The 57,671-nt window shown below is 48.6% G+C and carries 42 protein-coding genes (2 of these 42 only partly in view); 17 read left to right on the top strand and 25 right to left on the bottom strand.

Annotated features, from left to right (window positions below):
* The 4 genes from B4E62_RS17245 to B4E62_RS17230 all read left to right on the top strand — a co-directional run.
* A protein-coding gene (locus B4E62_RS17245) for a hypothetical protein (RefSeq protein WP_331352925.1) crosses the window boundary here: on the top strand, positions 1-1,152 show its 3' portion. Its footprint begins 468 nt before the window's first position; 1,152 of the gene's 1,620 nt are visible here — the last part of the coding sequence; the start codon falls outside the window, past its left edge; it ends in the stop codon at positions 1,150-1,152.
* Positions 1,153-1,283: 131 nt separating this feature from the next.
* Positions 1,284-2,048, top strand: coding sequence for a polysaccharide lyase (locus B4E62_RS17240; protein ID WP_331352924.1), 765 nt, complete (start codon positions 1,284-1,286; stop codon positions 2,046-2,048).
* 358 nt (positions 2,049-2,406) lie between these two features.
* The gene (locus B4E62_RS17235) at positions 2,407-3,747 is read left to right on the top strand and encodes an ammonium transporter (protein ID WP_331352923.1); all 1,341 of its coding nucleotides are present in this window, start codon (positions 2,407-2,409) and stop codon (positions 3,745-3,747) included.
* A 130-nt stretch (positions 3,748-3,877) separates the two neighbouring features.
* Positions 3,878-4,510, top strand: a complete 633-nt coding sequence (locus B4E62_RS17230; protein ID WP_331352922.1) for a hypothetical protein — start codon at positions 3,878-3,880, stop codon at positions 4,508-4,510.
* Between the two features lie 12 nt (positions 4,511-4,522).
* Here the strand turns inward: B4E62_RS17230 and B4E62_RS17225 are convergent, their stop codons facing one another.
* Positions 4,523-6,481 carry a TonB-dependent receptor plug domain-containing protein gene (locus tag B4E62_RS17225; RefSeq protein ID WP_331352921.1) on the bottom strand — a complete coding sequence of 653 codons (1,959 nt, stop codon included), beginning with the start codon at positions 6,479-6,481 and terminating at the stop codon, positions 4,523-4,525.
* Between the two features lie 139 nt (positions 6,482-6,620).
* On the opposite strand from B4E62_RS17225, the gene B4E62_RS17220 reads away from it, so the two are divergent.
* Positions 6,621-7,496, top strand: a complete 876-nt coding sequence (locus B4E62_RS17220; protein ID WP_331352920.1) for a hypothetical protein — start codon at positions 6,621-6,623, stop codon at positions 7,494-7,496.
* Between the two features lie 140 nt (positions 7,497-7,636).
* Positions 7,637-8,419 (top strand): sulfite exporter TauE/SafE family protein, encoded by a 783-nt coding sequence (locus B4E62_RS17215; protein ID WP_310067670.1) that lies wholly within the window; start codon positions 7,637-7,639, stop codon positions 8,417-8,419.
* Between the two features lie 76 nt (positions 8,420-8,495).
* Here the strand turns inward: B4E62_RS17215 and B4E62_RS17210 are convergent, their stop codons facing one another.
* Positions 8,496-10,265, bottom strand: a complete 1,770-nt coding sequence (locus tag B4E62_RS17210) for a GspE/PulE family protein (protein ID WP_310069419.1) — start codon at positions 10,263-10,265, stop codon at positions 8,496-8,498.
* Positions 10,266-10,532: 267 nt separating this feature from the next.
* Here B4E62_RS17210 and B4E62_RS17205 point away from each other — a divergent pair, with 267 nt between their 5' ends.
* The 5 genes from B4E62_RS17205 to ilvD all read left to right on the top strand — a co-directional run bounded on the left by B4E62_RS17205 (position 10,533) and on the right by ilvD (position 17,212).
* The gene (locus tag B4E62_RS17205) at positions 10,533-11,210 is read left to right on the top strand and encodes a TIGR00153 family protein (protein ID WP_310067673.1); all 678 of its coding nucleotides are present in this window, start codon (positions 10,533-10,535) and stop codon (positions 11,208-11,210) included.
* Positions 11,211-11,235: 25 nt separating this feature from the next.
* Positions 11,236-12,510: an anion permease gene (locus tag B4E62_RS17200; protein WP_310067675.1), complete on the top strand. Its 1,275-nt coding sequence runs from the start codon at positions 11,236-11,238 to the stop codon at positions 12,508-12,510.
* Between the two features lie 151 nt (positions 12,511-12,661).
* Positions 12,662-13,816: an acetylornithine deacetylase gene (gene argE, locus B4E62_RS17195; protein ID WP_310067677.1), complete on the top strand. Its 1,155-nt coding sequence runs from the start codon at positions 12,662-12,664 to the stop codon at positions 13,814-13,816.
* A 67-nt stretch (positions 13,817-13,883) separates the two neighbouring features.
* Complete coding sequence (argA, locus tag B4E62_RS17190) at positions 13,884-15,200, top strand: amino-acid N-acetyltransferase (protein WP_331352919.1); 1,317 nt, start codon at positions 13,884-13,886, stop codon at positions 15,198-15,200.
* A 167-nt stretch (positions 15,201-15,367) separates the two neighbouring features.
* Positions 15,368-17,212 (top strand): dihydroxy-acid dehydratase, encoded by a 1,845-nt coding sequence (gene ilvD / locus B4E62_RS17185; RefSeq protein ID WP_331352918.1) that lies wholly within the window; start codon positions 15,368-15,370, stop codon positions 17,210-17,212.
* A 138-nt stretch (positions 17,213-17,350) separates the two neighbouring features.
* Here ilvD and B4E62_RS17180 read toward each other — a convergent pair whose 3' ends face one another.
* The 11 genes from B4E62_RS17180 to rppH all read right to left on the bottom strand — a co-directional run bounded on the left by B4E62_RS17180 (position 17,351) and on the right by rppH (position 28,019).
* Positions 17,351-18,727: a hypothetical protein gene (locus tag B4E62_RS17180; protein WP_310067685.1), complete on the bottom strand. Its 1,377-nt coding sequence runs from the start codon at positions 18,725-18,727 to the stop codon at positions 17,351-17,353.
* 11 nt (positions 18,728-18,738) lie between these two features.
* The gene (locus tag B4E62_RS17175) at positions 18,739-19,365 is read right to left on the bottom strand and encodes an energy transducer TonB (RefSeq protein WP_310067688.1); all 627 of its coding nucleotides are present in this window, start codon (positions 19,363-19,365) and stop codon (positions 18,739-18,741) included.
* 6 nt (positions 19,366-19,371) lie between these two features.
* A complete protein-coding gene (locus B4E62_RS17170) occupies positions 19,372-19,776 on the bottom strand; it encodes a biopolymer transporter ExbD (RefSeq protein ID WP_310067691.1) in 405 nt (134 codons plus the stop codon).
* Between the two features lie 55 nt (positions 19,777-19,831).
* Positions 19,832-20,359, bottom strand: coding sequence for a MotA/TolQ/ExbB proton channel family protein (locus B4E62_RS17165; protein WP_310067693.1), 528 nt, complete (start codon positions 20,357-20,359; stop codon positions 19,832-19,834).
* A gap of 10 nt (positions 20,360-20,369) precedes the next feature.
* Positions 20,370-21,749: a MotA/TolQ/ExbB proton channel family protein gene (locus B4E62_RS17160; RefSeq protein ID WP_310067695.1), complete on the bottom strand. Its 1,380-nt coding sequence runs from the start codon at positions 21,747-21,749 to the stop codon at positions 20,370-20,372.
* Positions 21,746-22,528 carry a DUF3450 domain-containing protein gene (locus B4E62_RS17155; RefSeq protein ID WP_310067697.1) on the bottom strand — a complete coding sequence of 261 codons (783 nt, stop codon included), beginning with the start codon at positions 22,526-22,528 and terminating at the stop codon, positions 21,746-21,748. The genes B4E62_RS17160 and B4E62_RS17155 overlap by 4 nt, the downstream gene beginning before the upstream one ends.
* A 288-nt stretch (positions 22,529-22,816) precedes the next feature.
* Entirely contained in the window at positions 22,817-23,326 is a 510-nt protein-coding gene (locus B4E62_RS17150) for a dihydrofolate reductase (protein ID WP_331352917.1), read from the bottom strand.
* Positions 23,327-23,378: 52 nt separating this feature from the next.
* A complete protein-coding gene (locus tag B4E62_RS17145; RefSeq protein WP_331352916.1) occupies positions 23,379-24,218 on the bottom strand; it encodes a thymidylate synthase in 840 nt (279 codons plus the stop codon).
* 31 nt (positions 24,219-24,249) lie between these two features.
* The gene (gene lgt / locus B4E62_RS17140) at positions 24,250-25,086 is read right to left on the bottom strand and encodes a prolipoprotein diacylglyceryl transferase (protein WP_331352915.1); all 837 of its coding nucleotides are present in this window, start codon (positions 25,084-25,086) and stop codon (positions 24,250-24,252) included.
* Positions 25,087-25,165: 79 nt separating this feature from the next.
* Entirely contained in the window at positions 25,166-27,436 is a 2,271-nt protein-coding gene (ptsP, locus tag B4E62_RS17135) for a phosphoenolpyruvate--protein phosphotransferase (protein ID WP_331352914.1), read from the bottom strand.
* A 67-nt stretch (positions 27,437-27,503) separates the two neighbouring features.
* A complete protein-coding gene (rppH, locus tag B4E62_RS17130) occupies positions 27,504-28,019 on the bottom strand; it encodes an RNA pyrophosphohydrolase (protein ID WP_331353088.1) in 516 nt (171 codons plus the stop codon).
* A 234-nt stretch (positions 28,020-28,253) separates the two neighbouring features.
* Between rppH and B4E62_RS17125 the strand changes: the two genes are divergently transcribed.
* A complete protein-coding gene (locus B4E62_RS17125; protein ID WP_331352913.1) occupies positions 28,254-28,907 on the top strand; it encodes an HAD family hydrolase in 654 nt (217 codons plus the stop codon).
* Positions 28,908-28,949: 42 nt separating this feature from the next.
* Here B4E62_RS17125 and B4E62_RS17120 read toward each other — a convergent pair whose 3' ends face one another.
* On the bottom strand, positions 28,950-30,143 hold the full coding sequence (locus B4E62_RS17120; RefSeq protein WP_331352912.1) for a class I SAM-dependent rRNA methyltransferase: 1,194 nt from the start codon (positions 30,141-30,143) through the stop codon (positions 28,950-28,952).
* 345 nt (positions 30,144-30,488) lie between these two features.
* Between B4E62_RS17120 and B4E62_RS17115 the strand changes: the two genes are divergently transcribed.
* Complete coding sequence (locus B4E62_RS17115; protein WP_310067715.1) at positions 30,489-33,950, top strand: hypothetical protein; 3,462 nt, start codon at positions 30,489-30,491, stop codon at positions 33,948-33,950.
* A gap of 508 nt (positions 33,951-34,458) precedes the next feature.
* Here B4E62_RS17115 and B4E62_RS17110 read toward each other — a convergent pair.
* The 7 genes from B4E62_RS17110 to B4E62_RS17080 form a co-directional block, all read right to left on the bottom strand.
* Positions 34,459-37,062, bottom strand: a complete 2,604-nt coding sequence (locus tag B4E62_RS17110) for a hypothetical protein (RefSeq protein WP_310067717.1) — start codon at positions 37,060-37,062, stop codon at positions 34,459-34,461.
* Between the two features lie 75 nt (positions 37,063-37,137).
* The gene (locus B4E62_RS17105) at positions 37,138-40,299 is read right to left on the bottom strand and encodes a TonB-dependent receptor (RefSeq protein WP_331352911.1); all 3,162 of its coding nucleotides are present in this window, start codon (positions 40,297-40,299) and stop codon (positions 37,138-37,140) included.
* Between the two features lie 593 nt (positions 40,300-40,892).
* Positions 40,893-41,420, bottom strand: a complete 528-nt coding sequence (locus tag B4E62_RS17100; protein WP_310069425.1) for a glutathione peroxidase — start codon at positions 41,418-41,420, stop codon at positions 40,893-40,895.
* 234 nt (positions 41,421-41,654) lie between these two features.
* On the bottom strand, positions 41,655-43,301 hold the full coding sequence (locus tag B4E62_RS17095; RefSeq protein WP_331352910.1) for a carbohydrate-binding protein: 1,647 nt from the start codon (positions 43,299-43,301) through the stop codon (positions 41,655-41,657).
* Positions 43,302-43,532: 231 nt separating this feature from the next.
* Positions 43,533-44,630, bottom strand: coding sequence for a DUF5009 domain-containing protein (locus B4E62_RS17090; RefSeq protein ID WP_331352909.1), 1,098 nt, complete (start codon positions 44,628-44,630; stop codon positions 43,533-43,535).
* 114 nt (positions 44,631-44,744) lie between these two features.
* Positions 44,745-46,241 carry a tryptophan halogenase family protein gene (locus tag B4E62_RS17085; protein WP_331352908.1) on the bottom strand — a complete coding sequence of 499 codons (1,497 nt, stop codon included), beginning with the start codon at positions 46,239-46,241 and terminating at the stop codon, positions 44,745-44,747.
* A gap of 172 nt (positions 46,242-46,413) precedes the next feature.
* Complete coding sequence (locus B4E62_RS17080) at positions 46,414-49,452, bottom strand: TonB-dependent receptor (protein ID WP_331352907.1); 3,039 nt, start codon at positions 49,450-49,452, stop codon at positions 46,414-46,416.
* Between the two features lie 454 nt (positions 49,453-49,906).
* On the opposite strand from B4E62_RS17080, the gene B4E62_RS17075 reads away from it, so the two are divergent.
* The 4 genes from B4E62_RS17075 (at position 49,907) to B4E62_RS17060 (ending at position 51,767) form a co-directional block, all read left to right on the top strand.
* On the top strand, positions 49,907-50,314 hold the full coding sequence (locus tag B4E62_RS17075) for a DUF4398 domain-containing protein (RefSeq protein ID WP_310067730.1): 408 nt from the start codon (positions 49,907-49,909) through the stop codon (positions 50,312-50,314).
* The gene (locus B4E62_RS17070; protein ID WP_331352906.1) at positions 50,311-51,099 is read left to right on the top strand and encodes an OmpA family protein; all 789 of its coding nucleotides are present in this window, start codon (positions 50,311-50,313) and stop codon (positions 51,097-51,099) included. The genes B4E62_RS17075 and B4E62_RS17070 overlap by 4 nt, the downstream gene beginning before the upstream one ends.
* 106 nt (positions 51,100-51,205) lie before the next feature.
* Positions 51,206-51,364: a DUF3309 family protein gene (locus B4E62_RS17065; RefSeq protein ID WP_331352905.1), complete on the top strand. Its 159-nt coding sequence runs from the start codon at positions 51,206-51,208 to the stop codon at positions 51,362-51,364.
* Positions 51,365-51,455: 91 nt separating this feature from the next.
* Entirely contained in the window at positions 51,456-51,767 is a 312-nt protein-coding gene (locus B4E62_RS17060; protein WP_331352904.1) for a BON domain-containing protein, read from the top strand.
* Positions 51,768-51,928: 161 nt separating this feature from the next.
* Here B4E62_RS17060 and B4E62_RS17055 read toward each other — a convergent pair whose 3' ends face one another.
* The 4 genes from B4E62_RS17055 to B4E62_RS17040 all read right to left on the bottom strand — a co-directional run.
* A complete protein-coding gene (locus B4E62_RS17055; protein WP_331352903.1) occupies positions 51,929-53,578 on the bottom strand; it encodes a carbohydrate-binding protein in 1,650 nt (549 codons plus the stop codon).
* 679 nt (positions 53,579-54,257) lie between these two features.
* The gene (locus B4E62_RS17050; protein ID WP_331352902.1) at positions 54,258-55,763 is read right to left on the bottom strand and encodes a tryptophan halogenase family protein; all 1,506 of its coding nucleotides are present in this window, start codon (positions 55,761-55,763) and stop codon (positions 54,258-54,260) included.
* A 49-nt stretch (positions 55,764-55,812) separates the two neighbouring features.
* On the bottom strand, positions 55,813-56,829 hold the full coding sequence (locus tag B4E62_RS17045; protein ID WP_331352901.1) for a cupin-like domain-containing protein: 1,017 nt from the start codon (positions 56,827-56,829) through the stop codon (positions 55,813-55,815).
* Positions 56,826-57,671, bottom strand: the 3' portion of a protein-coding gene (locus B4E62_RS17040; protein WP_310067750.1) for a tryptophan 7-halogenase. 666 nt of this gene lie beyond the right edge of the window; the window shows 846 of its 1,512 coding nt (coding positions 667-1,512); its start codon lies beyond the right edge, outside the window; it ends in the stop codon at positions 56,826-56,828. Before B4E62_RS17040 ends, B4E62_RS17045 begins: the two co-directional genes overlap by 4 nt.

Below are 57,671 nucleotides of genomic sequence, written 5' to 3'. Positions count from 1 at the left end.
AAAGTCGCCGTAGGCAACCGGGCACTAACCAACGGTGCAGTCATTCCCGCACGCTCGGAGAATGATACCGGCAACAACCCCCACAACCCCATGTACGGTATTAACCGCGCAGGCGCCAATGGCTCGCTGCTGGCCTTGATTGGTTCACGCGCCAGCGATTCCGGCGGCAACTCCATGGCACCGGCGATGATGATCAATCCCGAAGTTCGCCCCACCAAAGTGGATAACCCGAACGATGTGACCGGTTTGGTCGATGTGGGCGACCTGGTCAGTTTGCTCGACCAGCAAGATACCGTTGCGGTGATGGAATCCATCTACCGTATCAGCGATAAAAAACTCGGCAAGGTCAGCACCGGTACCACTAACGATGCTGTCATCAAAGATATGGTGCGCTGCGGTTACGTGAAAAGCGCCGACCTCGCCGACCGCTTCGGCAACCCATCCGCGATTGATCCAGTCGCCGATGCCGATCTGGTGGGCGCAGCAGGCGTTTTTTCCCAAAATGAATTTGATGGCGATGGCGAGTTCCGCAAAACTGCCTCAGTCGCCAAGCTGGTCATCAACGGTTACGCGGGCGCGGGCACCATCACCATGGGCGGTTACGACTACCACACTGGCGACCGCTCCACCGGCGAAATGCGTGACTTGCGCGCAGGCCGCTGCATAGGCGCTTGTATCGAATACGCCGCACGCAAAGGCATGCCGGTGATGATTTATGTATTCAGTGACGGCTCGGTCTTCAGCAACGGCATGATCGATGATTCCATGGCGGGCGGAGGCAAAGGAGTCTGGACCGGTGACGACCAACAAACCGGCGCCGCCTTCTTCCTCGTCTACAACCCAGCGCGCCGCGCCGTGTTGATGGGCGGTACCAGCAGCGATCCGAACACCATCAGCGATGCGCAGCGCCTGCACCAGCAAATCGGCCATATGCGCGCCAGCGGCGATGTGGAAACCGGCTCAGGTGTCGTTGCCGCTAACAACGTCAACTCATTGGTGGAAACCGTCGTGCTCAATTACATGGCTTTGCACGGCGCGCAAAACCAGTTCGGCAGTGTTTTCCCCGGCAACAGCCTCGGCAACGCCGCTACGCTCGATAAACTCACCGCCTTTACCCCAATTTGCAACGGGGTAATTTCGCAGCCAGTGTAATTACCAACCAATCGACAGCAGATAACAAAACGCCGATACTGCCCGCCAGTATCGGCGTTTTATTTTATCCGCCCGCATAAAATCCCTGACTACCGCATTAGCGAACAACAATAATTCCAAGGATCTGCCTCATGAAAAAATCACTCTCATGTATTTGCACTGCAATTGCACTATTCGGTCTTTCCAATTCATCCAACGCCAGTATCCTCTGGCAGGGCGATTTTGAAACCGGTGATATTTCCCAGTGGGATACTCCTATTAATCCAGCGGGATTATCCGTCACCAGCGAATGTGTTTTCGACGGCAAATATGCAGGCAAAGTGCGTTTGACCGGTGACGATTCTTTTTTGTGGAAAGGCAATAAATTTTTGAATCGCAGCGAATTCCATCATCGCCGTGCAGCGGGCAATACCCATGAAGGTAAAGAGACTTTTTTTGCGTTCAGTTTTTATCTGCCGAAAAAACTCAGTGAGCACAAGCACGAATTGGGTTATTGGGAATCGGATAAAAGCTGGCAACAGATGCTGCGTTTTAATATCGCGGGCAGCGAGTTAAGTTTTCAGGAAACTGCAGCAACAGAGGTGCTGTGGAAATTACCGGAAGGCGCTGCACCGGGACAATGGCATCGCATTGCGCTACATATCCGCTGGTCAACCGATCCCAAGCGCGGCTCGGCAGAAGTCTGGGTCAACGGCCAGCATATGGGCAAAAACCAGTTTAAAAATTTACCTGCGAAAGACTCATTGATGTTTACCCAAATTGGTATTTTGCGTACGCAAGAAAAAACGGTTGAAGACATTTTAGTTGATGGTGCGATGGAAACCGACAACCTTACTGAGTTGTTGGAGCGGGATAAACATTTGGTCGGCAAAACCTGCAATCCAACCATTAACTAATCACTAGGTATTTGCCATCCAATAGAGTGCAATTTTTTAAGGTTGCACTCTGTTTGGGCTGCCCACCCAATCTGCATACGATTGGTATAGCAATCTTTTAGTGGTTGCTAACACACAATCACTTTGCTTATCAGCATCACGCACGCTTAAAACCAAATAATAGGACACGATCAAGTGACACCCCCAAAATCACTTTTTCGTGCACTTTTTCGTTTCACAAATTCGCCTGCGCACAACATAAGTGCAACCACGTTGTTTATATCAGACTAAAACGCGCGAATTCCGCTACCACGACATACCTCCCCGCGATGGCACATGAGTTGCAAAACCATACTTATTCTCATTGCGGGTACTGGCTATGCGATTCATTTTTTCGGCTACGCGGCTTTGGTCTATTGCGATTGGTGTATGTGCAATCTTATTGGGGGCAAACTGTATTGCAGCGGAACCCAGTATTATGGAAGTGACCACTGCGCTGAATAGCAGCTGGGTAGTCATTACCGGTGTGCTGGTTTTTCTAATGCAAGCGGGTTTTGCTTTGGTGGAGAGCGGCATGGCGCGCGCAAAAAATTCCGTCAATGTGATTATGAAAAATTACATGGATGTTTGTGTGTGCAGTGTGATTTTTTGGGCGCTAGGTTACGGATTAATGTTCGGCGTGAATAACTCCGGTTGGTTTGGTGAGAGCCATTTTTTCCCCAGTGATCTCGCTGGATGGGATTGGACATTTATCTTTTTCCAAATGATGTTTGCTGCTACCGCCACCACTATCGCGAGCGGCGCTATGGCAGAGCGAATTCATTTTCATGCTTATTTAATCGGTGCCTGCATTATTGCCGGATTGATTTATCCCGTATTTGGCAGCTGGGTATGGGGCAGCGCCCACGGTGGCAACGGCTGGTTGAAAGAGATGGGCTTTATCGATTTTGCCGGCTCGACCGTTGTGCATTCGATTGGCGGCTGGGTTGCTCTGGCCGGAATTATTGTGCTCGGGCCGCGTCTCGGACGATTTTCCGCGGCTGGCGAATCGCGCGCAATTCCCGGACACAATTTAAGTATGGTGGCACTGGGTGGATTTATTTTGTGGTTTGGTTGGTTTGGTTTTAATGCAGGTTCAACACTCGCGGCCAATCTCGACATCGGCAAAATTGCACTCAACACTCACCTCGCCGCTTGCACGGGTGCGCTGGGTTATATGCTCACCGCCAAATTATGCAAACAGCCAGTGCTATTAACCGGCACCGTGAATGGTAGTCTCGGCGGCTTGGTGGGAATCACCGCCGGTTGCGCCACTATGGACCCGCAGTTTGCATTACTCACGGGTTTTATTGCCGGAATTATCACTTACATCGCCCCTAAATTTATCGCCAGTTTTAAAATTGATGACGTGGTGGATGCGGTGAGCGTGCACGGTTTTTGTGGCGCCTGGGGCACACTCGCAGCGGGGATTTTTTTTGCGGGGGATTTATTCAGTCTCGAACGTTTCAGCATTCAAGGTTTAGGCGTGCTGGTTGCCTTTGCCTGGGGCTTTGGTGTCGCACTACCCTGTTACTTCCTGATCGACAAAATCATCGGCATACGTGCCAGTACGCTGCACGAACAGCGCGGCCTGGATTTTACCGAACACGCTGAACTCGGTTACCCGGAATTTCAGGATACGCGCGCGCTCAACGCAGACGCATTACATTCACAACGATAAATGTTTAATAAGAATACTGATTTAAAAAATCGGCGATGGAAATAGGCTCAATTTATACGGCCATACAAAATCAACCATCATGAACCCAGCCGATCACCACTATCACAGAGCGACAAGAACGAGGCTATCAGTGAATCCAAGCCAAAAACGTAAAGCCGTTGAAGAAGCGCTTATGCCGTTTATTAACGGTAAAACACTCGCCAACGCATTAATCCTGTGGGACGAAAAATACGCCCACCAGCCTACGTTTGCCCTGCAACATTTTTTACGTGAACTCTGTAACGATCTTGAAATAGCCCATATGCGCTCACGCATGTTACAAGCGTTGGTCAGCACGTTTTCATCGATGCAAGATGACCGTCACCATCGCACCGCCGAACATCCGCCCATCAAACACAACACTGTTCATACAGCGAAAACGTCTAGCTCGCCGATACTGCTGATGTTTATGGCACTGGTGGAGCAACTTATTGACACACCCGGAGGTGATGCCTCGACGCGCATCCGTCTCTACGTGTTGGAAAACCTCACCAAAATTTCATTGCCCACACATGAGCGCTGGGCCTTTCACGGTTGGTTAAACCAGATGGCGCCACTCACCGGCACTACGCCTAATATCAATACTATGCAGCAGGTAATCAACCTTGCTTATGTAGCACTGTGCGAATACTTGGGGCCGATTAAAGCTGATCAAATTTTGCAAAGCACGGTGAGCAATGTGCAAAAACAACATCCAACAACCAATGTACAAAGTTTGTTGTAACTGAAAATGTATTTACTGAAATATGATTTCTGCGCGTAACCAGTATTCGCGGCCACCCGCAGGAAAAGGCGTACTCACATCATTATAGGGCTGGGGAATAAGCACATTAGCGTCAGTGAGATTGCTAACACCCAGCGTCCAGAGCACTGTTGGAAAACTGTAGGTCAAACTCAGGTTAAGGGTTTTTTCTGCGGCGACCTGTTGAACTTGAATCGAATCGATTGCAGCTGAATATTGCTGAGCGTAGCGGCTGCCGACATAACGTAAATCCACATTCACTCCGAGATTTTCTAGCGGTGTTTTCCACCCCAGCCAGAGATTGGCGATTTGGTTAGCCGCCCCCATATTTTGCCCTGAGTGATTGGGCACATCGTAAGGCAATAAATCATCGTCATTGGCTTTTGCATAACTCGCGTTAGCGCGCAGACTAACAACATCACCGGTAAACCAATATTGCAGATCGATACCGCGCGTTTTAATTGGCGGGTTATTGGTGTAACCCGGCTCGTACGAATAAATAATGGCATCCTTTATTTTTTGATCAAACAACGAGAGAGTCAGATAACTTTTTTTGCCAAGGGTATGTCCATATTCTATTTCACTTACCCGACTTTGTTCTGCTTTCAACGTTTCCGTCGCTGGATGAAAAATCGGATTGCTGGTTTGTAAATCCGGTTCGCGAAAGGCGGTGCCGTAGAGCATTTTCATATGCCAGTTTTTTTCTGCGCGCGTCACTCCAATGCGAGGTGTAAATGCACTGCCGGAATAATCGTGATGGGAAGCGCGCGCACCGAGTGAAAGATCATAATCACTCATACGCAAATCCCAATTTGCATAAATCGCACGCGTTTGTTGCTGCAATTCGCCGTCGGGCGGAAAATATTCTTGCGGTGGCATATCCACACTAATTGCACGCGCTATTTCCGTTTGGTGGTACGCCCCCAAACTGATACTCGCGTCTTCCGCATATTGGTAAATCGAATCGAGCTGTGCATCCCAGGCGCGGGCACGCACATCGTAATCGTAGACAAAATCTGGCGCTTGCGAGGATGAGCGCCAATTGGCTTCATCGCGATAACCAAAACGCGGCGTTAATTTCCATTGTTTATTCAATTCAAAATCGTGCGCGATAAAAAAATTGGTTTCGCGAAAATCAATTTTTGCCGTAGGAGCGTACACACCGTACTGTTGGATATTGTCCATACCATATTGCAGATGAAATAAACGCACTTGTGTACCCGACCAATCGAGATTGGCAGCGAGGTTGCCGCCACGCGTATCGCTGGTAGCAATATCCGCGTGTGTGCCTTGGGAATCAATCCAATTGCCTTTGCCCCAATTTCCATCCTGGAGGCTAGCCGACACGCTGAATTCACCACCATCAAAACGGTTACCGCCATTCACACTGAGGACATTGGCGGATTCTTGAGTGCTGACGGTTATTTGAGTTTCTTGCTCGGCGCGGGTATAAATTCGGATGACTGCCAACTGCGCACTGTTGCCGTACTTAACGCTACCTGGCCCGCGCAATACTTCAATGCGATCCAATTGCGCGACTGGAAAATTGGGCGGCAGCGGGAAGGTGCCGTAGATAAGATCATTCACCGGCAAGTCGTTAATCAAATATTGGATCTTGCCCTCGAATGCCCAATTGCCGCGCGCAACGAGGTTGACGGTATTTTGCGTATCCATCCCCAAGCTGACACCAGGAATGTGGAGCAATACATCGCGTAAGGTGCGGGCACCCATCGCGCGCATATCGGATGAATCAAATAAGGTAATAATGCCCGGCTGGGAGCGCCAGGAACTGCTGCGCGTACTGGCAGTGTCCACCTTTAAATCCATCAACTCGCTGAGTGACAATTCAAATAAATCTGTGCTGTTCGCCGCGTCAACACGTGCAGCAGGCAAGCCACACAATGTAAAAATCAATAACACCAAGCCTCGCCAATCGCGACAGGAAAAACGCATACAGGGGTTACCAACAGGATGAATGGTTAATTTACTGATTAAAGCCTAGCCGACGAATGAGTGGATTGCGCTTTTTACTAACTGACATGGCATTCGCTGCTAGGCTTAACTAAACCCCTCACACAAAAGCGACTGCATCATGAGCTACCGCATTCGCATCAGTTTTTTGTTGATTCTATTCATGGCAGGACAGGCCATGGCCGAGCTGGTGGTTTGGCACAGATCACCGCTGGACTTCGGCAATTTCCGCTATGTGTACGATATTGAGGTACTGCGCCTTGCCCTGGATAAAACGCGCACCACTCACGGTGATTACCAACTAAAAGCCATCCCCGCTGCCAGCTACGCGCGCGTGCTGCACAGTCTGCGCAATAATACTTATCCCAATATGCTGTTGGAAATCAGTTACGACAAACAATTGGAAGACTCGGGCGAATTAACCTATATCAACTTCCCGATTGAGCTGGGCATTATTGGCTACCGGGTTTGCTTCGTGAATCCGCTCGTCAAAGACAAGATCAAACAGGCAAAAACGCTGGCCGATTTACTACCCCACACTGTGGGCCAAGGGGCTGACTGGGCCGACATCGACATACTGCGCCACAACGGTTTTACGGTTATCCAGGTGAGCAACTACACCAGCCTGTTCAGGATGGTCGCAGGTGGCCGCTATGATTTACTCTGCCGCGGCGCAAATGAGCTGATGATGGAATATGAGCAGTACAAACACATCAGCAACCTCACTTACGATGAAAGTTTTGCGCTGGTCTATCGCATGCCGCGCTTTTTTTATCTCAGCAAAAAAAATATCGCACTTAAACAGCGGGTAGAAGAAGGATTAAAAATCGCTTATGCGGACGGTTCATTGCTAGCGCTTTGGAGCAAACACAATTTGCAAAGCGTCCGGTTTACGCAGTTGCCCATGCGCAAAATTTTTTATCTGGACAATCCGTTAATCAAGGATTTACCCAAAGATTACGAACAGTATTTTATTGACCCCATGCTCCTTAAATAACAACACTTCCAGTTATAAGCACCAAACTAATAAGCATTAGCCATCACGCCATCTGGCTGTTAGCCTGCGCGACCTGTTTAATTATCAACACTTTAGCGGAGCAAGCTGTTCAAGATTGAGCAGCCTGGCGGCGGAATTTTATGGATTTTCAACTTGGCTACGTAGTAGCTGGACTGATAGTAGGTTTTATTGTGGGTATGACCGGTGTGGGCGGCGGTTCGCTGATGACGCCCATCCTGCTCTATTTTGGTGTCAGCCCGGCCAATGCAGTGGGTACAGACTTGCTTTATGCGGCTATCACCAAAGCCGGTGGCATTCACGTCCATCACAAAAAGAAGAATATCGATTGGAAAATTACCGGTGAATTGGCACTGGGTAGCTTGCCCGCTGCGGGTTTAACCCTGTGGGCGCTGCACAGCCTCAGCATGGACACCGAAACTCTCAACAGCATTATCCGCACTACGCTGGGTTATGCGCTGATCCTCACGGCGGTGGCGATTCTGTTCAAGCGCAAAATTTTTGATTACAGCCGCAAAAATGACGCATGGATTACCCGCATGAGCCGCCGCGAGCAGATGTTCGCCACTGTCGCCACTGGCACCGTGCTCGGCGCGGTAGTCACCATCACTTCTATCGGTGCGGGCGCACTCGGCACAGTCGCCCTGTTTATGCTCTACCCGCTGCTGCCCACGGTGCGTCTGGTCGGCACTGAAATCGCACACGCCGTACCACTGACGTTAGTCGCCGGTATGGGGCACGCCGGTTTAGGCAATGTGGACTGGGGATTACTCGCTAACTTGCTGATTGGCTCACTACCGGGAATTTATCTGGGCAGCCATCTGGCCAACCGCGTTGCCGACCACTACCTACGCCCGGCGCTGGCGATAATGTTGGCGTTTGTAGGGATCAAGTTGTTGTTTTGATCAAGTCGATCTTACTGGCAGAAACAAAAATGGCGACTCTTGAATCGCCATTTTTGTTTGATAGATTAGCGGCGGTTTAACCCGCCTTCTCCGGTGGCGGCGCAACCCGCAATACCTCTTCCATAGTCGTTAAGCCTGCAGCCACTTTTTGTGCGCCGGACAAACGCAGTGTGCGCATACCTTCCTTCATCGCCAAGCGGCGCAAGTCCTGCAAGTTGCAATCCGGAACGATTTTTTCTTTGAGGTTTTCCGACAACATCAAAATTTCGTACAGCCCCTGGCGCCCTAAATAACCGGTATTGCGGCACTCAAGGCAACCTACCGGGCGATAGACTTTGGCGGGTACGTTCACTTTCCAGGGAGCGACCAATTCCTGCCAATGCTCATGAGTGATTTGCCCCTCTTCCTTGCAGTGCGGGCAGAGGGTGCGCACCAACCGTTGTGCCATCACGCCCAATAAGGTCGCGTTGATCAAATAAGAGGGAATGCCTAAATCCAGCATCCGCGCGACAGTCGATGGCGCGTCATTGGTGTGCACGGTCGATAGCACCAGGTGACCGGTGAGCGCGGCTTGCACTGCCATCTGCGCGGTTTCCAGGTCGCGGATCTCGCCCACCATGATGATATCCGGGTCTTGCCGCATCAGGCTGCGGATACCGGCGGCGAAATCCAGCCCGATCTTGTGGTGCACCTGCGTCTGGTTAAAACGCTCTTCTACCATTTCGATAGGATCTTCAATGGTGCTTACGTTAACCTCATCGGTGGCGACCTGCCGCAGCGATGAGTAGAGCGTGGTCGTCTTACCGGAACCGGTCGGTCCGGTAACCAGCAAAATCCCGTTGGGGCGGGTGAGCATGGAGTACCAGCGTGCATAGTCGTCACCCACCAAGCCCAAATCGGCAAAACTGCGCAGCAGCACTTCAGGATCGAAAATCCGCATCACCAGTTTTTCGCCAAAAGCAGTTGGCAAAGTGGACATACGCAGTTCGATTTCACTGCCATCGCTGCGCCTGGTTTTGATTCGGCCATCCTGCGGCTTGCGTTTTTCGGCGATATCCATGCGCGCCAACACCTTGAAGCGGCTGGTCACGGCGGTGGACACATTGGCGGGTAATTCGTAGACATAGTGCAACACGCCATCGATGCGGAAGCGGATGCGACCCACTTCCCGGCGCGGCTCTATATGAATATCCGATGCACGCTGGTCATAGGCGTACTGCAGCAGCCAGTCCACGATCTTGACGATATGCTGGTCATTCGCATCTGGATCGCTGGCTTTGCCGAGCTCAACCAGCTGCTCAAAATTGGTGATCGCTGAGGCCGCCGTTGCCCCACTGGCGCCGGAGACAGAGCGCGCGAGGGTGTAAAACTCCACCATAAAGCGCTCGATATCGGCCGGGTTAGCGACCACCCGTTTCACCGCCCGGCGCGCCACATGCTCCACTTGCGGCTCCCAGCCCGCCATAAATGGCTGGGTACAGGCGATAACGACATGATCTGACTCGACTTTGACGCAGAGGATGCCGTGACGTTTGGCGAAAGCGTAACTCATCACCTCGGTGCATTTGGCGACATCGATTTTCATCGCATCGATGTGGAATAGCGGCAGCCGCGCCTTAGTGGCGAGCCATTCGGTGAGGGTATCGCCATCAAGGCTCTTGCCAGGACGCTGAACATCATCCAGATTTTGGGTGGCGATATAAGCGAGCGGATGCATGATGGCCTGCTCTCGGGTGCGCGAGGCACCGAGCAGCATATTGGCATCGACCTGCTTCATGCGCCCGTCGGCGACCAGATCCTGAATCAAACCACGCAAATCCAATACCCGATCCAACACCTGCGCCATCTTATTGTTCCTGTTTATTGATTTGAGTTCAGGGGATTGTAACGCCTCGCACGCCAAGCGTCTGCCCAGTAGCGCGCAAGCTGGTATTTCGCCCTGCGGCAGCTAGGCTCTAGTGGCGGAATTGAACAGCCACTGCCAGCGCGCCTGCACCTGGTTCACACTCAAAAAAAACGGTCACGATTCTGTCATAAAAATGTAACAAAGCCGCGTGACCCTGAAGGGCGATCTTTCTATACTGCACTCACTTTTTACCGGAGGGGGTAATTGATGCCTTTTGCAAACCTGTCAAACCTGTTCGGCCGCTCGCCCATCAAGCCTATGCAGGAACATATGGCGCTGGCGGTGCAAGCGGCTGCCGAGTTGACCCGCTTTTTCGAGGCGGTAACCAGCGACGATTGGCCGCGCGCCAGCGAGATCCAACAACGCGTGGTGCAATTCGAACATCAGGCCGACGAGATCAAAAAGCAACTGCGCCTGCATCTCCCCAAAAGCCTGTTCTTGCCGGTACCGCGTACCGATTTGCTTGAACTCCTGACCATGCAGGATCGCATCCCTAATCGCGCCAAAGACATCGCGGGCATCATCATGGGCCGCCGCATGACTATCCCGACGAGCATGAAGGAGCAGGTGAATGAGTTTGTGCGCGCCAGCGTCGCGGCAGCCGAACAGGCGTTGATCGCCATCAACGAGCTGGATGAATTGCTCGAAAGCGGTTTTAGCGGGCGCGAACTGGCAGTGGTGGAGAACATGATTAAAGAGTTGGACGACCTGGAAGAGAAGACCGACCACCTCGAAATTGGCGTGCGCACATCGCTCTTTGCACTGGAGGCGCAGCTGCCGCCGGTCGATGTGATGTTCCTCTACAACATCATCGACTGGGTGGGTGACATCGCTAACCGCGCCCATGATGTGGGCGGCCGCCTGCAGTTGCTGCTTGCGCGCTAAGGCGTCTTAATCAGGGAAATCCACCATGAATTTATTTGCCGAATACAGCCAGCTGCTGTTTATTTTGGCCTGTGTATTCGGGCTATTTATGGCTTGGGGTATAGGCGCTAATGATGTGTCCAATGCGATGGGCACATCAGTAGGCGCACGCGCACTCACGATGAAACAGGCAATCTGCATCGCCATGGTGTTTGAATTTGCCGGCGCTTATCTCGCCGGTGGCGAAGTGACCGAAACCATCCGCAGCGGCCTAGTCGAAATGGAGGTGATGGCCAAAAACCCGGACTTGTTTGTCTACGGCATGCTCGCTTCACTGCTGGCCGCCGGTAGCTGGCTGCTGATTGCCAGTATGCTGGGCTGGCCGGTCTCCACTACCCACTCCATTGTGGGCGCCATTATTGGCTTTGCGGCGGTGGGCATCTCGGTCGATGCCGTCCAATGGAGCGCGGTATGGGGCATAGTGGGCAGTTGGGTGATCACCCCGGTGATGGCAGGCGTCCTGTCCTTCTGGATTTTCCGCTCAGTACAGTTCCTGATACTGAATACTGAAGACCCCTTCGCCAATGCCAAACATTACATTCCCTATTACATGTTTGCGGTCGGCTTTTTCCTCTCGATGGTGACTATCCTCAAGGGGCTGAAATACGTTTTGCGGGAACGCCAAATCGAATTCAGCTTTTTAGAGGCGGTGGTGATTGCTGCCGGGATAGGTGCGCTGGTAGCGGCAATTGGTATCTATTTGCTCAGCCGCATCAAACAAGATGCGGCCGCGGACAAAAACAGCCGCTTCGCCAGTGTAGAGCGGGTCTTCGGCGTGCTCATGATTTTCACCGCCTGCTCTATGGCCTTCGCCCACGGCTCCAACGATGTCGCTAACGCCGTCGGCCCGGTGGCAGCAGTGATCAGCGTAATCAAATCAGGTGCGGTTGAAGCCAAAGCACCGGTTGAATCCTGGGTCCTGTTATTGGGGGCGTTCGGTATCGTGATCGGCTTGGCAACCTACGGCTACAAAGTGATGCTGACCATCGGCAAAAAAATTACTGAACTAACTCCAAGCCGCGGTTTTGCTGCCGAGATGTCTGCCGCAGCCACTGTGGTAATCGCCTCAGGTGCGGGGCTGCCCATCTCCACTACCCATACGCTAGTCGGCGCGGTTTTGGGCGTGGGTCTGGCGCGCGGTATAGGCGCACTCAATATCAGCGTGATCGGCGGTATTTTTGCCTCCTGGGTCATCACCCTACCCGCTGGTGCTGGACTGTCGATTCTTTTCTTCTACGTTCTCCAAGCACTGTTTAGCTGACTGCCAGGACTAAAGCAAACAGCCCGGGCAGGAAACTACCCGGGCTTTTTTTGCAGGGGGATTTATTGCTCTGCGCTTGCAATTTCCCGTGCAATCGCCGATAACAGCCCGTTAGTATTTCGATGAGCCCAAGCCTTTATTGAGTCGAACCATGAGTGTTGATTTCAAGCGTTACCAAGATCACCTGCAACAGCTGGTGGCACTGCCATCGGTCAGCTGCGCTGTGCCCGAATGGGATATGAGCAACCAAAAGGTGATCGACTATCTCGCCAACTGTTTTGCCGATTTGGGTTTTAACACCCAGGTAATGCCACTGGCGCAGTCCAGTAAAGCCAATTTGGTTGCCACCCTCGGTAGCGGCGATGGCGGACTGGTACTGGCTGGCCACAGCGATACCGTTCCGTACGACGCCGATCGCTGGCAATCTGACCCATTCATACTCACAGAAAAAGACGGCAAGCTCTACGGCTTGGGCGCCACCGATATGAAAGGTTTTTTTCCGGTCATTATCGAAGCCGTGAAACCCTATATCGACCAAACGTTTAAACACCCGCTCATCGTACTCGCCACCGCCGACGAAGAGAGCAGCATGAGCGGTGCCCGCGCCCTGGCAAAAACAGGAATTCCCGGCGCAACACCGCGCTATGCAGTGATTGGTGAACCCACAGGCTTAGTGCCGATTCGTATGCACAAAGGCATTATGATGGAAGCCGTGCGTGTGCGCGGCCAAAGTGGCCACTCGTCTAATCCTGCGCTGGGGAAAAATGCGCTGGAAGCGATGAATCAAGTCATGAATGAACTCATCAGCCTGCGCACTGAGTTGCAATTGAAATACCGCAATGCCGGATTTGCGGTACAGACCCCCACGCTTAATTTAGGCTGCATCCACGGTGGCGACGGTGCCAATCGCATCTGTGGCGCCTGTGAATTGCATTTTGATTTACGTTTGCTGCCCGGGATGGATAACGATGAAATGCGCGCGGCTATCCAGCAACGCCTCACACCCATCGCCGAACGCAGCGGCACCGATATTGTTTTATCATCACTCTTCGAAGGTGTTGACCCCTTCGGTGAAGATGAACAGAGCGAATTGGTAAAATTATGTGAGCAACTTACCGGCAATCGCTCTGAGAGTGTCGCGTTCGCCACTGAGGCGCCCTTCATGCAACAGCTCGGCATGCAAACCGTGGTGATGGGACCTGGATCAATTAACCAAGCGCATCAGCCAGATGAATTTATTCCACTCAATCAGATTGAACCGGCGGTAAAGATTGTGCGCGGATTGATTGAGAAATATTGTTTATAGATTTTTTTCACACCGACAATTATTTTTAAAAGACCTTTAACAAGAACTTTTTAATTAGAGAAACATCGTGCCCGCAAACACTCAAGATTACGTCAAGTGGTTTCGCCATTCGACCCCCTACATCAATAGACACAGCGATAAAACGTTCGTTGTGATGCTGCCGGGTGAAGCTATCACTCACGCCAATTTTCACAATATCGTGCACGATATTGCCCTGCTCTGCAGCCTCGATGTTCGTTTGGTCTTAGTACACGGCGCGCGGCCGCAAATTGATGATCGTCTGCAAGTCGCAGACACCTTCAGTCACTTCCACAATCACTTGCGCATTACCGACAGCGAAAGTTTGCGTTTGGTGATTCAGGCGATTGGCGAGGCACGTACGATCGTGGAAGCTGCGCTCTCTACCAGTTTACCTAACTCGCCTATGCACGATGCCGATATGCAAGTGATCAGCGGCAACTTTGTAGTAGCCATGCCCTACGGCGTGATTGATGGCGTGGATTTGCAACACACCGGCAAAGTTCGCAAGGTCAACACCCGCTCGCTCAACGCAGCGCTGGACTCTGGCGCAGTAGTCTTGCTCTCGCCACTCGCCTATTCACCTACTGGCGAAATTTTTAATTTGACCTTTAGCGATGTCGCCACGCATGTTGCCGGTGCAATCAAGGCTGACAAATTATTGGCCTTTGTTGCAGGTAATGGATTGAGCGATAGTGAAGGCAATTTAATTCGCCAGTTATCTCTGCCGGAATGCAAAAATTATCTCACCGAGTTTGGCAACAACATCAGCTTTGACTTGCAGCAAGCCGTGAGCGCCTGCTATTTAAGTTGTCTGCAAGGTGTGCAGCGCGCGCAATTAATCAGCTACGAAACCGACGGTGCATTGCTCACTGAATTATTTACCCGCGACGGCTTGGGCACCATGATTTATTCAGGCCAATACGAGCAATTGCGTACGGCGAGCATCGATGATGTCGCCGGTATTCTGGAATTAATTCGCCCGCTCGAAGAGCAGGGAATTTTAGTGCGTCGCTCGCGTGAAATATTGGAAACGGAAATCAATAAATTCCATGTAATGGATAAAGACGGCTCCATTATCGCCTGTGCCGCACTCTACCCTTATGGTGATATGGCAGAGTTGTCCTGTGTGGCAACCCATCCGGATTATCGAAACGGCGGACGTGCGGCTGCACTCTTGCAGCAGATGGAGAACCAGGCGCGCAAACAACATATCAAACAATTATTTTTGCTTACCACCCAAACAGCGCACTGGTTTATCGAGCAGGGTTTTGTGCAAGGCAAAATTGAAGATTTGCCCATCGCCAAGCAAGAGCTTTACAACTACCAGCGCAACTCCAAGATTTTTATTAAATCGCTGGAATGATTAAGTTGGAGGCCGCTGCCGACACCATCGGAAGCGGCCTTTCCCTTCTATCGCCGCCCAAACCCCAAGCTGCCGGAAAGCCTGCTTTCTGGTATGATTTCGCCCATTACCACATCCAAATTCACCGCTGTTAGCAACTCGCAACGCGCTTTACGAGGTTATGCCTTATGCCCATCTATCGCTCCAAAACCACCACTGCTGGCCGCAACATGGCTGGTGCCCGCGCATTGTGGCGCGCAACCGGGATGAAAGACGGCGATTTTGATAAGCCGATTATCGCCATCGCCAACTCCTTTACCCAATTCGTGCCAGGCCATGTGCATTTGAAAGACCTCGGTCAATTGGTAGCGCGCGAGATTGAAAAAGCAGGTGGTGTTGCTAAAGAATTCAATACCATCGCCGTGGATGACGGCATCGCCATGGGCCATGACGGCATGCTCTACAGCTTGCCATCGCGCGATATTATCGCCGACTCAGTGGAATACATGGTCAATGCCCACTGCGCCGATGCAATTGTGTGTATCTCCAACTGCGACAAAATCACTCCCGGGATGCTGATGGCGGCAATGCGCCTGAATATCCCGGTAATTTTTGTCTCCGGCGGCCCTATGGAGGCGGGCAAAACCAAATTGTCCGAGCACAAGCTCGATCTGGTTGATGCGATGGTGATTGCAGTTGATGACAATGCCAGCGATGCGAAAGTGAATGAATATGAGCGCTCCGCCTGCCCAACATGCGGCTCCTGCTCGGGCATGTTTACCGCAAACTCGATGAACTGCTTGACCGAAGCATTGGGCTTATCCCTACCTGGTAACGGTTCTTTGCTGGCGACCCACTCTGATCGTGAGCAGCTGTTTCTGGAAGCGGGTCGTCGCATCGTTGAAATCACCAAACGATACTACGAAGAAGATGACACTAGCGTGCTGCCACGTTCCATTGCCAGCTTTGATGCCTTTGAAAATGCAATGGCCCTGGATATTGCTATGGGCGGCTCCACCAATACCATTCTGCATTTGCTGGCAGCAGCGCAGGAGGGTGATGTGCCCTTCACCATGTTTGACGTAGACCGCATGAGCCGCAAAGTACCGCAGCTCTGTAAAGTCGCCCCAAATACACCCAAGTACCATATGGAAGACGTGCACCGCGCAGGCGGTGTAATGAGCATTTTGGCCGAGCTGAATCGCGGGGGACTGTTGCACAATCAATTGCCCACGGTGCATAGCAAAACCTTTCAAGAAGCACTGGATAAGTGGGACATCATTACTACTTCGTCGGAAGCTGTGGCGACCTTTTACAAAGCTGGCCCAGCCGGTATCCCGACGCAGGTGGCTTTTAGCCAATCCACCCGTTGGCCCACACTGGATGGCGACCGCGCCGAAGGCTGTATTCGCTCCGTGAAAAATGCGTACAGCAAAGAAGGTGGTTTGGCAGTACTCAAAGGCAACATTGCCGTTGACGGCTGTGTAGTTAAAACCTCGGGCGTGGATGAAAGCTGCTGGGTATTTGAAGGCAAAGCCTATGTGGTGGAAAGTCAGGACAAGGCCGTCGCCGATATTCTCGACGGCAAAGTAAAAGAAGGTGATGTAGTAGTAATTCGCTACGAAGGCCCTAAAGGTGGTCCGGGCATGCAGGAAATGCTTTACCCAACCAGCTATCTGAAATCCAAAGGTTTGGGCAAAGCCTGCGCACTCTTGACCGATGGCCGCTTCTCCGGCGGAACCTCTGGCCTATCTATCGGCCACGTATCACCTGAAGCAGCCTCCGGTGGTGCGATTGGCTTGGTGCAGACGGGCGATATCATCCATATCGACATCCCCAACCGCACCATCAACGTAGCGTTGACGGATGCTGAGCTTGATGCGCGCCGCGCTGCAGAAAATGCGAAAGGGGCTTTAGCCTGGAAACCCTCCGAAGTTCGCCCACGCAAAGTCAGCGCTTCATTAAAAGCCTACGCAATGTTAGCGACCAGTGCGGATAAAGGTGCAGTAAGGGATTTGAGCAAGTTAGATTAATTAGAAAGAATAGTGCTACAAAAGCCATCGCGCACGTAGCACTATTCTTGAATGAGCTGAAACAACTCTCCTAAAAAAAATTAATTCCAATAAAAAAGCCAGCGAATGCTGGCTTTTTTATTGGATAGAATATTGCTATCAATTCTGTGCAAGAGCTTCCAATCTGGCCTTCTCTTTTTCGGAGAAAGTAACCCATTGGGCTGCCACTTTAGAACTGCGAGCGTCTTTACCCGCTTCTTTGAAGAACTTGATTGCTTCATCAAAGTTTTTCAACTCAAATTCAGCTTGAGCAACTGTCAGGTTGGCATAATCAACACGCTTTAGCTTTCCAGCTTTGAGCGCTTGACGCCCCCACTTTGATGCCTCTTTGTATTTATCGGTTGCAAGATAAGCTTGTGCAAGACCAATAATCAAATCGCCATCTGTAGACTTTTCAGCTGCTTTTTCGTATTCAACCAAAGATTCTTTCGCATCTTGAGCTAAACGCAAAGAGTCAGCTAACAATTTGAGATTTTTCGCCGTTGGCTCAACAAGCTTGTCTGTGTAGATCGCCTTTTTCAAAACCTTAGAGGCTTTGTAAGGAACTTCTTCTTCCAAGTACATGCTCGCCAAACGAATAACATCTCTCTCAGTAGTCAAGCCGCCCATAAGGTAGCAAGTTTCAAGTGCATGCAGTGAATCTTTTGGTCGATCAACAACGTAATACACCTGCGACAATTGCTTCCAGTATTGCGCCTTTGGATAATGCTTAATAAGCTTTTCCAAAACCACCAAACCGTTCTTGTAGTCCTCTTTATCAAAATACAGACCACGTTGAAGCACATACCAAGATTCAGCGGGAACTTTACCTGCCACCTCCTGATTTTTTACTGCTTCATTAACATTGAGAAGCGCATTATTGTTGTCTTCAAGCTGATAATACAGCGTTGAAAACATGTAAGAATCTTCAGGTTTAATGGTGTCAGTGTATTCAGTCCATTTCAGCAAAGTTTCCAGTGCCTTTTTGGGATTATCCATTTGAGAATACAGTTGGCCAACAATACGGATTGTTGATGCTTCAGTAGCAAGCGGCATATTGGGTGTCTGGGCAAGCATTTTGTTAAAGCTTTCAATTGCTTTAGCGTAATTCTCGCTACCCAAATGAGCATAGCCAGTGTACTGATGCAACAACACTAGCTCATACGCATTAGCCTTGGCCGAATTAGCTGCCATTTCGCTAAGAAGCTGCATTGCCTTTTTAGGATCGGGCTTTACAGATTCATCTTGCGGCTGCAAATAGTTAGCTGCTTCAGTGATTTTCTTACCAAAAGACTCGCTTACGTTTGGAAATTTACGCTGCTGGTCTTTGGCATACTTGTTCTTTGCTTTCACCTGAGCCATTGCGCTAGAAATCTCCACAGCGCCAGGAGCCACTGCATCAACTGCTTTGCTCACCAACAATGGGGATACAGCAATAACACCAGCCAACAAAGTGCGGCTCAGAGCAATTGAAACGGCAGGAAGTACTTGTCTCATTTCATTACCCCTTATTTCTGCATCTCATAGGTGAAGCGGTTCTTCACCCCAGGAACTTCAACTGGCTTACCATCAACAACCTTAGGCTTGTACTTAAATTTGAGCGCAGCTTTAACAGATGCTCGGTTAAATACAGACGTTGGTTTACCGTCTTTGGTGATGCATTGATCTTCAATAGGTTGAGGGTCGCGCGTAGTACCAGTTTCAGTCACGGTATAAACAACTGTACAAAACCCTTCGATACCACGGGACAGTGCTGTGCTTGGATATTCAGGTGGAACCTTAACGATAGGGAGATATTCACCTTCACTAAATGCCAAGGAACCAGAGCCAACATCTATCCCAGCTTTAGCGACAGGAGCCGTCATATTTAAAGCCTCACCAGAAACATCAGGTGCATCAAACTCGGGTTCCGGCAAGTCTGGAGGAGTCTCAGGTTCTTGGGGCTTTTCAGGTTTCGCGTCATCTAACCTGGTTTCAATTTTAGTGTTGCTCATCCGAATATCAGGAATTTTCACAGACTTAGAAGCATCAGGCTGCGCAAATTCCGTATTTACTAGACTATTCATTAAATACAGGAGGCCAAGTGTGACAACAACACCGAGTATTCCTGCTATGGCGACTTTTATAGGGTTCATAGCTGCTTAGTTCTTCTCAGTAGATACACTTATATCGGTAACGCCAGCTTTACGCGCAGCATTAGCAACATCCACTACAAACTTAAGGTCTGACTCTTTATCTGCTTGAATAGACACTGATCCCTTAGGGTTGTCCGCACGCATACGCTCAATTGCCTGACGCACATTACGTGGATCAATTTCTTTTTTGTCCATCCAGATTTCATTATCAGGACCAATTGCAATCAAAATACTGGCATTAGGTTTGTCTTCAGCTGTATTAGCGTCAGGTCTTGAAACCTCTTTACCAGTCTCTTTGATAAAAGTGGCCGTAACAATAAAGAAAATCAGCATGATAAACACAACGTCCAACATGGGCGTCAAGTCAATTGCCTGAGCTTCTTCTTCTGGCCTTGGGTTTTTCCTGCTCATGAGACATCTCTTTCATACAGGTTGAAATTAGTCGTACTGCAATGGATCACTATTACTAGTGATCCATTGTCAGATGGTCAGCAAATAAGGCTTTTTCATTATCTGCTATGCGAGTCAAGTAAGTGCTTGCAAATACACCAGAAATTGCGGCGACCATACCAGCCATTGTAGGAATAGTGGCTTTTGATACACCACCGGCCATAGACTTAGCATCACCACCACCAGTGTTGGCAAGTACACCAAACACTTCAATCATTCCCGTTACGGTTCCAAGCAACCCCATGAGAGGACATAACGCTACCAATGCAGTAATCATGTCCAAATTAGAGCTAATCTTGTCATCCATGCGAGAAATAAGTGCCGCACGAATCTGATGAGCATTCCAAGACTTGCGCTCTTTACGAGACTCCCATTGAGCGAGCGACTGCTGTATATCGCCTTTCAGACTACCTTTGAAATAGACGAGGCGCTCAAATATGAGCACCCACATCCAAAGGGTTAAGGCAGCGATTGCATACATCAATATGCCGCCTTGGTCCAAAAAGGCTTCAAGGGTTCCTATAGCGTCCGTCAAAGCCTGCATGGTTTATCTCCTACTTGCCGTTACGCTCAGCATTTTCCGCAATAATACCGGTAGTCTGCTCATCGAGTACGTGAATCACTGACTTGGCGCGACCATTAACCAAGGTATGCATTAATACCATTGGGATAGCAACAACAAGACCCTGTACGGTAGTTACCAATGCTGCAGAAATACCGCCTGCCATGTTTTTAGGATCGCCAGCACCGAAAATGGTGATTGCCTGGAAGGTTGTAATCATACCGGTTACGGTACCCAACAGACCCAGCAACGGACCTACAGCAGCAATAATCTTCATAATCGCCAAGCCGCTTTCAATCGATGGACGCTCTTTCAACACAGCTTCTTCGAGCTTCAACTCCAAAGTCTCAGGGTCAACATTTTTGTTTTCTTGAGCAACTTTCAATACGCGACCAAGCGGGTTGTTTGTGCTTGGGTTACTCACATTCTTAAGTTGAGCTTTTACTTTTGCACTCATAGCGAAGAGAACCAGCATACGCCAGAAGCCAAGCAAAATACCGAAGATACCTACGTATACGATTACCCAACCTACTGAGCCGCCTTGATCAAGGTATTCCATAAAGGTTGGCTTCTGAATCAGGGCACCAAGCAACTGACCACCAAGAGGGCCAGTTGGGTCGATACCCAAATCTACTACACCGCTAGTAGCAGATTGCAATGCTGCTGCGGCAGAAAGCATTGCTGAGTCTGGCTGACGCGCAAGCTCTTCAATTTTTCTGCCGTCGTAAGTGAGGTATGTACCATTTGAAACCAGATTGTAAGTACCAACACGAACAATTTCTTGCTCCGCTTGCTCACCATTTGGTTTGATTACTGTTGCGTTGAATTTCGCAACACGGCCAGTTTCTACCATTTCACGTTGAACTTCGTACCACAAACGCTCAATCTCTTCGATGTCAGGAAGTTGAGTACTTCCATTCATCTTTTCGATCAAAGCATCCAAGAAGTCACCGCGATTAGGGTATTGGGCGCTAACCAGAGAAGTCTCAAGTGTTGCGCGCAAATCGCCAGCAGTTGAAGTCAAATGACCAAAGAGTTCACGCATTGAACCCAAACGCTCATTTAATTGCGCTTTTTTCTGAGTAACCAAGAGCTGCTGTTCGGCGTACTTCTTTTCCAAAGCAACAGAGCGGTTCTCTTCTGCTTGGCGAGTAGCATTAGCTTGCGCCAATAAACCAGCCTGACCAGCTTTATCGCGAGCAAATTCAGCTTCGCGTTGCTTGTGCTCAGCAGACTCACTGATTTGAGATTTTTTTACCATATCCAACAGTTGATCAAGCGTTTGAGCCTTCTCTTGAGCCACAGCAAAACTGCTGCTCAATAGACCAACAGTGGCAAGCATCAGGCAGTTTTTAACAAACTTCATTTTCATTGTGCTGCCTCCGGTGCTTGAATGGGCATAGTCATAATATCTTTGGTAGCTTGGTCACGCGCAATCTTCAAACCTTTCAAAATCGGCGCATTGTAAGAGCTATCTAATGAAACCCACGATTTTTGGGCAACATCCCAATAACCACTGGCTTGTGCATCAGTTGTTTGGTACATCAAAGAGATGCGGCCAACACGCAGGATGCTCACTTCACGATCCTGACCATCAAGTGAAAGGGTAGTTTTGTATGCAGAAATTGTGCTGCCGTAAGCAGATTCAATTTTGTAGGCCTCAAGCACCTGACGAAACTTCTCTGAAACAGAGATATCAGCACGATCTTGGTTAGCACGCAGCATTGCGATTTGAGCTTGACGCTCTTCCAATGAAAATGGCTTATCCAGATTCACGAACTGCTCCAAACCATCGAGCATGCGGAAAATCAGCGGCTGAATTTGACGTTCGATAACAGTTACTTTCTCGATTGATTGCTCCAACTCCTGGACCACAACCAACTGCTTGGCAACTTGCTTTTCCATCTGGGCGTTAAACACGCGGAGATCGTCGATCAGCTTGTTTTGTTGTTTGAATTGTTGCGCCAGATCGTCAGTTTCCTGAGCCAATCTATCAATGCGCTTCTGGGAGTCTTGCGCCAAAGTAGTTTTGGCTTGACCTGCCTGGAGTACTGCATCCAGAGTTTGATCTGCCATGGCAACGCTACCCATTAGCGCGCCGGCAGAAAGCATTGTGGTCAGAGCCACCGCTTTCAATCGCTGCTTTTTCATAATCCCCCCAACTGGGTGTTCAATCAAGTGAGTTTGCGGCAACAAGCTGCCACAGACGCGTTATCCACGTAGCCTCTTCGAGGCGGCTAAGAACGGCGGCATTGTAATAAGCGCCATGACCTACTTCCAATGATTTATCCTACAACCTTCCACGTGTGTATTAAGGTATCAACTTGGTAACACATTACTGCTTTTAATAAGTGCACCGGTAACACAAAAACAAAAACATCAAAAACAAACCAGAAAAAGACATTTAAAACAAAACTTTTAGTTATTAGCGATCATTTATCACGCAATCCGGGAATACACTAAAAACTCGTGTGGTACTAACGCAGCCACATCACCCGCCGCGCATGACTCCAAGCCCCATTTCGCCTCATCCAGCGCCTCAAAAAAGGCATCTCCTTGCGGCTCGACATCAATACGCGTCAGATAAATGCGATCCGCAAATTGCAGCGCTGAACGGTATATTTCTGCACCGCCAATAACCATAACCTCATCGAGATCCGAAACCGTGGAGCCGCGCACTTTTTGCGCCTCAAGCAGCGCTTGCTCGAAACTATTGGTAACAATTACTCCCTCAGCAGCCACCCAATCCTTGTTACGGGTAATCACTATATTAGTGCGTCCCGGTAAAGGCTTACCGATGGACTCATAGGTTTTACGCCCCATGATAACTGGCTTGCCCAGTGTTACCGCTTTGAAATACTTTAGATCTTGCGGAAGGTGCCAGGGCAATTGATTATTGCACCCGATAACACCATTTCTGGCTGCCGCAACTATGATGGCCAATTTCATGCAGAGCCTTCACCTTTACCTTCTAATATATTCGTCAACAACCAAAACACCACTAGATAGCAATAGGCGCGACTATACGCGGATGGGGCTGGTAACCGTCAAACACAAAATCCTGTAATTCATAGCCGAAAATGGTGTCCGGCCTGCGCGAGAACGTAAGTGTAGGCAAGTTTTTAGGTTCGCGCGTTAATTGTTCGTAAACTATGTCGTCTGTAATGTGGTTATTGTACAAATGGCAATCACCAAAGGTATGCACAAAATCACCAACACCCAAATCGCACTGCTGGGCAATCATATGGGTCAGGAGTGCGTAGCTGGCAATATTGAACGGCACCCCTAAAAACAGATCAGCACTACGCTGGTAAAGCTGGCACGAAAGCTTACCCTCGGACACATAAAACTGAAACAGGGTGTGGCACGCAGCAAGCGCCATTCGCCCCCGCTCGACATTCTGCTGGGGACTCATCGACTCATCCGGCAAATCAGCCGGATTCCAAGCACTGACAATCAAGCGACGCGAATAGGGATTTTTCTTGATTTGGGCAATCACTTGGGAAATCTGGTCGATAGTCGATCCATCTGGACACGCCCAACTGCGCCACTGCTTACCATAGACCGGCCCCAAATCGCCCGATTCGGTGGCCCACTCATTCCAGATGTTACACCCCCGCTCCTGCAACCAGCTAACATCAGTGCGCCCTTGCAGGAACCACAGCAATTCAACAATCACACTTTTCAGATGGACAGTTTTGGTGGTCACCAGGGGAAAGCCTTTATTGAGATCAAAACGCAACTGGCGACCAAAGACTGAGCGCGTCCCTGTGCCGGTGCGGTCGCCGCGCTGAACACCGTTTTCCACTACATCGCGCATCAAATCAAGATATTGCTTCATTCACAAACCTGTACCAAAAATTTAACAGACCTTATGGGTTCTTGGCGGATTTCGGGGCAAAGACGTAAGCCCACACCAGCAGCCCTGCACCGAGCAGGAACATGGGGACGCAAAGCAATTGACCTCGAGTCATGCCAGCGATCAGGGCGACCCCCAGATCTGGCTCGCGCACAAACTCAACGCCAAAGCGGAAAATCGAATAGCCAATCAGGAACAAGCCTGACACAGCGCCCCGCGGGCGAGGTTTGGCAGAGAACCAGAACACAACCACGAACAACACCAGACCTTCGAGGAAAGCTTGGTATAACTGGCTCGGGTGACGCGCCAGCCCTTCCGGCAGCGCCTTCGGGAATACCATTGCCCAAGGTACATCGCTAACACGACCCCAGAGTTCCTGACCGATAAAATTACCCAAACGGCCAAAACCCAGACCGAGTGGGACTATGGGAGCGACAAAATCCATCACACTGACAAACGAACGGTTGATGCGATAGGAATAAATAATCATCGCCACTATCACACCGATCAAACCGCCATGAAATGACATGCCACCCTCCCACACGCGGAACAGCCAGAGAGGATCGCGCAGGAATTCTTCAAAATTGTAAAACATCACATAACCAAAGCGACCGCCGAGTATCACTCCAAAAGCACCATAGGTGATGAGATTTTCAACTTGGGATTTGTTCACAGTGGCAGCAGGAGCCTTGGCACGATGCATGGAAATCAACCAGGCACTGGCAAACGCCAGCAGATACATAACCCCATACCAATGCACATTGAACGGCCCGATAGTCATGTCGCCAAGCGATATGGGGCCAATAGGGATAGTAAAAGCGATGGGATTTAAATCCGGGTATTGCAACATAAGCGGTTAAACCTGAAACAGCCAACTCAGTGGGCGGTGATTATGGCGCGGAATTGTGACCCACCCAAGACATTTATATTTATTCATTTGCATCTGAAGCAACCGGACGGATCAGGCGAGTCAACCCTGTCTCACGCAACTCACGCGCGATATGGTCGCGAATAAGATCACCATTGGACATGCGCATCACCTCAGCTAGCAACTGCTTCGCGCGCTCGAAGGTAATACCGCGAATCACAGATTTTACCTTGGGAAGGTTGGTGGCATTCATCGACAGCACATCATATCCCATTGCCATCAGCAGGATGGCAGCGCCCGGATCACCCGCCAATTCGCCGCAGATACTAACACTGATGCCGGCATCGTGCGCTGCATAAACGATATATTGCAACGCGCGTAGAACAGCAGGATGGAAGGCTTGATAGAGGTCCGCTACCTGCGCATTATTGCGGTCTACTGCCAGCAGATACTGCGTGAGATCGTTGCTACCGACCGAGAGGAAATCCACCCGGCGCGATAACTCCGGCGCAAGATATACCGCTGCCGGTACCTCGATCATCACCCCGATTTGCGGCTTGCGCACGCGGTAGCCCTCTTCGAGCAACTCTTTATGTACGCGCTGGATCAGCGCCTTGGACGCATCAACCTCCTGCATATTTGTGATCATCGGTAGCAGGATACGCAGATTATCCAAACCTTCACTGGCCTTGATCATGGCGCGAATTTGCGCGAGAAAAATCTCCGGGTGATCCAGTGTGACGCGGATACCGCGCCAGCCTAGAAAGGGGTTGTCCTCTTCAATGGGGAAATAAGGTAAGGCTTTATCACCGCCGATATCGAGGGTCCGCATGGTCACCGAGTGGGGCGCAAATGCCTCCAACTGCTCGCGATAAATGGCGCGTTGCTCTTCCTCACTGGGAAAACGATCACGCAATAGGAACGGCACTTCGGTGCGATACAAACCCACGCCTTCAGCTCCGCGCTCAAGCGAGCGCACTACATCAGCCATCAGACCGGTGTTGACGTGCAACGGTAAACGGTAGCGATCTTTGGTTTCGCAGGGGAGATCTTTAAGCGCCTCCAAGCCTTTAACCAATGCCTGTTCTTCAAGGAAGATCGCTTTGTATTGCTTGCGCAATTGTGCGCTGGGATCACAGTAAACTGTGCCTTTGTAACCATCTACAATAATTGGACGCCCATCGATTTGGGTAAAAGGCAAATCCACCGCGCCCATCACCGTGGGGATATCCATCGCCCGGGCCAGGATCGCAACGTGAGAGTTGGAGGAGCCCAGCACCGACACCAAGCCCGCCAGCTTTTCTTTGGGGATTTCCCCCAGCATTGATGCAGTCAGCTCTTCACCGATCAGGATGGTTTTGTCGGGATATACACGCGTCTTTTGATTGGATTCCTGCAAGTACGCCAGCACACGACGCCCCAGATCGCGCAAGTCAGTCGCCCGCTCGCGCAGGTAGGGATCATTCATGCTATTGAAGATATTTTCGTGCTCGAGGATCACCTCACTCCAGGCATAGGATGCGTTGGCGCCTTTGCGAATACGATCAGTTACTTCGCCGCCAAGGGAAGCATCATCAAGCATGGCGAGATAGGCATCAAACAGCGCCTGCTCCTCGCGGTTAATGCGCGCCTTTAATTGCTCACCCAAAGATTTAATATCGTCGCGCACGGCCATCAGGCTGCGGTGAAAGAAAGCGATTTCGGCCTCAACATCCTTACACACCTGATAGGGAACCGACCTTAAATCTGCCGATGGCGCAATCACTACCGCCTCACCGATAGCAATACCCGATGCGCCAGACACGCCGATAAATTTCGCCTGGGTTGCCTTGGCGCCCACCGGTACCACTCCACCAGTCGCTTCAGCATGGGCAATCACACCCGCTAATTGCGCCGACATGGTGACTAAAAACGCCTCCTCTCCCTCGTCAAAACGGCGCTGCTCGACTTGCTGGACAACGAGCACACCGAGCACTTTGCGATGGTGGATAATCGGCACACCGAGGAAGGCGCTATAGCGCTCTTCGCCAGTCTCGGGAAAATACTGATAGCTTGGATGCGCTTCGGCGTGTTCCAAATTGATCGGTTCTTCGCGCACAACCACGCGCCCAACCAAACCTTCACCAGCCGCCAGCCGCACCTTCCCAACCGCATCAGCGTTGAGGCCGTCGGTCGCCATGAGCACATAATCGCCCTTGGCATCGCGCAAGTAGACTGAGCACACCTGGGTCGCCATCACCTGCTTTACTCGCGTAACAATAATCGCCAACGCGGTTTTCATATCGCGTGCGGCGTTTACTTCCAGAACGATGGAGCGGAGTGAATTTAACATAGGGGTTGGTGATCAAGCCTGTCAGGTGGATATGGTTGGGATTATAAGTGCTTTCTTTACAGTTACTTTAATTATGGGGCGAGCGAACGCGGGCGCTGCGATCCTCCAAATGCGAGTGAAACAATGACAACTCTTTAAGCGCACGACGGTACACATCGCGCTTAAAGGAGACGACTTTACCCAACGGATACCAATAACTGACCCAACGCCAGTCATCAAACTCGGCACGACCGCCATTATTGAGGCTCACCTTGGCGTCGTCACTCAACATGCGCAACAAAAACCATTTTTGTTTTTGCCCCACACACAGCGGCAAAGAGTTATGGCGAACCAAACGATGCGGCAAACGGTAGCGCAACCAACCACGGGTGCAGGCGAGTATTTGCACATCTTCCTGGCGCAGGCCAACCTCTTCATGCAACTCGCGGTAAAGAGCTTGCTCGGGCGTCTCATTGGGGTTTATACCACCTTGCGGAAACTGCCAGGCATCCTGACCACCAACACGCCGGGCCCACAGCAATTGACCCTGATCGTTGGTCAAAATAATGCCCACATTAGGGCGGAATCCGTCTGAATCTATCACGGGGGAATTGTCCATATAAAAGGTTTTGCTGCGGCAGAAAACAAAACTCCAGCTATGAAAGAGCGGACATGTTCCACAAAACAGCGTTTTCCGCACTATATCAGGCTTACCCAAACCCGCAACCCTGAATCTCGGAAATGGTTTTCATTGAGCGCGCTCGCCACTGCCGTTATCCTAGCGCCCCTTTTGCAGCAACTCCTGCAAACACTTACTTCATATATATAGGGAACCACCGTGGCACTGGCAATTTTTGATCTCGACAACACCTTGCTGGCAGGCGATAGCGACCACAGCTGGGGAGTCTTTTTGGTGGAAAAACAGTTGGTAGATGCTGCAATCTACCGCCAGGCGAACGATGGCTTTTACGCCGACTACAAAAATGGCACCCTCGATATCCGTGCCTATTTACAGTTTTCGCTGGCGCCGCTCTCTCGCCACAGCATGGACGAACTGGAAAAATTACATGCAGAATTTATGCGCGACCATATCGAGCCATTGATGCTACCCAAGGCAAAAGCACTGCTGCAACACCACCGCAACCAGGGCGATCATTTGCTGATCATCACCGCCACCAACGGTTTTGTGACCCGCCCCATCGCCAAATATTTGGGTGTGGATGACATTCTTGCCACTGATCCGGAGGTGGTTGACGGTCGCTATACTGGCAACTATGTGGGCGAGCCCTGTTTCCAATCCGGCAAAATTGTCCACCTCAACGAGTGGCTTAAGCACAACCATCACTCGCTGGAAGGCGCTTATTTTTACAGCGACTCGATTAATGATTTACCTCTGCTGGAGCAGGTTGACCATCCGGTAGTAGTCGATGCCGACGCGCGGCTAAGCGCTATCGCCCGCGAGCGCAATTGGAAAGCAATAAGCCTGCGCTAGGCAGGCTTATTGTGAGAAGTGGAAACGCAGGTCTGGGTTTGGCTAGGCTAAATAAACGCGCGCAAATACTGCTTTTAAATAATCGGTTTCAGGAATAGCGGGATGGATCGGATGATCCGGCCCTTGTCCGCCCTGCCCAATAATCTGCACATGGCGATCCAAGTGACGGCCGGATGCGCGCACAATTTCCAGTAGGGTATCTTTACCCAAATGCATGGAGCAGGATGCTGAAACCAACAAACCGTCACGCCCCAACAACCGCATCCCCAGCTCATTAATGTGACGATACGCCGCCTCACCCGCTTTTTGGTCTTTGCGTTTTTTGATAAATGCAGGCGGATCAAGCACCACCACATCGAAACGCTCATCACTGGCGATCAGTTCTTTCAACACATCGATGGCTTTGCCTTGAATCGCAGCAACCTTATCGGCGACACCATTAAGCTGGGCATTCTCCAATACTGCATCAGTCGCCGATTCCGATGCATCTACACAGAATACTTCGCTCGCACCCGCCACAGCCGCTTGCACTCCCCAGCCGCCGATATAGGAAAATACATCCAATACCCGCCTGCCTTGCACATATTGCTGCAGCAATGCACGGTTCATGCGGTGGTCGTAAAACCAACCGGTTTTTTGCCCACCATGCACCGGCGCCATAAAACGTGTACCGTTTTCGACTAACTCCACCGATTCAGGCACTTCACCGTAGGCGACTTCGGTGTACTCCGACAAACCTTCCAGCGCGCGCGCGCTGTGCTCGTTGGCGAGCAATACGCCATGCGGATTCAGCACCTGCACCAGCGCCTCAACTATCTCACCCTTCACCAATTCCATACCCGCACTGGCAATCTGCACCACCAGATAATCGCCAAAACGGTCGACCACCAACCCGGGAAGAAGATCAGCATCGCCATAGATCAGACGATAAAAAGGTTCATCAAATGCCATCTCGCGCAACGCGAGCGATTGCTTTATGCGGTGCACCAACAGCGATTTATTGAGCGGATACTTTTCATCGCGGCTGACCAAGCGGCCGCAGATCAGTCCATTGGGATTGACTAATGCGATACCGAGCGGCTTGCCGCTGTTAGTTGTGACCAGCGCCTGCTGCCCCATTGAAAAAGATTTAAGCGGCGATTTGGCGACATCCACCTCGTTGCTGTAAATCCACAAATGCCCCAATTTTAGGCGGCGATCCGCTTGGGAATTAAGAACAAGGATAGGCAGTGTCATGGCAAGGCTCACATAGCAAAAAAAGTGCGCGGATTATAAGCCTTGTGCGACTGGGACACAGAATTAAAAATGCGCCAACTGCAAAATGCACCGAAAGGAAGTCGGAAATGCCAAGGAAAATGCTAAGAAACGCACAAATATCGGGTGATTTGGCTGCGGAAGCGCGTTTTTTGAGCGCTTGGCACTTTATCATTGAAAAGATATGAGCTAACGTTAGCTGTGGCCATAAGTCCCAATAAGCTCAACAGCTTAGCGCAGATTCTTTATGCCATTTATACCATCGAATTCAATACCAGCCGCCGCCTTATAATCAACTTACGGCGGTCGGTAACCTAGGAAGACATCATGCATACTCTAAAAACGACGACGATTGTCAGTGCAGCGTTCATCAGCCTGCTACTTTCTGCTTGCGGCGGTGGCAGCGATTCGCCGCTTCTTAACTCTGGGAACTCAAGCACTGCCAGCTCAGGGTCTGTAAGTACAACCGATCCCACAGCGATTGGTTTCGGCAGCGGTAGCAGTTTTACCGAAGGGGCAATAGGCGCCGGCAACACTAACCTCGCACCGGGTGCCAGCACCACTCTGACAATTAATATTGTCAGCAGCACCAACACGCTGGTAACCACGCCCATCCAGGTGACTTTCAATTCTGGCTGTTATGCATCAGGCGAAGCCGTGCTGTCACAAGGCACTGAAATCACCAACAAGGTCACCACCGATATAGGTCAAGCGAGTATTACCTATGCAGCAAAGGGCTGCGTTGGTGATGATCAGATTACCGCCACGGCAATTATCGGCGGCGTAGCCAAGGTAGCTCGCGTTACCGTCAAAGTCGCACAGGATACCGTGCAGTCCATCAGCTTTGTCGAGGCAAACCCCAGCAAGATTTTCCTCAAGGATAGCGGCGGAGCACAAACATCAACCGTACGCTTCTTAGTAAAAGGCAGCACCGGCGCACCAATCAAAAACATTCCCCTGAATTTCAGTTTGAGCACTCAGCTTGGCGGCATTGCACTCACTGCCGCCACAGCAACTACGGATAGTACAGGCCATGCATCTACCGTAGTGCAAGCAGGCACAATTCCCACTGCAGTTGAAGTCATCGCCACAGACCCCGCGTCAAACATTACCGCTCGCTCAAATAAATTATCGATCGGAACCGGCATGCCGGATCAAAACAGTATGTCGATTTCAGCTTCACGCTTTAACCCTCCAGGTTGGGACTATGACGGCGAGCCAGTAAACATTACCATCCGTCTTGCAGATGCATTTAACAACCCACCAGCAGACGGTACATCCGTTCAATTTTTAACTGAAGGCGGATCGATCGATACCAATTGCACCACGATAAACGGCACCTGTACCGTCATTTGGAAAAGCCAAAGCCCAAGACCGAGCAATGGTAGAGTCACCATTCTCGCCACTACTGTAGGTAATGAAAGTTTTAAAGATGTTAACGGTGACGGCCTCTACACTGCTAATACCGATATTTTCAATAGTTTTACTGACGGCTGCAGTCCTAATGTCCCCCTATCAACTGCGGAAGCAACTCCAGGTGGTAACGACCAGCCTTGCGACGACTTGGGCGAGGCCTATCTCGATGAAAATGAAAATGGCGACTTCAATACAGGTGCAAGTGCGGAAGACTATGTAGACTTCAACATGAATGGGAGCCGCAATATTGAGAACGGTATTTACAATGGCGTTCTCTGCTCTACAGAGGGTTCAACTTGCACCAAACAACCGGTAACCATCCGTCAGGACATAGTACTGTCCATGTCCAGCGAACAACCAATGACACAAAATGGCCGCCTGCTGGGACAACCTGAAGCAATAGAATTAAGCGCCAACGAAACCACCATGTTTACGGTCACCCTTGCAGATATCAATGGTAATGCGATGCCAGTGGGAACAACGGTATCCCTGAGCACTAGCACTGCCAGTGATGTGACTATCAATCAAAGCATGACTACCGGTGTGGCTAGCACCCTGAACCCAACCTCATTCACCGTGACACTAAAAGCAAGTGAAACCAAACGCCCAAGCGGCAGCTTCAATATAGTAGTTACCTCCCCCAAGGGCACATCCTACAGCTTCAGCACTCGCTTGATTCCAAGACCTTTGGAGAATACTGCAGCCGTATATATAGGTAAGAGCAGTGGTGCAACCTTCCTGGTTGGACAAGTAGATGTAGGAATAGAGGATGCCGTGCTGCCGCCGGGAGGCTCAACCAGTCTCTCGGTCAGTTTTGTTGACAGCAATGGCAACCTCACTACTGGAAGCGCGACGGCGACATTCACCTCGCCCTGTGTGCGCGATGGCACTGCAATTCTGACTGACTCCAGTGGTCAGCCCACAAGTACAGCTAGCACCCAAACCGGTCGCGCCACACTTTTCTACAAAGCGAATGGCTGTATTGGAACGGACGTAATTACTGCTACCTCAACGCTGCCCAGTCTGCAGGTCAATACCGCTACTGCCACATTGAACATAACAGTGGCCACTGCACAGAACATCGTGTTTGACCGCGCTAATCCAGCTCAAATCAGCTTGAAAGGCGGCGGCGGCGTAGAAACGTCGGATGTACGCTTTATCGTGAATGGCCCTAACGGATTACCACTGTCTGGCGTTCCGGTAACACTTACCTTAAACAACAGTGTCGGCGGTGTATGCCTGATTGCTGGAGGTACTTGCACTCAAGAGGTTTTAGCGACCAGTAATGCTTCAGGGATAGTCAGCGCCCGCGTGCAAGCCGGTACTATTACCACCACCGTGCGCGTCACCGCATCAACCGAATCTGGCGGCACCACAATTTCGACGCAATCTTCAGGACTGGTTATTTCTACTGGCATTCCAGATCAGGACAGTATGTCAATTTCAGCCTCACAATATAATGTGCCGATTTACGTCGAAGGCTTTGAAGTGGAAGTGGTTATTCGGTTGGCAGACGCCTTTAATAACCCTGTCCCCAAAGATACCTCAGTCAGCTTTACGACCTCAGGCGGTATAATCGACAGTGCCTGCTCTACTGATGAATTCAGTACTTGTAAAGTAATTTGGCGTAATCAAAACCCAAGACCTTCCTCAGGCAAAGTGACTATTTTGGCAACCGCCTTGGGTAATGAGAGCTTTGTTGACACCAACGGCAACGGCACCTATGACGCCAATGACACCTTTGCTGAGAGCGGTAGTACCTGTACTCGCAATGTACCGACACCTACATTGGTTGACCCCGCCACGGCGTGTGATGACTTAGGCGAAGCCTATTTGGATAGCAACCGAGACAATACCTACAACCTAGGTGAAGTTTTTATCGATATCTTTGGGCCTGGCAATTCTCTGGTTAAAGATGGCGTAAGAACAGCGGGCAATGGTATTTACGACGGCGCGCTCTGCCCAGCAACAGGTGCAACCTGTACTCGCAACAGTGTAACTGTACGCCAAGACCTCATGCTGGTTCTGGGTACTGGTGTAGCAGACACAACAGGGAACCGACTAATTGGCCAACCGGCTAATATCGACATGGCAGCAAACTCTATCCAGACATTGCCGATCATTCTGCGTGACACCAATGGCAATAGCATGCCCGCTGGCACAACAGTGACCGTCAATAGCACAAATCTGACGGGCGCAACAGTAACACTGAGCCCAACAGCAGTAACCGTAGCAGACAATGTAACTGGCCCGACCACTTTCGATCTTGTGGTGAAAAGGGATGCAGCTGCGGCTTCGGGCCAGTTCAAACTGGTTGTAACAGCACCCGGTCGCCCGCCAGCGGAATACACATCAACCGTAACTTCGCTGTAACCTGGCTCCATCAATACCCCAATTCGGGGTGTTAACACCAACAAACCCCGCCCTAAAAGGCGGGTTTTGTTTTTCTTGCACTGCGTTTTCCTGCGCTAGATCACTTCCGAAAAGCATCAGCACAGATAGCTTTCCGCTAACAAGACCAGCCTCAACTCAATTGCATAAAAGTCAACCGGTAAGTGATGCGTTAAAAGGATGTATTCAAAGGTCAGGCGAAGAGAGGCCAGTATCAGTGAATATGTGGCATGAAATACTATGTAGCGATGCAGGCAAGACTCGCACCATCGGCAGGCCACTCCGAGCAAACATCAAAACGCTTTAGTACGAGGAAGTAAAACTGACAAATAAATTCAAATGCCGGGGGCGATAGTATTGTTGGCAAAAACAAATTGCACCGAAAACTAATACTGATCTGGCCGTGATTGATTATGGCGTAGGTGGGAAGCACTTATAGCTTAAATAAAATTGGCCCCGCTATGGGGCCAATTTTTATAAGATGACAAACTTAGGGTTTTACAAAATTGACGGGAATACTAGTCGCTTCAATACCGTATTCTCCGTTGACAATGTCTTCTCCTCTCGCTGTTAAATCTAATGCGCTTTCCGATAATGACATGTCGTAACCGCCATTACCGATCCAGCTGTTAGCAATCCACCCGAATGGCAAAGTACTATTAGTCCAAGCTTTTGTATTTGCCCCAGCCAATACTCCCTCGCTCAAAGCACCGCCAGCATAATCGAACTTGAATCCATCAACCTCTGCCTGGGATTCAAAACCTATCGTTAGGATAGGCTGGGCATCCTCAACTTCAACGTTACCCCAAATTTGCACATCATCCACTTTTATAGTGGCATTTACACCGGGACCACCAAATTGGAAGCCGAAGTGTTGCAGATTGCCCAATCGGTTGAAATTGGGATTAAAAGTATCTTCAACAATTTCTATTTCAGTCCATTCGCCGGGAGTAAATTGGTCGATGGTCATGGTTGGGAAGGAGAAATGATTCCAACCTGCATCTTGCATAAAGAAGTTAAAAAAGAAATCCGTGTTACCCGCAAGATTAGCAGGCACAAAGACTTTAGCCCTAATGGTCACTGGGCCAGCCAAATTCAATTTCTTACTATTGATATCGCCTTTACCAACTGCAACATCTGCATCACCACCGGTATTGGTATTGCGAACCTCCAGCACACCATCAACCACTGCCAATGACGCCATTTTATCCCAAATGACGGAATAGGCTTCTGCGTCACCATCGAATGCACTCGCTAACTGCTGGGCATTGATAATCTTTGTGTTCTTCTTATTGGGATCATTAATCTCAATAAAATCTACCAGCAAAGGCTCTGCCATAGCGCCACTAAAGCCGCCCAACTGAATACCAAATGCTTGCGCTGGGCTAGCATCACTGAAATCCACATTGAACTTCACAGTATTCCAAGCACCAACAGTAAGGCTCGCAAAGCTTTGCGCAGGGATATCCTTCCAAATTTCCCAATTCGCACCGAATTGACCAAATATTTTCAACCAAGCATTACTTTCAGCTGAATAAGATGCAGGGACGTAAACGCGCAAAACTACCTCTAATGCCGTGTCTAGCGGAATTGAATAAAGGCTTGGTGCTTTCCAGCCCTGCAGATCTATCGCACCATCGCCACCGCCGGTTGGTAGGATTGTTAACTTTCCATCAGCAGCAGCCGTGGTGAATGGACCCCAATGAGCCTCCCACTCTTCATTACTCGCATCAAAATTAGCGATATATACAGGAGGGATGCCTGGGAATACAGTGAGATTATCGAATATCAAATTGCCGCTTACATCTACTGGCTTGCCATTTGCAACAATTTCAAATCCGATTTTTTGTACCGCCGTCAAATCAAAACCATCTTCGACGTAAGCACCTATGCCTTTTAGATAATCGACGCTGGTCAATTTAAAATTCAATTTATTCCATGCATCAAAATTCATGCTGCTTGCCTGATTCCACCCGGTATTGGCGTAGCGTCCATTGGCATCTTTTAAGTACATGACAATGCCGAGTTTGCCGTTGTCGACATAGGTTTTTGGAATAAACACATCGGTACGGATGCTTGCACCGCGCAAAAACAATGGTGTGTCCAGTGTCATAGCGTAAGCCGCTTTATCCTCCGCAGATTGCCAAGGGATAGAAAAGCCCATACCGCCATCGCCATAGCCCTTTCTCATAATACCCAGGTGATCAACCTCATTTTGGGGCGCAACAGCAGAGCCACCGAAACCACTCATCACAATCGGCATATTGGTTTTCGCCAAGCTGGTCATCGCGGTGCGCACCTTGTCATCGCTATTCCAGGTTTCGCCAAATCCGTGCACTGATAACACCAGATTACCTTGGGTGTCTGCAGCTTTTAGCTCGCGCGCCCGCCCAGCTGTAAAGGAATAATAATCCTGACCGCAACCCGCCGCGTCGATCACTAAAGGCACTTTCAAGCCGGCCTTACGGAATTCCCGGATTGCCAATTTGTGCGCTTCTATATAATCGCCGTAGCCGACAGTGTTTTCAGTGAACACACTTTTGGGGCCCCACTGATTAGCAACATTAATCATGAGATGTGGCTGAAAGCGGTCTTGTGCAATTACTTCCAACCAAGTCCCCAACCACAAATCGCTGACGACTTTATCCAGCTCATCGGCATCATCTTTACAGGTCAATGAATCATCGACCAAAGTAATCAGTGCCACCATATTTTTACCGATGATGTCCACCAGTGCGCCTTCCAGCTCTTCTTTGCGCGTGGTTTTCTTTACTTGTAAACGCACAACGTTAGAGCCAATTTCTGCCGCTGGTGTAATATTCTTAATCCGCTCCAACGGATTGTCACCAAACAGGATATTGGCTCCACGTAGAAAAACAGGCTGCCCGGAAACATCCTTCAGCATCCAACCATCCGCTTTCATAAACGGAGTGGATTCAGAGGGGCGAGGACGATCAGAACCATCATCGACTACTGGCTCGGGAATTAATGGATCAGTACTGTCCTTTTCGTCACCCGCTAAACCGCCGCCACCGCAAGCCTGCAGCAGCAAGCTACTCATAAAGAGCGCCATGTAACTAATTTTAAATTTCATAATAAAACTCCAAACTGTTTTAAAAGGTTGCCGTATTTAATTGCGCATTTGATTTATTTTTTGCGACGGCACTCATTAAAGTTTTACAGTCATACCCAAGGTATAACGGCGCTCTTGCACCCAAAGAGACTGGAACTGATCCGCCATTTGCGCGTAACTTCTGCGGTTTTGACCGGTCAGGTTGGCACCGTTGAAACTGAATTCAAGATGATCGTTAACCCAATAGTTTGCGGAGAAATCCAAATAACCGGTTGCCTCCAACCAGTTGCCCAAATTGAGCTCTGCAGCATTGGTATTCAAACCGACACGCCCGAGATACTCCTCACTGCGCCAGTTGTAGGCCAGACGCAGGTTCAAGCCATCGCGGTCATACCAAAGAATTAAGTTGGATTGATGTTCGGAGTTTGACGGCAGCGGTAGCGCATTACCTTCGATATCGATGTTATTAGATTTACTTCTCGAGTAGGTGTAGTTGAACTCCAGCCCGGTGGAACTGAGAATTTCACCCGGCAAAAAGGTAAACGGTTGCTTGTATCCCATTTCAAAGCCGTAAAGATCAGAGGCCCCCACATTGCTAGTGGTATAAATATTGGCTGTACGGCCACGATCAATACCATCTCCATCTGTAAATGGGCGCATCTCTTGCGTCTGCTCGGTGGATGTTTCCACTTCAATCAGGAATAAACCCGCAGCCAGCATGGCGTTTTCATCAAAGTACCATTCAGTTGATGTGTTATAGACATTTGCGTACCAGGGTTTGATGTAGGGATTACCGTCATCATTGCCGCCGCCCACACAGCTCACCGATTCATTGCGCGTTTGACCGCCGCCAACTGGGATCTGGATAGGCTTACCGTTTTCATCCAACTTGTCGCACTGCTGATACCAAAGCACCAGACCAGAGCCCACGTTGTTTAAATCATTGCGCGATGTAGTTTTTGATGCACCCATGCGAACGACAACGTCATCTTGCGGGAAAAAGTTCAGATTGAATGATGGCAATACATCATTAAATGAATGCTCAGTGGTGGCGGTTTCAGCAACAAACGCAATTTTTTGCCAATCGTCGTAACCTATGGAGTTATATTTATCTAATACATCTGGAACCACTGCGCGAATTACAGTGCGATCAGTGCGAATAAATTGCGCACCAAAATTACCTTTAAAAGGAATTCCGGCAAGTCCTTCTTCACTATTGAAATTGAATTGCGCGAATGCAGTCGCTGTCTCTTCGGTTACGTCGTAGGTATAACCTGGGTCGTTCGCTGTTTTAGTGCCAGGATATAACTTATTGAGGAATGCCAGAGGGTTATCCCATTCGGACGGATCCAGAGATGAAACGCCACCTTCAAATCCTTTAATGGGCCCAAAGTCAGTGAACACTGTGGTATTAGCCGCAGAGAAACCATTATCTACCAGCCCATTATCCAACAAGCCTGTTGGTTCTTCCGCGAATTCAAATTTGCGCCACTCAGGATACTTTTGCCAAATCTGATTGCCGGTTCTCAACTTGTAGCGCTTATCAACGGGAACACGAGGATCATCCCAGTTGGAGTAACGAGCTGTTGGTGTCACGTAATAAAACTTAGTGTAATCCGCTTGGCGTTCGCCCCAACGCAATCCGCCTTCCACAGATTCCCAAAAATTATCATTAAATGAAAACTTTGCATCAACGCGAGCGACATTAAGAGTGGCATTGGTATCGCTGCCGTCAGCAAAACCTTGGTACTGCTTTAATAAATTTGCGTTGGAAAGATCATCATCAAATACAAACGAAGGAACATCGCGTGAATAATCTACCGTGACGCTATAAATATTGAGCGGATCTTTACCAGAAATACCATCTTCGTCTACCCACAACCACGCAGGAGTACCCTGTTGGAAGGTGGCTTTGCGATAATGTTTTTCAGCTTCTGCATAAATGTAACGCACGCTCGCATCAAAATTGTCACCATTGGTGTATTTCAACTGCAGGTTTGTATTAAGCGCACCTGTGCGATTGCTTTCGTTGGTGGAACTGGTTTGAAAGTCAGCCGCATCGATACGCGCAACGTTTAATGCGTGCAGAGAACGGTTTTGAGTTACACCATTTTTGTCAACGTAACTGAAATCGATGCTATCGCCAAACTCACTACCGGGCAGCAGTACGTTGTACAACTGTTCATCGTAACCAATCAAAAGATCGTTGGTACCCTCGCGCGGAGCACGAACACCGTTGACCTCGTAATAATTAGGATTCGTGGCCGCATTAAAACCGACACTCACACCGCGATCATATTGCGCCATGCTGGTATAGAACACATCGCCGCGCAATGTAAAACCTTCTGCAATATTGGATTCAAACGTAAATGCACCGCCTTCACGCTCGCGATCCATGTAATTGCTTTTTGCGCTGAAAGATTCAGGCGTTAAATACCAGTCACCGACTTTGTCTCCATCCCCATCAAAGTCGAGCGGGTCACGCGGAGTCCCTCCTCGCTGATCAAGAAATGCCAAGCGCGCATTTTCCCACATTGAGTAATTGGCATTGTATGTTGTTGAGTTAAAACCCGAGAGCGTAAACGCAAAGACATCATCAAAGTTATTGCCCACAAAAATGCTGACATTATGGTCTGGATCGCGTGTGCTGGTTGAACCGTCTTTGTTGGTTTCCTTATCCGACATATCACCCATGGAGCCTTCAATTCGAGCGCGCACCATCCAATCTTTTAGCGTTAATGGGCTGAGGGTTTTCAAATCCACCAAGCCGGAAATGCCTCCGGCCAACGAATTGGCAGATTGGGACTTGTAAACATCAGCACCAGAAATTAAACCGGCCGGTACATCCGAGTAGTTAGCGCCCACGCCGGTGATTGTCCATGGGCTCAGGAACTGCTCACCATTGAGCGTGGTCAACACTTGCGGCATACCACGCACGTTCAAGCTAGTACCTTCATTGGCCTCACGGGTAATTTGCACACCAGTCACACGCTGTAGCGAGTCGGTGATGGTGGTATCCGGCAACTTGCCAATATCTTCTGCCACAATCGAATCAACGACTACGGCCGAATTACGTTTGATATCAATCGCCTTGGCCTGCGATGCGCGCACGCCTTTTACGATCACTTCTTCAACCTGCTCATCGCTGGTTGCTGCGGCTGCCGGTTCCTGTGCGTATGCCTGTACACCGTAAAGTGCACAGCCTATCGCCAGAACCAGAGCTTTTTTTCTGGTGGTGATACCGCTAGGTTTGATCATCTTGAGCTTCCTCGTGTTGTTATCTTTTATAAAAATCGGGGGCAACGCTGTGCGAAAGCGCATTGGATGCAGCTCTCACCGCACATCCATGAAGGAAGGCGGAACGGGGAAATACCCTGGTTGTTTACAGCGCGAATGTTCTCTAATTGCTTAAATTTATTGTGTTTAGTTCTGCAATATTGAAAATAAATACTATTAATGACATTTATTGGTGTGAATTTATGACAGAGATGATGTATTAAAATGTAATCGGTTTCAAGCTGAATTTGTGACCGGTTACACCAAATTAAACCTCGCCATTACTGAGGCTTAATTGATTAAAACGTACTTAATTCTATTTTTTAGTCTAAAAATGATTCGAATTAGGGTTATATGCACCTAAAAATCTCAAAAAAAGAATAAAGAAGCAGAATTTCCAAGCAAAAATGCTAGAAAGAAGTAATAAGCGTTATTTGACGACAACTAAAGAAATCTAAAAAAGAATACGGTTTCATTTATTTTTGCAGATGTATGATCAAAAGTCGGGCATAAAAAACCCGGCAATGCCGGGTTTGGGGTGGGATCTAGCTACGGAAGTCAGGAGATAAGGGCACTCACAGCAACTGCTCGATCGCGGCCGCTAGCTTGGGTGAATCCGGCTTGGTCATACTGCCGAAATGCTCAACTACCTTACCGTCTTTACCGACCAGATATTTATTGAAATTCCATTTTGGCTCTTCACTTTGCGCATTAAGCGCTTTAAACAGGGTATTCGCCTTCTCACCGGTCACATGGGTGGGTGAGAGCATGGTGAAAGTCACACCATAATTGAGATAACAAATTTCAGCGGCTTTTTCCTCATCGGCATCTTCCTGCTTGAAGTCATCGCTCGCAAAACCAACCACTACCAAACCCTTGTCTTTGTATTTTTTATGCAGTGCTTCCAGCTCTTTAAACTGGGAGGTAAAACCACAGTGGCTGGCGGTGTTCACCACCAACACCGTTTTGTTTTCCATCAGTGCACAAATATCGACAGAATCTTTTGAATGTAATTTACGATATTCGCCTTTCATATAATCCGGGCAGGCGGATGCGGCAGCGCTAACCAAGCTGACCATAGCAACTCCAAAGAAGGTAACCATAGGGTTAATAAATGATTTCACGGCAGATTCCTCACTAGACAAGTAGGTGAATAACTTACGCAGTGTATGCTTTTTTGGATGCGAGAAAAGAGTAAGCGCGGCCGCTTAACCAATCCTTACGAGTGTGACGGCGCGCCGATAACAAACAATTAAAATAGAAAAACAAAAAAGCGGACCTGTAAACAGGTCCGCAAAGTCCGGGGGAGGAGATAAAACGAAAGTGAAACAACAGCGTTAAATTTTAGTAATGCGTATCCAATTGATATTCCAACCTGCTTGCGGAGCGTAAATGCCGAGACTGTAAGTGCCCGCCGTGACATTCACGTTGTGCGTAACAGTCGTCCAGTTTTGCCAACCGCCGGTTGCCGGAATAGCCACTTGCCCTAACTGGATTGCACCGGCATTTAAATCCAGCGATAAAACAGAACCGCTTGGACTGGCCACACGGTATTCCACTTTATAGGTACCACTGCTCGGGAAATTGATATTGGCGTAAGACATCCAATCACCCGTATCAATCCAACCAACATATTGCCCTGCGCCACCATCGCTGGTGGCGTCGAGCTGCACACCACTCATGACTGAATAGGATTCAGCTTGAATCAAACGGGAAAATGCGGCAAGCGCGCTGGATGATGCGCGGCTGGAACTCAGCGGTGTACTGGAGCGCGAACTACTGGAAGCCGTTGCACCGACAACGCCGTAAGGGGGCGATAAGGTTTGGCAGGTTTGGATACCTACACAGTCCGCATTATTTTGCCAACCCCAACCGGAACTGATGTTGGTGCAGATGGCGTAAATCGTTCCCCACCAATTGCATTGCTGCCCAGCGGCAGTTGAACTGCTGGAACTGACCGCCACACTGGAGCGACTGGAACTGTTCGGGCGCGAAGATGCAGCCGGAGTTGAACTGGTGTTATTGCCATTAATATTTTGCACGTAGCTGGTACCCGCCGCGCGCAAGTTAGCAATTTTTTGCGGGATTTCCGTTGCGGGAACTTGGTTATTTTTTTCAAAATACACCCAGTCTACATCTTCAAAATATTCGCGATAATTGCTGTTGTTGATGTAACCCCGGGTATTGCATGCCGCATCAAAACAATCATTGCTAAACCACAATTGGAACATTAAATACATCGGATAATCCGGTGCCACTGCACCGCTAAATGATGTTTGATAAGCGCCGTCGATATAAAACGAAATCAACCCATCTTGCACTTGCATCACCAGTGTATGCCAACCTTGCAAACTACCCTGGGTGCGCGTAACACCGTGATTACTTTCATCCGACCAATCGACAATACGATAAGTGCCCGACCACATACTCGGTGTTGCCGAACCCGTCCACCAACCGCCGTTGGGTAAATATTCAAAATCGATTTCGCTGTAAGGCTCTGCGCCTTCAATGTAATCCGTCAAACCAAAAAAAGTTTCGATCGCGGTATCACCATCGGGACCAGTACTGGGGGCATCATTAAAATACATGCGCGCTGCCCAGGTGCCATTTTTATAAATTTGTTCGACACGTGCCACTTCCGCTTGCGACACACTACCGGTAGTGGAACGATTATTGACAATCGTACTGCCGTTAATATTGGTGCTCGCTTTCAGGCGCATAAATTTATTGGCTGGCGCTGCTGGGTCGGTCACAAATGAAATATTGTTAGTGCTCCAGGTTCCATTCGCCAAACCTGGGCCGCCTTCCCAGGTACGCACACGCCAACCGTTATTGGTTAACTGTGTTGTGGTTGTGTAACTAAAATCATCAAATAAAATTTGTTCCGTTTGGGCAACACCGGGTTGTGCACCTAAACACAATGCCAGCACACTGGCCGCACCCATGCAGCGGCTTTGCCATGCCTTAAAGTTGATAAAGTTCATTATTGTTCGCTCTCAAAAAATTCATTGAAGTGCCCGCCCGGATAATGACTGCCAACCAGATCCAAGGCTCATTGAGCACGCTAGCACTGACCAAAAATCGCAACAATGCACACCGTGAAAGTCGCACCTGCTCTAACTAAAGTCGAACTTCACAAAAAAAAGTGAAGCACTATTCCGCCAACCTTGTCACACCACATAAAACATCAATAACGGTTCGTTAGGGATTAACAATTACACCTTGATAAATATTTTGTTGCGATACAACAGCAAACTAATAAACCAGAACAGCAGCACATGCAGCAATGCAAATACAAGCGACGCCATGGCGGGCGGAAACACCTGCGCAAGCCAGGTAAATAATGCGCTATAGAAATTTCCGCTCTCGCCCTGCATAGGGATAAATAAGTAAGCGTGCACCCAAAAAGGCGACAACATATAAATAAAAATGGAATTGGAACCGTAAATAATAAATGGTTGCGCCAACCGCTTGAATTGTTTGATATCCACCAGCCACACAAACAGAGCCAGTGCAATACAAAAATAGCCGGCGCTATAAATCACAAATGAACTGGTCCAGAGTGATTTATTAATTGGCAGCCCAATGCTCCAGAGCAATCCCAAGGTTATCCCTGCCAAGCCTAAAATCAGCAATATAAACAAACTTTTCACACGATCTTGTTGTGCCACTAAAAAACGCGTCAACTCAAAACCAATCAACACATTGACTACCGCAGGTAAAGTGCTGAGCAAACCCTCAGGGTCAAAAGGCACACCTTTTCCGTTATACATGTGCTCCGCACCGAGCAGCGCCACATCTAATTTGACGACAATATTTTGGGTTAAATTAAAGGGATTATCGCTGCCACCAATAACCAGCAACAACCAATAACCCACCAATAAAAAAGCGCCGATAATATAGACGTGGTGGCGCTTTAGGCTGAGCACAATAAATGCCGCAATCGCATAAGCGAGCGCGATGCGCTGCAATACGCCCATGATCCGCAAATGTTCCCAACCACCCAGTACCCCATTGAAAATCAGGCCGAGAACAAAAATGATCGCTGAGCGCCGCACAACCATGAGCGCAATCGCGGGCGATAATTGCATGGATACTTTTTGTAGTGAGAAATACATCGCCGAACCCACTACGAATAGAAAAAATGGAAAGACCAAATCGGTAGGTGAACACCCATGCCAATCGGCATGCATAAAAGGGGGATACACAAATTCCCATGAGCCGGGGGTATTGACTAAAATCATCATTGCAATCGTTAATCCGCGCAGGGCGTCCAACGCCAAAAAGCGCGCAGGGGTAGTCATCTCAGGCATAGCAGTCCACTGTATTGAGAATATTAATTTTTCGTCATTCCTGCGAACGCAGGAATCCATATGCTGGATACCCGCATTCGCGAGCATGACAACATGTGTATTGTTCAGAGTTTTTTAGCGCGAATTGGCCGCACAATGTTTTTTTATATAGTCCATATGCGTTGGCATAGCGTCAGCAGCGCGATCAATAACCGATTTGATTTCATGCATTAAACGCTGGAATTCCTGTTCTTCAATTTGATCTGCAAGCGGATGGTAATTTTTTGGAATTAATCCCTGCCCTTGCATCACTGCAAACCAACTTACCTCATCGAAAAGTTCGTTGTTGTCGCGAAACAAGCGCCCGCTGGATTCATACAGATCCAGTTTTTTCTGCAATGTCTCCGGCACTTGCATCTGGCGGCAGTAATTCCAAAATTCAGAATCTGTGCGCTGGCTTGCCTTGTAATGCAAAATTATAAAATCACGCACATAGGTGAATTCTGCGGTCAGCAATTCATTGTATTTATCGATAATGGTTTGGTTAAAATCTGCCGCAGGCAATAACGCAACTAATTTGGAAATGCTAGATTGAATTAAATGAATACTGGTTGACTCCAATGGTTCAAGGAAACCACTCGCCAAGCCCATAGACACACAATTTTTATTCCAGAATTTACGGCGCATACCGGTTTTGAAACGGATAAAACGCGGCTCAGCCAACACATTGCCTTCAACACTTTCCAGGAGTATTTTCTTAGCTTGGTCATCACTCATATATTTACTGCAAAATACATGGCCATTTCCGGTTCGGTGTTGCAGTGGAATACGCCACTGCCAGCCAGCAGTATGTGCAGTCGAGCGCGTATAGGGTAATGGATCGGAAACGTTCTGCGTTGGCACCGCTACGGCAGTATCGCAGGGCAGCCAATGCGACCAATCGTCATAGCCGGTGTTCATCGCCTGTTCGATCAACAAACCGCGAAAACCAGTACAATCAACAAATAATTGCGCGCCTAAACTTTCACCGGTTTTTAAAATGACTTTATCGACAAATCCATCATCGGCATGCAATGCCACTTTGGTAATTTCACCTTCTATGCGTTCAACACCGCGCGCCTCGGCAAAGCGGCGCAAATATTGTGCATAGAGTCCCGCATCAAAATGGTACGCGTAAGAAATTTGCGAGAGGGGTGAATTGGGAATCTTTGCGGGCGGCATAAAACGCCCGCGCAAAGCGGCCTGGATTGCAATGGAAAATTCGCCTGGGTCACGCGCCTGTTGGTTGGCCGCATGGCGTAGCCAATAATTATAAAAACTTAAATAACCCATGTTCATGCCGTAAGCGCCAAAAGGATGGACATAGCTATTGCCAAGGCTGCCCCAATCCACAAACTGGATTCCCAACTTAAAAGTACCCTGGGTGTGTTTAATAAAATCATGTTCATCGATGCCGAGCATCTGATTAAATTTTTGGATTACCGGAATAGTGGCTTCGCCTACACCCACAGTTCCAATCTGGTCGGACTCTACCAAACGAATGCGACACTTATCTTTATAGACGTGTGATAGCGCTGCGGCGGCCATCCATCCAGCAGTGCCACCGCCGACAATTAAAATATCGTTAATCATTTTTCACTCCGGACACTTTATTTTTTGTAAATTTAAAATTCAGTATTTGTAGGCTAAAAATCGTTTCGTCATACCCGCGAACGCGGGTATCCATAAAAATTAGAACAGTGGACTCCTGCTTTCGCAGGAGTGACGAGAAACGAAAAAAATCAGTTACATTAATTTACAAAAATCAAAACGTCGCCCGCACCGATAACGCATAACGTCGATCAGTTAAAGAGAAGTTTTTCGGAGTGGTGACGCCTTCCTGGTTGAACTGGGTGCGCGTGAGCGTCATTTCGTCCAACAAGTTGCCGCCTTCAATACCGATGCGGAAATTGTCGTTGATCGTGTACCAGATAGACGCATCCAGATACCCCTGATCTTCACTGAAGATAGGCGCAAATGAATTGGCATCGCGGCGGGTAATCAAATACTCGGAGCGCCAGTTGTACGCAAAGCGCGCTTCGATTCCTTCGTATTGATACATCAATGCGAAGTTATAGGTGTCTTCCGACAGGCCCGGCAATGGCAAATTGTTGAAATTGCGGAACGCATTGCGGTCGCCTCCCACCGAGACACTGGTACCCATTTCCGCATCTTCAAGATCATCTTGCGATACATAGGTGTAGTTAAATTGCGTACCAAATCCGCTCCAGAATCCGGGCAAGAAATCATAAAATTGTTGATAGGCAACTTCGAAACCTTTAATGCTGCCCTCACCCTCATTGACTTGACGGCGCACCAACATATCCATCGAAGTACCGTTATCCGGATTAATTACGGTAGTTTGATAATTGCGTTCGCGGAACAAGTTATCGATATCTTTCTGGAACAAACTCAACGTTAAAGAACCCACCTCGCTGAAATACCATTCAGCCGTTAAATCAATTTGATTGGATTCTTCCGGCTGCAAATTAGGGTTGCCGCCCGTACCGTTCGCCGATACTTTCATATCAATAATGTTGGCGGGGTTAGCAGGATCGGTGGTAGATGTAACCGCTGCATTGTAATTGGTGGTATTGCGCATATCGTAAAGCGATGGAAAAAATATCGCTTTGGATAATGCAAAGCGCGTAATAAAGTCATCGGTCACAGCAACACTCACATTAAGACTCGGCAAAGTCGTGGTGTAAGTATCTGGCTCTGCGGTATTTACGGTTGAGCCACCGCCATTAAAAAATGCCGCATAAGTAGGAAAGTTTTGTTTATAGTAAGCTTCTGCAACATCACCTAAACCCGGCTTATTAAAACGCGATGTTCCTGTCGCTTCTACACCATAACTTACATAGCGCAGACCCACATTGGCTTTAACCGGCATTGCCAATTCATCATTTACAAAATCAAACCGCACATAAGCTTCTTCGCGATCAATTGCGGTGGTGACTGTTTCGTGTGGTAAATATCCTTGGGCATTGGTTGGCTTGCCATCAATACTGACGCGCGCACCGCGATTGCGCCAACCACCATTGTTCAAGCCTTTATCCATAAGAAATTGATCGTAAGCTAATAAATTTTTCTCTTGGGTATTGCTCATGCGTGGAAATAAGAAAGTGCGGTTATCGCCCGCAAGACCTTTACCATCCATAAAATCATTGCCGAAAGTGACGCCTTCATACAATTCTGGATTGCCTGCCATACCCGCAGTCGGCGCTGTACCCCAAGTATGGGAGACTGCGCCCCAGTTAATATATTCGTCGTCTTGCGTAGTGCGGTCGATATCAGAAAAATACGCACCACCCGCAATGGATTTCAACCAACCACTTTCAATTTGGTATTCAACATCAGCGGTGAAAGAATCCATAGTTCCTTCAGCATCGACATTGGTATCCATAATTGATACTTGATAATAATCACAAGCACCCGCGGGATCAGACAAATCGGTTGTGCCGGGATTTGTTCCAGCAGGGCACCAATCCGGTACACCCCCTGTTGCATTGGTGCCTAAAAATTTCACGGTCGGAATTTTGGTGCGTAAATCGAGGAACACATCGGACATCGCGAAGCGATTGTTGATGGTGTTATTTTCGCGCTCGTAACTGGTATCAAGCGTTTGATAATCCAGTTCGATTTTCCATTTGTCATCGGGTGTCAATAACACGTTAAAACTGGCATCTTCAACAATACTTTCAGTACGGTCACCACGTGTTGACGCCAGGTAAGCAACATTCCACGGATAACTTATAGTTCCGCTAGTAAAGTATCCCTTGTCATCAAAGGTTGCGTCGGTACCGACCAATACCGCATTGGTAAGATCCGCATCAAAACCTTGCGAACTGGTGGTTGGAAAGAGTACGCGCTCGCGCCAACTTTCTTCGGAATCCGAGCGGATAAATTCAGCGGTGGCTTTAATAGTTTCGTCGCTATTTTGCCATTGCAATGCAGCATCAAATCCATTGCGGTCGCGATTGGAATCAGCGGTTTGCATCCAGGGCCCGGTGGGCATGTAGAGTTTTTTTCCGGCATAACCGGGCAACTCGGTCGACCCCAAGGTTGGAAACTCGGTCTGGGTTGCACTGCGTTCATAAAAGTTGGTTAGGTTGATACCATCACCGCGCGCGGTAAACTCCGAAGTTGATGCACTGATCAAAAATCCAAATTCACCTATATCGGTATCCCAGCGGTCGCTGAATAATCCTGAATAGGACGGCGACCAATCATCGACCAAATCACCGTAGCTGGTTTTGGCCGAGAGAAAAATTTTGCGCCCATCCATATCCAAAGGTTTGCGCGTAATTAAATTCACCGTACCGGCAATACCGCCAGAAATAATATCCGCGGTTTGGTTTTTAACCACTTCCACTGTGCCCACCAATTCAGGCGGAATATCTTCATAACTTAAACCCGATGTCCAGTTGCCCGCGCTGAAAGATTCGCGCCCATTAAATTGGCTATGCACACGATCCAACCCGCGCACCAAAACACCACGCCCTTCAGCTGCAAAATGGTTAGGGTCAGTCGGCGCCGCAAAACGGCCAACGGTTACACCCGGAACACGCTGCAAAGCTTCAGTCACACTTTTATCCGGCAGCGCACCAATATCCGATGAAGTAATAACATCTTTTACCGTATCACCATCGCGCTTTAACGCTTGCGCATCTTCAAGACTGGTGCGAATCCCCTGCACCACAACTTCTTCCAGTTCTTGTTCAGTTGCTGCATTTCCTGTTTGCGCGATTGTTGGAGCGCCGAACGCCATAATCGAAACAGCGAGCAGGGATTTTTTAAACATCCTGCGCGTGTTTTTTGTGTTTGTATCGCCACGGTTGAACATAACTAACCCCTATTTTTGTCGAGTGATTAAAAAGCCGGCAAATCAAGCCATCTCCGAATCTAGCACTCGCATTTTTGGGGTTCTACGGCGTAGAAAAACTCGAACCAGAACTACTAAAAGTCGCACTTGGGGGTCAATAGAAAAGTCGAACCTGTTTATCGGTACAAGAAAAAGATTTTTCGGGGGGAGTTTAAATAGGTTGTTTTTATCGTTTTTGTGACTGGCTTGGTATTTCTGATATCACCGTTTTCTATGCGGGATAACGCACTGATACAGCAATTAATCTTCCCTAAGCTGGATTTGTCACGCTGAATCGGAGTCGCTTGAAGCGATAATCTCAGGCTATAAAATCTGTCATTTTTGCTTTTATAACCCGATTAAGTGAACTGTCTTTCTTACCGAGGGCACCACTATGATCAAATTAATCAACCATGAAAAGCGCGGCAATTTCGCGTTCTATTTAGCAACCTTGTCGGTGAGCGGCCTGCTGTTAGCAGGTTGTAGTTCGCCCCCCAAAGCACCCGACCAGGCATTACAAGCTGCGGAACTGGCCATCGCAACGGCTGAACAAGCGCGCGTCGCCGACTATGCATCTCCTGAGTTGGGTGAAGCCCGCGACAAACTCACCGCTGCGCGCACTGCAGTCGCTAAAGAAGAAATGACGACTGCGGCGCGCTTGGCAGAACAAGCGCGAGCCGACGCCGAATTAGCAACGGCCAAGGCAGAGGCAGCCAAAGCCCAAGCGATCAATGATGAACTGGGAAAAAGCGTCAATACCCTTGAACAGGAATTGCAACGTAACTCAGGAGGTGTCCAATGAACCAATTCACGAAACCTATCGCGCCAATCTTGTTAGCAGTGATTAGCAGTGGGCTGTTATTGGCCTGTAGCACTACACCTAAAGCGCCAGATGGTTCAGCAGAAGTACGTGCAAAACTGACCCAACTGCAATCGGATTCACAATTGGCAACTCTCGCACCGGTTGCGATTAAAGAAGCCGAAGCAGCCGTAAACCTTGCTGAACAACCACGTAAAGACACCAAATATTCACAACATCTGGTGTACCTCGCAGATCGCAAAGTCGATACCGCTGTAGCACTGGCAACGGCGCGCTTTTTGGAAGATCAGCGCAAAGAAATCAGTGATCAGGCAACCGAGGCGCAACTTGCATCACGCACTCAAGAAGCCGATACCTTGCGCCGCCAACTGGCGGAACTCAATGCAAAACAAACCGAACGTGGATTGGTAATTACCTTGGGTGACGTATTGTTTGAAACTGGTAAAGCCGATTTAAAAGGGACAGCAACAGCGAACCTTGCGAAGTTGACTACATTCCTCTCGCAACATCCCGATCGCTCACTGGTTATTGAAGGCCACACCGACAGTGTCGGCAGTGAAAGTTATAACCAGGTGCTCTCGCAAAATCGCGCTGATTCAGTGAAAACTTTTTTGCTTAACCAAGGCGTTGCATCGAATCGCATAACTGCTTTTGGCAAAGGCGAAAGCTCGCCTGTCGCCAGTAACGATTCTTCTTCCGGCCGACAAATGAATCGCCGCGTTGAAGTCATCATTGCCACTCCTGGCCAAGCAAGTGCCGGCCAATAAATGTGGCATAAACAGAAGCTGGTAATTGCCAGCTTCACCCCTCCGCAATGGATAGCACTGAGAGGATAGTCAGGGAAAATCGTTTGAATAGCGTAAGGAGAAACCTATGAGCCTTGGCACAATTTTATTAATCGTCCTGATCCTGATTCTCATCGGTGCTATTCCCGCGTGGCCTCATAGCCGCAGCTGGGGTTACGGCCCCAGTGGCGGTTTGGGTGTAGTGGTAGTGATTTTAATCATCCTGATACTACTGGGCCACATATAACAAACTGTCTTGAGTTTATTAAATACCCGTAATTATTAATTTAAATTTTGAAAACCCGTTTTACATTTTATTCACGCAAAGGAACTTAATTATGAAAACTTATACCCATTATTTTACCGCAGTACTCCTGTCCTTTTTTGTTTTGCTGGCTGGTTGTTCTTCAACATCAAAAGAAAAAAGTACCGGTGAATACATCGACGATGCCGTGATTACCACCAAAGTAAAAGCAGCATTCGTTGAAGACGATGATTTGAAAGCAACTGAAATCCAGGTTGAAACCTTCAAAGGTGTAGTACAACTCAGCGGCTTTGTCGCCAACGCATCGCACGTTAGCAAAGCCAGTAGAGTTGCCCGGGAAGTAAAAGGTGTGCAATCGGTTAAGAATGATATTCGGGTGAAGTGAAAGCCCTGATAGCAACCAGAACAACAGGGCTGCAATTGCAGCCCTGTTTTATTTTCCGGTATCGGTTTTTGTCCCACCATTACTGCAAAAAAAAAGCGGATCTAAAAAGATCCGCAAAGTCCGGGGAGAAAAACAAAAAATAACGTAATGACGTAATGCAATTACAATTTGGTAAATCTGATCCAGTTAAGATTCCAACCACCCTGTGGTGCAAAAATTCCTACACTATAAGTGCCCGCATTAATCGACACGTTATGTGAAACAGTAGCCCAGGTTTGCCAGCCTCCAGTTGCAGGAATATTCACTTGCCCCAATTGAATCGCACCGGCATTTAAATCGAGTGATACACGTGAACCGCTTACACTCGCTACACGGTATTCCACTTTGTAAGTGCCGCTACTGGGGAAATTAATATTGGCATGTGCCATCCAGTCATTTGCATCAATCCAACCTACATTTTGTCCGCCGCCGGTGTCAGTCGTAGCCTCAAGTTGCACACCACTCATCGCGGTATAGGCCTCTGCTTGAATCAAGCGAGTGAATGCAGCAGTTGATGAACTTGAAGACGATGTTCCGCCACATGCCGATGCGGCAATCGGCTCCCAGAAATAAGTGCTCACATTGGGGATGTAACCCGGGTTCGCGTATTCAGCGATGTAGTAACCGCCTTGATAAGTCACTTTATCGCCCACCGCATAATTTTGTCCGCTTACCCATGCAGGGCAACTGGTTGGCGTTGATGAGCTCGAACCACCACCATTGCCAATTTGACTGTGAATCGCAGCAAGCAAACTATTTGCACCGGCAACATCTTGCGACAATTCCCAGATCATTACACCCGAACCTTCTTGCAGAGCCAGTTGGGTTTTGCTGCGGATGGTGGGAATGCCGTTGTAGGTAATGTAACTGCAACCGGCGCAGCGAGTGCCGATCACATCTGCTTGCGCAGCACCCGCACCAAATTGACTGACGATGGAATTGAAATCGTAAGCGGCCGCGTAACCATTAAATCCGTAACCGTAAAATGGAACACCTAACACCATTTTTTGCTTGGTGAGGCCGCGTGCTTTCCAGATATTAATATCGGATACCGCCATCGAATAAGGTGAGTGCTCAACACCGGCTGGCCCCCAACCCGGGCCAATCGCGTCGTACGACATAATGTTTACAAAATCAAAATAGGGCAGCGATGATGTGGGCACCATTCCACCGACATAAGAGGCAGTCGCCGAGGTTAATAGCTTTCCGGCAGGTAAGCCATTACGCAGAGCTTGAATAAATGGTGTGTAATTTCCGGCGTTATCAATGTTGGTAAGTACTACGCCTTCAATATCGATATCCAAACCATCGAGATTAAAAGTGCTCACGAATTGCAGCAGGTTATTGACGATAGTGGCGCGGTTCGCCGGCTGCAATAGTGTTTGCCAATTGCCTGAGCAAGGCGGCAGTACACCGCCCGCCACCGACACCAATACTTTCACGCCGGCTTGGTGGGCTTTATTGACTACATAATTAATATCGCTCGCGCTCGCCCCTTCCATACACACCGGATTGCCACCACTGGTGACCGCGCCGCTGGCATTGGGATTTAAAAATGATAAGTTGAGATGGGTAAGTTTGCTCAAATCAGTGCGATCAATTACCGCTGGCATATTTTTGTACGACGGAATGTAACCAACAACTTTCGTTTGCGCTTGGGCAATCGAAGAAAAACCAGTGAGGGCAACTAACCCAAGGCCAGCACAAATCCATTGCCGAATGGCTGTTGGGATGAATCCCGATCCATGATTGGTTTGATGAAGTGCGCGCATTTGCGATTAACCTCTTTACGTTATTAGTGGTGAGCGACCGATTAAAACCTCTGAGAAATAAAATCATCACGGAAGCAAACTAACACTCACCAAAAACGCTCGCAACACACTCACAACAACAGGCCTAAACTCACACCCAAACGCCATAAAGTCACACTTTGCGCACTAAAGTGGGATTTATTGTGATGATGAATGAAACGAATGAGCAAACAACGGATTGTCGTTAAGCAAACGAACCACTTTGGGCAACATAAGAGTGGGATGAAATAGCGCGACATGCATCACCAAGGTAATGACAAGCAATTCCGGTTAAACATGCACGCAAAAAAAAGCCAGAACTGGGTTCTGGCAAGTCACGGGAAACAAGGGCAAATCAAAGGGGTAATTACGATTTGCTCAGCTAACTAATAGCATTCCAAGGAACATCAAAAACAAACAACAATTAACAAAGTAAGATGAGTTTAACCACCTAGCTTTTTGATACTGATTGCGCTTTGGATTTACCAATTCACAGTTAGAATTCAAATGGACACTCATAACATTTATACCAAGAAACCCGAGTGCATAGACTGTATTGTCACGTTAGCATCGGGCTGAAGCAGCGGCAATGTATAGTTTAGGCGGGGATAAAAGTCGAACCTGGAAGCTGAATATCAAACCTTTTTATAACAAAGAAGCCCTATCGGATAAGTAATTCGTTATGCTTTTTAAAGTTCAATCCACACCTGCGAATAAAGTCAGCCAATTGCGTCATATCTTGCCCGGATTTAAATTGGGTGCTTTTCTCATCAGACCTTAAAGGAGGGAAAACACCATAACCCGCCAACAGACACGCCCATGATTTGGGCTGATAACTGCCCACCAGATTATTCGTATACATGTTTTTGGCAAAATCACCGCCCCTGTACCAAAAGTGAAGAATTTGGTTTAGTGTTTCTGACAAGTGTGTATTCGCAGCATTATCCTTCCAATATTCGGAATCTGTTCGTTGATTAACCTTGTAATGGCACACAATGTAATCCCTGACTCCATCAAATCTTGCATTAATTTCTTTATTAAATGCATCTTCGAATTGATTGGTATATCCGCCTTGTTCGTAAGACTTTATAAACCCCGATATAGTGTTGAAAGATAAGGCAAGCGCAGTCGCCTCTAATGGCTCAATAAAACCCTGTGATAAACCTATCGCTACGCAATTTTTTTCCCAGTGTTTTTCGACACGACCCACTTTCATCTGCAGATGTCTGGCTGCAACATCATTATCGAGCAACCCTAAATGCTGCCTTAATTCTGTTTCAGCTTGTTCAGGCGTAATATAATCCGCGCTATATACGTAACCATTACCATAGCGATTGGTTAATGGAATTTTCCATGCCCAGCCATTTGAAAGAGCAGTTGATTTGGTTTCGGGCGGAATGATTTCAGAGATTGGCGTCGGCATGACTACCGCCGCATTATTAAACAAGTTTTCTTTAAAACTGATATAGGTGGCCTTTAAAGCCCCCTGTAGTAGCAAAGACTTGAAGCCCGAGCAATCAATAAAGAAATCTGCTGATAAAAGGCTATCATCATCCAAGCGCACCGAAGCCAACTCACCAGTTGGATGCATGAGCACTTCTGTCACTGTGCCAAAAATGCGATTAACGCCTCTACTAATCGCTTTTTCAGCCAGATATTGCCCCAATAAACCTGAATCGAAGTGGTATCCGTAGGCAACGCCAAATGGAAAATTTTCCGTGGGTATAGGCCCAAGATTTTGTTGGGTAATATAGGTTTCTAAAAAATAAGGGTCTGGATGTGCATTTGTGTTGTAGCCCTGCATGCGAGCGTTAATATTGTTAAAAAATGCCGGGACAGTAAAAATATCATCCGTCTGCGCAGGAAAGGGATGAAAATAGGATTCAAAACCAGGGATCAACGACCAGTTAGTAAAGGTAATTCCATTTTTATAGGTTGCGTTGCAGCGCGGCATCCAGTCTGATTCGTCAATACCCACTTCATCAAAAAAGAATTTTAAATGTGGTGTCGATCCTTCTCCCACACCGATGATTCCAATATCACTAGATTCAAGCAAGCTGATATCAACATCACGCCAGTGTACTGCTAATAAATTGGCAGCCATCCAGCCAGCAGTACCACCGCCAACAATGAGAACTTTTTTTGGTTTTTTTGCTGCGCTTGTCATATAGATAAATTCACTTTGGATGCTTGGCGTTGGTATTTTTTTGCAATCACTATTTTTTTAACTTTTCAATAAAATAATCTTTGATGGCTCGTACATAATCTAACGATAGCTTTCCTAACAGATGCTGCTGATGTTCAGGAATATAGGATGCAGGATCAATGCCCTGTTTAAATAAATAATGATCAAACATATAACGCCATGCATTGCGCTGATTCGGCGTTAAATCGCGCATGGCCAGCAATGCAATATTTAAACTGTCGATAGGGCTAGGCGATGTCGCACCTTTGACTGCAGATCCATTCCACCAATAGTTAATCAATGCATTCACTTTTGCCAGAGACTCAACATGATGCCACCAGAGCATAGGAATAAAAATCGCATCACCCGGTTCAAGTTCTACGGAGTAGGCATTAGCCAATGCCGTTTTGAATAATGGATAACGTTCAAAATCCGGCGCATATAAATCGACCAAACTAACGGGTGCACCCGCTGGTGTGAAATTGAGTGGCCCGGGGTATAAATTGCCGGTTTGATCCGGGGGAAATAATGTAAAACGCCTCTTCCCGGCAACAACGCAGGCTATATTATCTGCACCATCGTAATGAGCACTGACAATGCCCTCATTACCAACCCATAGATGCTGTTCTGTAGCGGGAAAAAAAACAGAACTATTTTCATCACTTAAACCTGGCAATATTTCACTTGGAGAAGAATTTTGCATGGAAATAGCCGGGTAGATTTCTCTATCCATTAGCTCCAGCAAGCGACCTAAAAATAAATCTACCCGCTCCTCCCCGCTGATGTAATTCACATCGGTCAGATCGTCGTTATAAAAAAAACGTTTATTGGCTGCGGGAGGGGCAACAAAAATTCTGGCCTTTTGACCGGTATAAAAGCGCAATAGGTATGAAGCAAAATCCTGCGGCGATTTTTTCGCAGCCGCCACCAACGGCCAGTGTCCCGAAAAATTGCGGATCACGATGGGTTGCTGCGCGGGCGCAATCTCGTCAAAAAATTGCTGCGCAGAAAGATTGTGGTATTCCGCAATAGGCTTATAGGTGTTCATGATTTTTTAACAGCGCAATACTGTTGGATATAATCGCTGTGGGACGGCATTTTCATGACGGTATCCCGGACATTATGTGCACTCTCTTGCATCAATGTCACCATATACTGCTCATCAAATGCATCCACTAACGGGTGGTATTTTTTCGGGCGCACTTTCATACCTTCAAGAATCGAACACCAGCTATCAATGGTGAAAAACTGCCCGGGAATGTGCTCTATCTGACCACGTTCACGAAATAAACAGATTTTTTCACGCAAGGAATCAGGCACCGGCATAGTCTTACACCAACGCCAGAACTCCGTATCATCGCGGCCGCTGATGCAATAATGCAAAATAATAAAATCGCGAATTTCTTGATAATCAATATTTATTTTTTGATTAAATGCTTGTTCTGTATGGGATTCAAAATCCTGATCAGGAAAGTGACGGACAAAATGAACCAGGGTTTTATGCACCAGATGAATCGCAGTGGATTCCAATGGCTCAAGGAACCCGGACGCAAGCCCCAAGGCCAAACAATTGTTGTGCCATATTTTTTTACGTCGTCCGGTCGTAAAAGGAATGATTCGCGGTTCATTGAGCAATTTTCCATTGACCGCCTTAAGCAAGGTATCAGTCGCTTGTTCGTCAGTGCAGTATTGGCTTGAAAACACATAGCCATTACCCGTGCGATGTTGCAATGGAATTTTCCAGGTCCACCCCGCCTCACGCGCAGTAGCAACAGTAAAAGGATGCAAGCCACTAGTATTTTCTGTCTGCACTGCAACAGCGCGGTTACAAGGCAAATAATGCGTCCAATCTTCATACCCAATGTTCAGGGCACCTTCAATCAGCAGCCC

The organism is Cellvibrio sp. UBA7671 (genome assembly GCA_002483145.1).
GTDB lineage: Bacteria > Pseudomonadota > Gammaproteobacteria > Pseudomonadales > Cellvibrionaceae > Cellvibrio > Cellvibrio fibrivorans.
The sequence above is the reverse complement of the archived record's forward strand: the minus strand, read 5'-3'. Positions and strand labels throughout refer to the sequence as shown.

Coding starts and splice junctions, on each gene's coding strand:
- B4E62_RS17240 (WP_331352924.1), top strand. CDS start 1,284: ATGAAAAAATCACTCTCATGTATTTGCACTGCAATTGCACTATTCGGT.
- B4E62_RS17235 (WP_331352923.1), top strand. CDS start 2,407: ATGCGATTCATTTTTTCGGCTACGCGGCTTTGGTCTATTGCGATTGGT.
- B4E62_RS17225 (WP_331352921.1), bottom strand. CDS start 6,481: ATGCGTTTTTCCTGTCGCGATTGGCGAGGCTTGGTGTTATTGATTTTT.
- B4E62_RS17220 (WP_331352920.1), top strand. CDS start 6,621: ATGAGCTACCGCATTCGCATCAGTTTTTTGTTGATTCTATTCATGGCA.
- B4E62_RS17215 (WP_310067670.1), top strand. CDS start 7,637: ATGGATTTTCAACTTGGCTACGTAGTAGCTGGACTGATAGTAGGTTTT.
- B4E62_RS17210 (WP_310069419.1), bottom strand. CDS start 10,265: ATGGCGCAGGTGTTGGATCGGGTATTGGATTTGCGTGGTTTGATTCAG.
- B4E62_RS17205 (WP_310067673.1), top strand. CDS start 10,533: ATGCCTTTTGCAAACCTGTCAAACCTGTTCGGCCGCTCGCCCATCAAG.
- B4E62_RS17200 (WP_310067675.1), top strand. CDS start 11,236: ATGAATTTATTTGCCGAATACAGCCAGCTGCTGTTTATTTTGGCCTGT.
- argE (WP_310067677.1), top strand. CDS start 12,662: ATGAGTGTTGATTTCAAGCGTTACCAAGATCACCTGCAACAGCTGGTG.
- ilvD (WP_331352918.1), top strand. CDS start 15,368: ATGCCCATCTATCGCTCCAAAACCACCACTGCTGGCCGCAACATGGCT.
- B4E62_RS17180 (WP_310067685.1), bottom strand. CDS start 18,727: ATGAGACAAGTACTTCCTGCCGTTTCAATTGCTCTGAGCCGCACTTTG.
- B4E62_RS17175 (WP_310067688.1), bottom strand. CDS start 19,365: ATGAACCCTATAAAAGTCGCCATAGCAGGAATACTCGGTGTTGTTGTC.
- B4E62_RS17170 (WP_310067691.1), bottom strand. CDS start 19,776: ATGAGCAGGAAAAACCCAAGGCCAGAAGAAGAAGCTCAGGCAATTGAC.
- B4E62_RS17165 (WP_310067693.1), bottom strand. CDS start 20,359: ATGCAGGCTTTGACGGACGCTATAGGAACCCTTGAAGCCTTTTTGGAC.
- B4E62_RS17160 (WP_310067695.1), bottom strand. CDS start 21,749: ATGAAAATGAAGTTTGTTAAAAACTGCCTGATGCTTGCCACTGTTGGT.
- B4E62_RS17155 (WP_310067697.1), bottom strand. CDS start 22,528: ATGAAAAAGCAGCGATTGAAAGCGGTGGCTCTGACCACAATGCTTTCT.
- B4E62_RS17150 (WP_331352917.1), bottom strand. CDS start 23,326: ATGAAATTGGCCATCATAGTTGCGGCAGCCAGAAATGGTGTTATCGGG.
- B4E62_RS17145 (WP_331352916.1), bottom strand. CDS start 24,218: ATGAAGCAATATCTTGATTTGATGCGCGATGTAGTGGAAAACGGTGTT.
- lgt (WP_331352915.1), bottom strand. CDS start 25,086: ATGTTGCAATACCCGGATTTAAATCCCATCGCTTTTACTATCCCTATT.
- ptsP (WP_331352914.1), bottom strand. CDS start 27,436: ATGTTAAATTCACTCCGCTCCATCGTTCTGGAAGTAAACGCCGCACGC.
- B4E62_RS17120 (WP_331352912.1), bottom strand. CDS start 30,143: ATGACACTGCCTATCCTTGTTCTTAATTCCCAAGCGGATCGCCGCCTA.
- B4E62_RS17115 (WP_310067715.1), top strand. CDS start 30,489: ATGCATACTCTAAAAACGACGACGATTGTCAGTGCAGCGTTCATCAGC.
- B4E62_RS17110 (WP_310067717.1), bottom strand. CDS start 37,062: ATGAAATTTAAAATTAGTTACATGGCGCTCTTTATGAGTAGCTTGCTG.
- B4E62_RS17105 (WP_331352911.1), bottom strand. CDS start 40,299: ATGATCAAACCTAGCGGTATCACCACCAGAAAAAAAGCTCTGGTTCTG.
- B4E62_RS17100 (WP_310069425.1), bottom strand. CDS start 41,420: ATGGTTACCTTCTTTGGAGTTGCTATGGTCAGCTTGGTTAGCGCTGCC.
- B4E62_RS17095 (WP_331352910.1), bottom strand. CDS start 43,301: ATGAACTTTATCAACTTTAAGGCATGGCAAAGCCGCTGCATGGGTGCG.
- B4E62_RS17090 (WP_331352909.1), bottom strand. CDS start 44,630: ATGCCTGAGATGACTACCCCTGCGCGCTTTTTGGCGTTGGACGCCCTG.
- B4E62_RS17085 (WP_331352908.1), bottom strand. CDS start 46,241: ATGATTAACGATATTTTAATTGTCGGCGGTGGCACTGCTGGATGGATG.
- B4E62_RS17080 (WP_331352907.1), bottom strand. CDS start 49,452: ATGTTTAAAAAATCCCTGCTCGCTGTTTCGATTATGGCGTTCGGCGCT.
- B4E62_RS17075 (WP_310067730.1), top strand. CDS start 49,907: ATGATCAAATTAATCAACCATGAAAAGCGCGGCAATTTCGCGTTCTAT.
- B4E62_RS17070 (WP_331352906.1), top strand. CDS start 50,311: ATGAACCAATTCACGAAACCTATCGCGCCAATCTTGTTAGCAGTGATT.
- B4E62_RS17065 (WP_331352905.1), top strand. CDS start 51,206: ATGAGCCTTGGCACAATTTTATTAATCGTCCTGATCCTGATTCTCATC.
- B4E62_RS17060 (WP_331352904.1), top strand. CDS start 51,456: ATGAAAACTTATACCCATTATTTTACCGCAGTACTCCTGTCCTTTTTT.
- B4E62_RS17055 (WP_331352903.1), bottom strand. CDS start 53,578: ATGCGCGCACTTCATCAAACCAATCATGGATCGGGATTCATCCCAACA.
- B4E62_RS17050 (WP_331352902.1), bottom strand. CDS start 55,763: ATGACAAGCGCAGCAAAAAAACCAAAAAAAGTTCTCATTGTTGGCGGT.
- B4E62_RS17045 (WP_331352901.1), bottom strand. CDS start 56,829: ATGAACACCTATAAGCCTATTGCGGAATACCACAATCTTTCTGCGCAG.